Annotated in this window: 49 protein-coding genes, 3 tRNA genes and 1 pseudogene (2 of these 53 only partly in view); 22 read left to right on the forward strand and 31 right to left on the reverse strand. The window is 71.3% G+C overall.

Annotation, left to right across the window (positions count from 1 at the left end):
• Positions 1 to 485 carry the 3' portion of a VUT family protein gene (locus ACZ61E_RS13435; RefSeq protein ID WP_469699787.1) on the forward strand. The gene continues 37 nt to the left of window position 1, outside the view, so 485 of the gene's 522 nt are visible here — the last part of the coding sequence; the start codon falls outside the window, past its left edge; the stop codon is at positions 483 to 485.
• 672 nt (positions 486 to 1157) lie between these two features.
• Here ACZ61E_RS13435 and ACZ61E_RS13440 read toward each other — a convergent pair.
• The 7 genes from ACZ61E_RS13440 to ACZ61E_RS13470 all read right to left on the reverse strand — a co-directional run bounded on the left by ACZ61E_RS13440 (position 1158) and on the right by ACZ61E_RS13470 (position 6217).
• The gene (locus ACZ61E_RS13440) at positions 1158 to 1478 is read right to left on the reverse strand and encodes a hypothetical protein (RefSeq protein WP_055550313.1); all 321 of its coding nucleotides are present in this window, start codon (positions 1476 to 1478) and stop codon (positions 1158 to 1160) included.
• A 68-nt stretch (positions 1479 to 1546) separates the two neighbouring features.
• The gene (locus tag ACZ61E_RS13445) at positions 1547 to 1846 is read right to left on the reverse strand and encodes a hypothetical protein (protein WP_055550311.1); all 300 of its coding nucleotides are present in this window, start codon (positions 1844 to 1846) and stop codon (positions 1547 to 1549) included.
• Positions 1846 to 2595 carry a major capsid protein gene (locus ACZ61E_RS13450; RefSeq protein WP_469699788.1) on the reverse strand — a complete coding sequence of 250 codons (750 nt, stop codon included), beginning with the start codon at positions 2593 to 2595 and terminating at the stop codon, positions 1846 to 1848. Before ACZ61E_RS13450 ends, ACZ61E_RS13445 begins: the two co-directional genes overlap by 1 nt.
• A gap of 91 nt (positions 2596 to 2686) precedes the next feature.
• Entirely contained in the window at positions 2687 to 3451 is a 765-nt protein-coding gene (locus ACZ61E_RS13455) for an HNH endonuclease (protein ID WP_469699789.1), read from the reverse strand.
• A gap of 97 nt (positions 3452 to 3548) precedes the next feature.
• Positions 3549 to 4985 carry a terminase large subunit domain-containing protein gene (locus tag ACZ61E_RS13460; RefSeq protein WP_469699790.1) on the reverse strand — a complete coding sequence of 479 codons (1437 nt, stop codon included), beginning with the start codon at positions 4983 to 4985 and terminating at the stop codon, positions 3549 to 3551.
• 53 nt (positions 4986 to 5038) lie between these two features.
• The gene (locus ACZ61E_RS13465; protein WP_224736245.1) at positions 5039 to 5572 is read right to left on the reverse strand and encodes a hypothetical protein; all 534 of its coding nucleotides are present in this window, start codon (positions 5570 to 5572) and stop codon (positions 5039 to 5041) included.
• Positions 5573 to 5596: 24 nt separating this feature from the next.
• The gene (locus tag ACZ61E_RS13470; protein ID WP_469699791.1) at positions 5597 to 6217 is read right to left on the reverse strand and encodes a hypothetical protein; all 621 of its coding nucleotides are present in this window, start codon (positions 6215 to 6217) and stop codon (positions 5597 to 5599) included.
• Between ACZ61E_RS13470 and ACZ61E_RS13475 the strand changes: the two genes are divergently transcribed.
• Complete coding sequence (locus ACZ61E_RS13475; RefSeq protein ID WP_469699792.1) at positions 6201 to 6737, forward strand: hypothetical protein; 537 nt, start codon at positions 6201 to 6203, stop codon at positions 6735 to 6737. The two genes, ACZ61E_RS13470 and ACZ61E_RS13475, sit on opposite strands and share 17 nt — an antisense overlap.
• Positions 6738 to 6811: 74 nt before the next feature.
• Here the strand turns inward: ACZ61E_RS13475 and ACZ61E_RS13480 are convergent.
• From ACZ61E_RS13480 to ACZ61E_RS13490, 3 genes are all read right to left on the reverse strand, one after another.
• Positions 6812 to 6885 (reverse strand) — tRNA-Ile (locus ACZ61E_RS13480).
• 254 nt (positions 6886 to 7139) lie between these two features.
• A tRNA-Asn gene (locus ACZ61E_RS13485) sits at positions 7140 to 7212 on the reverse strand.
• 5 nt (positions 7213 to 7217) lie between these two features.
• Positions 7218 to 7290, reverse strand: a tRNA-Asn gene (locus tag ACZ61E_RS13490).
• 202 nt (positions 7291 to 7492) lie between these two features.
• On the opposite strand from ACZ61E_RS13490, the gene ACZ61E_RS13495 reads away from it, so the two are divergent.
• From ACZ61E_RS13495 to ACZ61E_RS13510, 4 genes are all read left to right on the forward strand, one after another.
• On the forward strand, positions 7493 to 7789 hold the full coding sequence (locus tag ACZ61E_RS13495; RefSeq protein WP_469699793.1) for a YtxH domain-containing protein: 297 nt from the start codon (positions 7493 to 7495) through the stop codon (positions 7787 to 7789).
• An 80-nt stretch (positions 7790 to 7869) separates the two neighbouring features.
• A complete protein-coding gene (locus ACZ61E_RS13500; protein WP_469699794.1) occupies positions 7870 to 9321 on the forward strand; it encodes an FGGY family carbohydrate kinase in 1452 nt (483 codons plus the stop codon).
• Positions 9322 to 9467: 146 nt separating this feature from the next.
• Positions 9468 to 11201 (forward strand): ABC transporter ATP-binding protein, encoded by a 1734-nt coding sequence (locus ACZ61E_RS13505; protein ID WP_469699866.1) that lies wholly within the window; start codon positions 9468 to 9470, stop codon positions 11199 to 11201.
• The gene (locus ACZ61E_RS13510; RefSeq protein ID WP_469699795.1) at positions 11201 to 13135 is read left to right on the forward strand and encodes an ABC transporter ATP-binding protein; all 1935 of its coding nucleotides are present in this window, start codon (positions 11201 to 11203) and stop codon (positions 13133 to 13135) included. The genes ACZ61E_RS13505 and ACZ61E_RS13510 overlap by 1 nt, the downstream gene beginning before the upstream one ends.
• Positions 13136 to 13267: 132 nt before the next feature.
• Here ACZ61E_RS13510 and ACZ61E_RS13515 read toward each other — a convergent pair whose 3' ends face one another.
• The 5 genes and pseudogenes from ACZ61E_RS13515 to ACZ61E_RS13535 all read right to left on the reverse strand — a co-directional run.
• Complete coding sequence (locus tag ACZ61E_RS13515) at positions 13268 to 14530, reverse strand: RNA polymerase sigma factor (RefSeq protein WP_469699796.1); 1263 nt, start codon at positions 14528 to 14530, stop codon at positions 13268 to 13270.
• 211 nt (positions 14531 to 14741) lie between these two features.
• A complete protein-coding gene (gene dnaG, locus ACZ61E_RS13520) occupies positions 14742 to 16664 on the reverse strand; it encodes a DNA primase (protein ID WP_469699797.1) in 1923 nt (640 codons plus the stop codon).
• Positions 16665 to 16766: 102 nt separating this feature from the next.
• Entirely contained in the window at positions 16767 to 18044 is a 1278-nt protein-coding gene (locus tag ACZ61E_RS13525; RefSeq protein ID WP_469699798.1) for an NAD(P)/FAD-dependent oxidoreductase, read from the reverse strand.
• 245 nt (positions 18045 to 18289) lie between these two features.
• On the reverse strand, positions 18290 to 19657 hold the full coding sequence (locus tag ACZ61E_RS13530) for a deoxyguanosinetriphosphate triphosphohydrolase (protein ID WP_469699799.1): 1368 nt from the start codon (positions 19655 to 19657) through the stop codon (positions 18290 to 18292).
• Between the two features lie 20 nt (positions 19658 to 19677).
• Positions 19678 to 20418 (reverse strand): annotated as a pseudogene (locus ACZ61E_RS13535) (sirohydrochlorin chelatase); the annotation flags it as partial.
• 186 nt (positions 20419 to 20604) lie between these two features.
• Here ACZ61E_RS13535 and ACZ61E_RS13540 point away from each other — a divergent pair.
• Together ACZ61E_RS13540 and ACZ61E_RS13545 are read left to right on the forward strand one after the other, a co-directional pair.
• Positions 20605 to 21348 carry a SanA/YdcF family protein gene (locus ACZ61E_RS13540; RefSeq protein WP_469699867.1) on the forward strand — a complete coding sequence of 248 codons (744 nt, stop codon included), beginning with the start codon at positions 20605 to 20607 and terminating at the stop codon, positions 21346 to 21348.
• Between the two features lie 104 nt (positions 21349 to 21452).
• A complete protein-coding gene (locus ACZ61E_RS13545) occupies positions 21453 to 23597 on the forward strand; it encodes a molybdopterin oxidoreductase family protein (protein WP_469699800.1) in 2145 nt (714 codons plus the stop codon).
• 162 nt (positions 23598 to 23759) lie between these two features.
• On the opposite strand, the gene cutA is transcribed toward ACZ61E_RS13545, so the two are convergent.
• Together cutA and ACZ61E_RS13555 are read right to left on the reverse strand one after the other, a co-directional pair.
• The gene (cutA, locus tag ACZ61E_RS13550) at positions 23760 to 24101 is read right to left on the reverse strand and encodes a divalent-cation tolerance protein CutA (RefSeq protein WP_469699801.1); all 342 of its coding nucleotides are present in this window, start codon (positions 24099 to 24101) and stop codon (positions 23760 to 23762) included.
• A 118-nt stretch (positions 24102 to 24219) separates the two neighbouring features.
• Positions 24220 to 24681, reverse strand: coding sequence for an NADPH-dependent FMN reductase (locus tag ACZ61E_RS13555; protein ID WP_469699868.1), 462 nt, complete (start codon positions 24679 to 24681; stop codon positions 24220 to 24222).
• Between the two features lie 236 nt (positions 24682 to 24917).
• Here ACZ61E_RS13555 and soxR point away from each other — a divergent pair, with 236 nt between their 5' ends.
• From soxR to ACZ61E_RS13570, 3 genes are all read left to right on the forward strand, one after another.
• A complete protein-coding gene (soxR, locus tag ACZ61E_RS13560) occupies positions 24918 to 25373 on the forward strand; it encodes a redox-sensitive transcriptional activator SoxR (RefSeq protein ID WP_469699802.1) in 456 nt (151 codons plus the stop codon).
• Positions 25374 to 25574: 201 nt separating this feature from the next.
• A complete protein-coding gene (locus ACZ61E_RS13565; RefSeq protein WP_469699803.1) occupies positions 25575 to 26096 on the forward strand; it encodes a hypothetical protein in 522 nt (173 codons plus the stop codon).
• A 141-nt stretch (positions 26097 to 26237) separates the two neighbouring features.
• Entirely contained in the window at positions 26238 to 26855 is a 618-nt protein-coding gene (locus ACZ61E_RS13570; protein ID WP_469699804.1) for a class F sortase, read from the forward strand.
• 80 nt (positions 26856 to 26935) lie between these two features.
• Here the strand turns inward: ACZ61E_RS13570 and ACZ61E_RS13575 are convergent, their stop codons facing one another.
• Positions 26936 to 27715 (reverse strand): sulfite exporter TauE/SafE family protein, encoded by a 780-nt coding sequence (locus ACZ61E_RS13575; RefSeq protein WP_469699805.1) that lies wholly within the window; start codon positions 27713 to 27715, stop codon positions 26936 to 26938.
• A 204-nt stretch (positions 27716 to 27919) separates the two neighbouring features.
• On the opposite strand from ACZ61E_RS13575, the gene ACZ61E_RS13580 reads away from it, so the two are divergent.
• The 4 genes from ACZ61E_RS13580 to ACZ61E_RS13595 all read left to right on the forward strand — a co-directional run bounded on the left by ACZ61E_RS13580 (position 27920) and on the right by ACZ61E_RS13595 (position 33499).
• Positions 27920 to 29284 (forward strand): NAD(P)/FAD-dependent oxidoreductase, encoded by a 1365-nt coding sequence (locus tag ACZ61E_RS13580; protein ID WP_469699806.1) that lies wholly within the window; start codon positions 27920 to 27922, stop codon positions 29282 to 29284.
• Position 29285: 1 nt separating this feature from the next.
• Entirely contained in the window at positions 29286 to 31829 is a 2544-nt protein-coding gene (nirB, locus tag ACZ61E_RS13585; RefSeq protein WP_469699807.1) for a nitrite reductase large subunit NirB, read from the forward strand.
• Positions 31830 to 31843: 14 nt separating this feature from the next.
• Entirely contained in the window at positions 31844 to 32206 is a 363-nt protein-coding gene (gene nirD / locus ACZ61E_RS13590; RefSeq protein ID WP_469699869.1) for a nitrite reductase small subunit NirD, read from the forward strand.
• Positions 32207 to 32338: 132 nt separating this feature from the next.
• Positions 32339 to 33499: an alkaline phosphatase PhoX gene (locus tag ACZ61E_RS13595; RefSeq protein ID WP_469699808.1), complete on the forward strand. Its 1161-nt coding sequence runs from the start codon at positions 32339 to 32341 to the stop codon at positions 33497 to 33499.
• A 138-nt stretch (positions 33500 to 33637) separates the two neighbouring features.
• Here ACZ61E_RS13595 and ppdK read toward each other — a convergent pair whose 3' ends face one another.
• Positions 33638 to 36382, reverse strand: coding sequence for a pyruvate, phosphate dikinase (ppdK, locus tag ACZ61E_RS13600; protein WP_469699809.1), 2745 nt, complete (start codon positions 36380 to 36382; stop codon positions 33638 to 33640).
• Positions 36383 to 36746: 364 nt separating this feature from the next.
• Positions 36747 to 37925 carry a tRNA dihydrouridine synthase DusB gene (gene dusB / locus ACZ61E_RS13605; protein ID WP_469699810.1) on the reverse strand — a complete coding sequence of 393 codons (1179 nt, stop codon included), beginning with the start codon at positions 37923 to 37925 and terminating at the stop codon, positions 36747 to 36749.
• 42 nt (positions 37926 to 37967) lie between these two features.
• On the opposite strand from dusB, the gene ACZ61E_RS13610 reads away from it, so the two are divergent.
• The 3 genes from ACZ61E_RS13610 to ACZ61E_RS13620 all read left to right on the forward strand — a co-directional run bounded on the left by ACZ61E_RS13610 (position 37968) and on the right by ACZ61E_RS13620 (position 41575).
• Complete coding sequence (locus ACZ61E_RS13610) at positions 37968 to 39473, forward strand: MFS transporter (RefSeq protein ID WP_469699811.1); 1506 nt, start codon at positions 37968 to 37970, stop codon at positions 39471 to 39473.
• A 153-nt stretch (positions 39474 to 39626) separates the two neighbouring features.
• The gene (locus ACZ61E_RS13615; protein WP_469699812.1) at positions 39627 to 40247 is read left to right on the forward strand and encodes a winged helix-turn-helix domain-containing protein; all 621 of its coding nucleotides are present in this window, start codon (positions 39627 to 39629) and stop codon (positions 40245 to 40247) included.
• Positions 40244 to 41575, forward strand: coding sequence for an MFS transporter (locus tag ACZ61E_RS13620; protein WP_469699813.1), 1332 nt, complete (start codon positions 40244 to 40246; stop codon positions 41573 to 41575). Before ACZ61E_RS13615 ends, ACZ61E_RS13620 begins: the two co-directional genes overlap by 4 nt.
• Before the next feature lie 53 nt (positions 41576 to 41628).
• Here ACZ61E_RS13620 and ACZ61E_RS13625 read toward each other — a convergent pair whose 3' ends face one another.
• From ACZ61E_RS13625 to ACZ61E_RS13635, 3 genes are all read right to left on the reverse strand, one after another.
• Positions 41629 to 41883 (reverse strand): DUF6243 family protein, encoded by a 255-nt coding sequence (locus tag ACZ61E_RS13625; protein ID WP_469699814.1) that lies wholly within the window; start codon positions 41881 to 41883, stop codon positions 41629 to 41631.
• Between the two features lie 167 nt (positions 41884 to 42050).
• Positions 42051 to 42263, reverse strand: coding sequence for a hypothetical protein (locus tag ACZ61E_RS13630; RefSeq protein ID WP_469699815.1), 213 nt, complete (start codon positions 42261 to 42263; stop codon positions 42051 to 42053).
• 107 nt (positions 42264 to 42370) lie between these two features.
• A complete protein-coding gene (locus ACZ61E_RS13635) occupies positions 42371 to 43753 on the reverse strand; it encodes a glycine--tRNA ligase (protein WP_469699816.1) in 1383 nt (460 codons plus the stop codon).
• Positions 43754 to 43894: 141 nt separating this feature from the next.
• Between ACZ61E_RS13635 and ACZ61E_RS13640 the strand changes: the two genes are divergently transcribed.
• The 4 genes from ACZ61E_RS13640 to ACZ61E_RS13655 all read left to right on the forward strand — a co-directional run bounded on the left by ACZ61E_RS13640 (position 43895) and on the right by ACZ61E_RS13655 (position 47266).
• On the forward strand, positions 43895 to 44929 hold the full coding sequence (locus ACZ61E_RS13640) for a metal ABC transporter substrate-binding protein (RefSeq protein WP_469699817.1): 1035 nt from the start codon (positions 43895 to 43897) through the stop codon (positions 44927 to 44929).
• A gap of 83 nt (positions 44930 to 45012) precedes the next feature.
• Entirely contained in the window at positions 45013 to 45807 is a 795-nt protein-coding gene (locus ACZ61E_RS13645; RefSeq protein ID WP_469699870.1) for a metal ABC transporter ATP-binding protein, read from the forward strand.
• A gap of 2 nt (positions 45808 to 45809) precedes the next feature.
• Positions 45810 to 46721 carry a metal ABC transporter permease gene (locus tag ACZ61E_RS13650; RefSeq protein ID WP_469699818.1) on the forward strand — a complete coding sequence of 304 codons (912 nt, stop codon included), beginning with the start codon at positions 45810 to 45812 and terminating at the stop codon, positions 46719 to 46721.
• 59 nt (positions 46722 to 46780) lie between these two features.
• Complete coding sequence (locus ACZ61E_RS13655; RefSeq protein WP_469699819.1) at positions 46781 to 47266, forward strand: Fur family transcriptional regulator; 486 nt, start codon at positions 46781 to 46783, stop codon at positions 47264 to 47266.
• A 124-nt stretch (positions 47267 to 47390) separates the two neighbouring features.
• On the opposite strand, the gene ACZ61E_RS13660 is transcribed toward ACZ61E_RS13655, so the two are convergent.
• The 8 genes from ACZ61E_RS13660 to era all read right to left on the reverse strand — a co-directional run.
• Positions 47391 to 48245 (reverse strand): isoprenyl transferase, encoded by an 855-nt coding sequence (locus ACZ61E_RS13660; RefSeq protein ID WP_469699820.1) that lies wholly within the window; start codon positions 48243 to 48245, stop codon positions 47391 to 47393.
• 13 nt (positions 48246 to 48258) lie between these two features.
• The gene (gene recO, locus ACZ61E_RS13665; RefSeq protein ID WP_469699821.1) at positions 48259 to 49008 is read right to left on the reverse strand and encodes a DNA repair protein RecO; all 750 of its coding nucleotides are present in this window, start codon (positions 49006 to 49008) and stop codon (positions 48259 to 48261) included.
• A 66-nt stretch (positions 49009 to 49074) separates the two neighbouring features.
• A complete protein-coding gene (locus ACZ61E_RS13670) occupies positions 49075 to 49767 on the reverse strand; it encodes a response regulator transcription factor (protein WP_469699822.1) in 693 nt (230 codons plus the stop codon).
• Positions 49764 to 51113: a sensor histidine kinase gene (locus tag ACZ61E_RS13675; RefSeq protein WP_469699823.1), complete on the reverse strand. Its 1350-nt coding sequence runs from the start codon at positions 51111 to 51113 to the stop codon at positions 49764 to 49766. The genes ACZ61E_RS13670 and ACZ61E_RS13675 overlap by 4 nt, the downstream gene beginning before the upstream one ends.
• 111 nt (positions 51114 to 51224) lie before the next feature.
• Positions 51225 to 53390 carry an MMPL family transporter gene (locus ACZ61E_RS13680; RefSeq protein WP_469699824.1) on the reverse strand — a complete coding sequence of 722 codons (2166 nt, stop codon included), beginning with the start codon at positions 53388 to 53390 and terminating at the stop codon, positions 51225 to 51227.
• 168 nt (positions 53391 to 53558) lie between these two features.
• Positions 53559 to 54254, reverse strand: a complete 696-nt coding sequence (locus tag ACZ61E_RS13685) for a tellurite resistance TerB family protein (protein ID WP_469699825.1) — start codon at positions 54252 to 54254, stop codon at positions 53559 to 53561.
• Between the two features lie 154 nt (positions 54255 to 54408).
• A complete protein-coding gene (gene leuA, locus ACZ61E_RS13690) occupies positions 54409 to 56223 on the reverse strand; it encodes a 2-isopropylmalate synthase (protein WP_469699826.1) in 1815 nt (604 codons plus the stop codon).
• Positions 56224 to 56498: 275 nt separating this feature from the next.
• On the reverse strand, positions 56499 to 57166 hold the 3' portion of the coding sequence (gene era, locus ACZ61E_RS13695; RefSeq protein ID WP_469699827.1) for a GTPase Era. The gene runs 286 nt beyond the window's last position; only the last 668 of its 954 coding nucleotides appear in the window; its start codon lies off the right edge, out of view — the gene reads right to left on this strand; its stop codon occupies positions 56499 to 56501.

Consider the following 57166-nt stretch of genomic DNA (forward strand, 5'->3'; position numbering starts at 1 on the left):
TCGCCTACGTCGCCACCATCCCCGCGGCGAACCTCGCCGTCACCCACTTCGGAGCCGTCCCCGTCGGATTCGGCTACGCCGCCCCTGCCGGCGTCTACATGGTGGGTCTCGCCTTGGTACTTCGGGACCTCGCCCGTGAGTCCGCCGGCCGTGGTGCTGTTCTCGCGGCCATAGCCGTCAGCACCATCCTGTCGTACTTCCTTGCTGACCCGGCGCTGGCTGGCGCCTCAGCTGCCGCCTTCGCGGTGGCCGAGACAATGGACTTCGTCGTCTACGAGCCTCTCCGGAAGCGCGGCCTGCTGATCGCGATACTCGCCTCGAACGCCGTCGGCCTGCTCGCGGACAGCCTCCTCTTCCTCAAGTTGGCCTTCGGTTCCTTCGAGTACCTGCCCGGCCAGATTCTCGGCAAGGCGTGGATGACCTTCGCTGCAATCGCCGTGCTGGCCCTCCTTCGACGCAGCAAGCCAGCGAGCGCGAGCGCCTGATCACCCTCAACACCGTTGGCGACGTCATCGAGGGTGCTGGTGAGGGCACCGCGTGGCACTGACCTGTGCACGCGCAGTACCAGCACAACTCCCCGTGAACCTCTGACCATTGACGCCAGGGCACGAGTCGCAAGGCCAACTTGCCCCGCTCCTGGCCCCTCCGATACGGTCGCGTCATCAATGAGGGCCCCACCATGCCTAGGTCTGGTGGGGCCCTTTTGTGTCCTCTCGACCCCGGGGGGACCGAGTGTCGCGTGCCACCGTCTTCTTCAGGTTTGGCGGCCAGGGAGACGGCGGCCGTGCTCATGCGAAAGGACAACTGGTGAGTACACACCATGGCACAGGCTCCAGCCAGCAGTCACCCGGGCATGGCCCCGCAGATGACTCCTGGGGCCCGGAGCCTCCATCGTCGACGTCCGCCCATGTACGGCGTGCCAACGTACAACTGCTGATCGGCGGCCGCACCGTCTTCGCGGTGTACATCTCGCCCGCGATTGTGACGGGTGCAGCAGTTGCGTCCCTGGTACTCGGGGCGGCGAGTTGGGGCCACTGGCCTTGGCCGTAGAACCGTGAGACAGGCCGCGGGGGCACCTGCCCCCGCGGCCTTCGGGCGGTCTCAAGGCACAGACGAAGTGCTGCAGTGTCTCGCCGGCGTGGCCCCAGAGCCGCGCGCTATCTGTAGCAGCGGGTCGGCACGAGCCTAGCCACTGCCAGAGTTTCGCTCGCTTCGTCTTCGTCCTCTGGCGCAGGCACCTGCCGTACAACTTCGATATGCCGCTCGATCCCTCGCAAGTTCTCCTGGAGGTCCATGGTCACCACCCCGTCCACGGTGACCTTCAGCGGGTCCGCGAGGAGCTTCGCTCGCCGCTCGCCCAGCACCTCCAGCGCAACTGCGCGCACCGAGCGCAGTCGGAAGAACCGGCGCTCCAGGTCGGCCGGGTCGGTGTCCGGCCCGATCTGCGCCAGCAGCCATGACCGCTGGAACTCGTCCACCCGCTACTCCCTACACGCGGTGCGGCCCGCCGCCGGGCTGTTCCCGGTGGCGGGCCGCCTCCAGATGGTCACGACGACGAGGACGCGGAACGACCCGCGCCCCGCCTTGACGGGGACTTCCTCGCCCCGCCCGTGCCAGCCGTCTCCTCCTGGCCGCCGTCCTTGTTCCCGGACGGCCCGAACTTCTCCACCACGACAGTCTCTTCCGGCTCGTCGCAGTCGTCCGGCGGTTCCTCCCACGCGTCCGGGTTGGTGATCAGCGCGGCCACCCCCGGCTCCGGGTAGTCCCCCGGCAGCAGGATCAACTCCTCCCGCGTGGTCGGGTCCTGTACGTAGACCGCGGCCTTCAGCCGCCCCCGGCCCGCCATCACAGGACCTTCGCCACGATGTGCGCGTCCGGGGTGTGCATGACGGGCATCCCGACCGCGGCGCCCTTGGTCCAGATCTGCACGGGGTCATCCTGGACACCTCGGGTGATGATCAGGCCGGGAGCATCCTCGCGGATGATCTCGGGGTTCGACCCGCGCGACAGCACCAGGGCTTCCGCGGTCACCCCGTACATGGTCTGCGCCCACTTCTCCCGCTCCGGCGGCACGAGAATCCACAGGTCCTCGGGCAGCACCTTGCGGGGCTTGCCGTCCACCCGCACCTGGGCCTTGTAGAACTGGATCGGCGGCAGGCTGTAGTTGCCGCGCACCACGTTGATCTGCTGCGGAGTGAGCGTCGCCGTCGGCGTGGTCGACGGGCTCGCGGACCCGTAGTAGGCCGCCCGGTAGGCATTGTTCGCCGCCAGGTAGCTGAACGCCTTCCGGGAGGTGATCACCAACTCCGGCTCCGGCGCGCCGATGTCGTCCAGGTGCTGGATCCACCGCAGCTCGTCCGCGATCGGGTCGGAGGCCGGCTCCGACCACGGTGTCCGGGCGACCGGCATGTTCTCGGCGGGGACGTTCCAGTCCACCTCCAGCGTCAGGCCGTTCTCCTGCTCCAGCGTGAACCGGCCGTCCGCGAGTACGTCGCCGGCGGCCAACTCCAGCCGGGACCGGGTGGCCTCGACGTGCCGCTCCACGTCGTCGTACAGCAGTTCGATCAGCCGGTCCTGATCCGCACGACCACGCATCGATCACGAGTTGGCGCAGGCCCACAGTCTCCTCCGGACGTCGGCCCCGCGCCGTTGATCAGCCTATAGCCCAGCGAACCCCACGACCCGGCTACGTGACACTGGTCGCCCAGGTGGCATGTCGTTCTGCCGCCACCTTGCGCAGGCGTTCGGTAAGCGCACACCGCTCAGCTCCGTGCGTCTTGTTGCTATGGCAATTCGGGCACAAGGCGATCATCGCCGTCGGGTGATCCCGGCCGCCGCCAGCGTGGTCATCGATGTGGTCGACCTCCAGCAGCGGCTCCCCGGCCTTCGTCCGGTACGGGAGGTCCGGCAGCAAGCACTCTGGGTTCTCGCATCTTCCCTCACTTCGGATGACCACCGCCCGACGTGCTGCGGGATTCCGAACACGTCGGTCTCCCGCCACGGCCCGCCGCTCCTGATCCCGCCCGGACTCCTCCCATTCCGCCGCCCTCATACACAACGCCCGGTACGCGGCTACCGGGGTGGGGCGAGCACGCAACCGTCGGGGTGCGTACGGCTCGGGAACCAGATGGAAACTGTCCGGTGCGGCCTGATCACCTGCCGCCTCATCCAGCCCTGCCCATGCGACCTTCAGCTGTGCTTCGACCGCCTCCTGTTCGGCACGGTCCTTGACCACGAGCGTCAGCCTCTTGCCCTGCCTGGCCATCTCGATCGCCACCGCCACAGCGGTCGCGGTTTTCCCAGTCCCGGTGGGCAGACTCATCACGCTCTTCATGCCCACCCCGAACCGGCCGAGCACGCCCTCACGGCGAGATCTCATCTTGCGGGCGTCCACGACCGACGCCACGGCCGGAACCCCAACGGTCCGGCCGCTGGCCAGCCAAGCCGGCATCACCCGAGCTTCCCCCGGCCATCCCCGACTCCCTGTCTGGCCATCGCCGATCAACTCGCAACGCTGCCACAACCCACTGACAACTGCCTTGGCCCAACTACCGCCGACCAGAGAGCCGCTGGTCATCGCCACCACTCGGAGGGGGCATCGTCGGATCCAGGAACAGGTCCCACAACGCCCACACCGCCGAGTCCAGCAGGTCGGGTGAGTCCTCGGTCTCTCCCTGGCCGACGAACGTCGTCATCTGTTCCTCCAGCTCCGCGAACCGCCGGGCCGGACCGACGTGCGACACCCTGGCCTGCTCGTACAGCTGCGCCGCCGGTGCCGCCCGCGCCCGCTTCCCACGCGTTGCATGAACGATCCGCCAGTTCACCGTCGGGTCCACCTGCTCCATCAGTGCGGGCACGTAGTCACCACCGTTGTTGGCCTCAATCACCACGCAGTCGGCGCGGTGCTCGTGGTATAGCTCAGCGGCCCGCTTCATCGCCTGCGTCGGCGTATGCCGGTCCTGCTCGCAGTGCAGCAGATACCCGCGAGGCCGGTCATCCCCGAACATCGTCTCCACTGGGAACCCACGGCCCGCCACGGTGAACGCGGTCATGTCCGCGTTCTCGTGCGACTTCGTGGCCGGATCGACGGAGACCACCACGCGCTGGAGGTCAGGCAGATGCTCGGGCCGGGGGCGGAAGCCCTCGACTTCCAGCATCCACCCCTTCCACAGCGCGCCCTCCACGTCCTCGAGTAGCTCGCCGGACAGCTCCTGCCGCCCCAACCGGGTGCCGGCGTACTCCTCCTCCTGCACTTCTCGGGCCGCCGCCGACAGGTTCGCGTCGTTCTCCCGCATGTGCCCGCAGGTCAGCACCACCCGAGGCGGCGCCCCGCCCTCCAGGTGCGCCTTCTCCTGGGCACGGCCCCGCTCGACGAGCCTCTTGACGTGTGGGAGCGGCTTCGGCGTCGTAGAGATCACGACCTGCGGGGTGTCCGCCTCACGCAGGCAGAACCACAGCATGTCGTAGACCTCTTGCGCGGTGTGCCGCGACCAGGCCGCGTACTCGTCGCACCATGCCTTGTCGAACGCCCAGCCGCGCAGGTTGTCCGGCGTCTCCGCACCGAATCCCCGGATCAGCGTGCCGTTCACCAGGCGCAGCGTCGTTTCTCCCAGCGACGAGTTGTACTTCGCCACTTCCTCAGGCGGGAACACCGACAGCAGCCCCGACTTCGGGGACTCGAAGCAGATGTCCCTCACCAGCGTCGCGTTCTTCGCCACCACCGCGATCTGAAGACCTGGTGTCTGCGCCCACTCCCGCACCGTCTCCGCCGCCGTCCGGGACTTGCCCCAGCCACGGCCGGTGAGCAGCATCCACACCGTCCACAGCCACAATGGCTTACGCTGCGCCGCACGGGCAAGGTGATGCAGCCACCCAACGTGGGGCAGCCCATCACAGGTCGGGACCTCGCACGCCCACCTGCGCGCCGACAGCTCATCGGCGCGGACCAGTGCGGCGACCTCGGCCTTCAGCTGCTCATCGCTCATTACCGACGGGTCCGCGAACCCCCCAACCATGCGGCGCTTGGCCCGACCGCGGCTCACTGCGCGCCCTCCGACAGCCGGCGCTCCAGTTCACGGCGGAGCTGGTCCATCCGGGCCCGGCGCTCCTCGTCCGACAGTGAGGCCACGTCCACGCCTTGGTCCCGGTCCTCGACCGTCCCGGCCGCCGGGGCCTCACCCACGGCCCGCCGTTCGATCTCCGCCGCGACCTGGATGTAGCGCAGCAGTTCGGATGGCGACAGTTCCCGCGGGTCGAGTGTCTGAAGCCGCGCGACCGCCTTGCTCTGAACGGCCTGCGCCAACTTCGCGTGCCTGCGGGCGATATCCCGCCGCGCCTGTGCCTGTTCCGCGAGGAACAGGCGGTCCTGCTCCCGGTCGTAGGCCGCGGCCCGCATCACCCATGCGTACTGCCGCGACCACCGGCCCAGCAGCGTGCGGGATTTATGCAACTCGCGTGCCGTCTTTGTCAGACTCCGCGCTGGACCGAGATCGCGGTACACGGCGAATGCCTCGAACGCCTGGACCGACTCCCCGCTCTGCCGCTCCCAGGACTCCACGGTGTCCTCGGCCACCGCTCACCTCCTGGCCGACGGCCGTCAGTTGCTCTGTGCGGCCAGGACTTCCAGCGCCCGCCACGGCTCGTCGGCTGGCACGGTGCCGTCCTGCACCATCCGATCGATGGCCGCCCGCACGACGGCGGCCGTCTCCACCGGCACGTCCCGAACGCCGAACACCGTCTCCAGCGGTGCCGTCCCCGCCTTCGTCGCCTCTCCCGTGGTCGTGTCGAACCAGCCTTCGGCCAGCTCGCCGAGATGCCGCTCGAACACAGCGAGGATCACGCTGAGGGCCGTCGCGCTGTTGCCGATCTTGTGTGCGGCTCGGGAGGTCTCCAGAGCATCGAGCACCGGCTCGTACTGCTCCAGCCCGGCCACCCACCGCTGGTCCGCCGTCGCCGTGGATCGGGCCGCGTCGAACGCGGCCTCGGCTCGCTCCAGCTCATCGGGCAGGAACATGAACTGCACGCTGGCGAAGTCGAGGTTCGCCTCGCCCAGGGAGGCGACGTCCACCTTCTCCAGCAGGTCCAGGGCCTTGTCGTCCCGGCCCGTGTACTGCCGCCACTCCACCGACTCCAGCTCGTCGTACAGCTCCTTGAGGATCGCCGGATCGTCCTGGCCTGCGATGGCGTTGTACGAGAGCTGGATGCTGACGGTCTCCAAGACGATCATCCAGGACGGGTGGACGCCGGTGGAGAGCACCCCGAAGACCGAGGACTCGGCCGCGACGATCGCGCTCGGGCCGCTCACGGTGCAGGTGATGCGGGACCACCAGGTGCGGCAGCAGCAGGAGCGCGCCGAGCGTCTGGAGGCCCGCCTCCCGTGGTCCGACACCGGCAAGGTCTTCACGGACACGGATGGCGCCTGGCTCCACCCCGAGAAGGTGTCGGACGTCTTCCGCAGGCTCTGCCGGGAGGCGGACCTGCCGCCGATCAATCTCCGGGACCTGCGCCACGTGGCGGCCACGCTGATCCATGCGGGTGGAGGTGACCTACACGCGATCAAAGAGACGCTGCGGCACGGGACGATTCAGCTAGCGTCCGACACGTACACCAGTCTTCTGCCCGAGGTGGATCAGGAGGTCGCGAGGAATGCCGAGTCTGTCGTGCCGCGCGCCCGCCGTGAGGCACCGCCAGGGACTGGCGCTCACGCACCGCTCACGCAGGACCCCGAGAACGACTGAGCGCCCCATTGTGGTCTAAACCACTTGGGGCGCTCGGATGCAGGTCGGAACGATTCCTCGAACGCCTGCCCACGTGGGGCGGGTGGGACTCGAACCCACGGCCGACGGATTATGAGTCCGCTGCTCTAACCGGCTGAGCTACCGCCCCTAACGGCGCGTCGCGCACATTTGTGCGCGCCGTCTGCCGCAGCATAGCCGCTCATACGATCTCCTGCCTCGGATGGTCGGCAACGCCTGACCATGAGGACTTCCTGGAGCGCCGGCCGGTTCCAGGAGAAGCCCGAAGATCACCCGGAAGGCTGGCGGCGGCGCCCCGACGGACCGTCAGCGGCACGCCGGTGGGTGGTGGGGGTGGTCGCGGAAACAGGAAAGAGGACCCCGAGGGGTCCTCTTCCGTGCTTGCTCTCCCGGCTGGACTCGAACCAGCAACCCTCCGGTTAACAGCCGAATGCTCTGCCAATTGAGCTACAGGAGATCGCGCTCCCCCGACTGGACTCGAACCAGTAACCTGCCGGTTAACAGCCGGCTGCTCTGCCAATTGAGCTACAGGGGACTGCTGCGTATGCACCGAACGCACCCACCCCGGGTCTCCCGGGCGGCGGACGTCCGCTGCGACACATACATTAGCGCAAGCAGGGGGGTGCTCCGCCAATCGGTATCCCGCCGGGTCACACTGGGTGATCTCGGACCTCGTGGGTAGGCGGACGTCACGGCTCAAGGTCCGATGCCAACGAACTAACGAAGGGTGGCAGGCCATGCGGCGCCTCACGTTCATCGCGGGACTGGCTGTCGGTTACGTACTGGGAACCAGGGCCGGGCGCGAGCGCTACGAGCAGCTCAAGAAGTCCGCAAGCCGGATCTCGCAGAACCCGGCCGTGCGCAACGCCGCCGAGACGGCGGCGCTGTCCGGCCGTGAGTACGCGGGCAAGGCGTACCACTCGGTGAGCGAGAAGATGGGGGAGAAGGTCCCCGGGTCCGTCGCCGACCGGGTCCGGTCGCTGCGTTCGCGGAACGGCAACGGTGAGGACGACTGGGGGACCACCAACACCTGATGAACACCGGCGGCGGCGGTTCCCGGCACCGGGCGGTGCCGGGAACCGCCGCCGCCGCGCGCGTGCGGCAGAATCGTGCCATGGGAATAGTCGCCGGGTTGGACAGTTCTTCGGGCTCCACACGCATCGTCGTGTGTGACGCGGACACGGGTGCCGTGCTGCGGCAGGGATACGCCGCGCATCCCGTCGAGGACAAGGCCGCCGAAGTCGATCCGCAGGTCTGGCTGCTGTCGCTCGGCGAGGCGGCGGGCGGCGGGGTGCTGGAGGGCGTGGAGGCCATCGGCGTCTCCGCCCAGCAGCACGGACTCGTGCCGCTGGACCAGTCCGGCAACCTCGTACGACCCGCGCTGCTCGGCAACGACAAGCGCGCGCAGGTCGCCGCCGCCGATCTGATCGACGCGCTCGGCGGGCGGCAGGCCTGGGCGGAGGCCGTCGGGTCGGTGCCGCAGTCCGGTCAGCCCCTGGCGAAGCTGCGCTGGCTGGCGCGGAACGAGCCGGACGCGGCGCGGCGTACGGCGGCGATCCTCCAGCCGCACGACTGGCTGGTCTGGCAGTTGCTGGGCCGGCCCGCACGGCGGACGACGGACCGGGGCGCGGCGTCCGGCTCCGGATTCTGGTCGGCCCGTACGGGGGCTTACCGGCCCGATCTGATGGAACTGGCGCTGGGCCACCAGGCGGCGCTGCCGGAGGTGCTCGGCCCGGCCGAGGCCGCCGGGACCACCCCCGAGGGCCTGCTGATCTCCGCGGGTACGGGCGAGACCATGGCCGCCGCGTTCGGGCTCGGTGTCGGAATCGGGGACGCGGTGGTGTCGCTGGGCGCATCCGGGTCGGTGATGACCGTGCACCACGAGGCGCTGGCGGACCCCACGGGGATGATCACGTCGTTCGCCGACGCCACCGGAATGCATCTGCCGGTCGTCCACACGCTCAACGCCGTCCGGGCCCTGCGCGGCACGGCCGAGTTGCTGGGGACCGAGGACCTGGACGACCTGTCGGCGCTGGCGCTCAAGTCCACGCCGGGCTCGTCCGGTCTGGTGTTCCTGCCCTATCTGGAGGGCGAGAGGACGCCCCGTCTGCCGCACACGGCGGGCACGTTGACCGGCCTGCGGCGTGAGTCGATGAAGCCGGAGCATCTGGCGCGGGCCGCGTTCGAGGGGATGCTCTGCTCGCTGGCCGACGCGATGGACGTGGTGCGCGGGCGCGGGGTCGAGGTGCGGCGGGTGTTCCTGCTCGGGGCGGCGGCCGGGCTGCCGGCCGTACAGGCGGCGGCGCCGGGGATATTCGGGGCGCAGGTCGTCGTCCCCGAGCCGGCGGAGTACGCGGCGCTGGGCGCGGCGCGGCAGGCCGCGTGGGCACTGGGGGTCTCGAGGAACACGCTGTCGCCGCACAGCCCGCCCGACTGGCGGGGCGCGGCGGTGCAGGTCTTCGAGCCGGGCGAGGAGGCGGCCGTGGGCGCCGCGGTGCGCCAGCAGTACACGTCCGCCCGCGATCACATCCACCCGGGGGCCTTCACGGACGCGCCGGGGGTGTAGGGGGCGGGGGCGGGGGGCCGCGAACGGGGTCTGCGGTACGACAGTCGTTCTTGACTTGTCCTTTGTGGAAAACCCTTGGGTTCCAGCGGCTGGAGTGTCGCAGGATGGGTCCGACCCCCGATCTTGCCGAGCCCGAGAGACAGCACGTGCTGCTACGACTACTCAGAACGCATCTGGTCCCCTACAAGAGAGCCATCGGTCTGCTGGTGGTGCTCCAGCTGTTGCAGACCTGCGCCTCGCTCTATCTGCCCACCCTCAACGCCGACATCATCGACAACGGTGTCGTGACCGGCGACACGGGCTACATCATGGAGTTCGGCGCTCTCATGATCGCCGTCAGTGTCGCCCAGGTCCTCGGTCAGATAGGCGCCGTCTACTACGGCGCGCGCACCGCGTCGGCCCTCGGCCGGGACGTGCGGGCCGCGATCTTCGACCGGGTCCAGAGCTTCTCCGCCCGTGAGGTCGGCCAGTTCGGGGCGCCGTCGCTGATCACCCGCACCACCAACGACGTCCAGCAGGTGCAGATGCTGGTGCTGATGTCGTTCACGCTGATGGTGTCGGCTCCGATCATGTGTGTCGGCGGCATCGTCATGGCGCTCGGCCAGGACGTGCCGCTCTCCGCGGTGCTGCTGGCCGTCGTGCCGGTCCTCGGCGTCTCCGTGAGCCTGATCGTGAAGCGCATGCGTCCGCTGTTCCGCGCCATGCAGGAGCGGCTCGACACCGTGAACCGGGTGCTCCGTGAGCAGATCACCGGCAACCGCGTCATCCGGGCCTTCGTCCGCGACGAGTACGAGAAGAAGAGGTTCGAGGGCGCCAACACCGCCCTGACCGAGATGCAGCTGGCGACGGGCCGGCTGATGGCGCTGATGTTCCCGGTCGTGATGACGGTCGTGAACGTGTCGTCCGTCGCCGTCGTCTGGTTCGGCGCGCACCGGATCGAGAGCGGCGGGATGCAGATCGGGGCGCTGACCGCCTTCCTCGCCTATCTGATGCAGATCGTGATGGCCGTGATGATGGCCACCTTCATGTTCATGATGGTGCCGCGCGCCGAGGTGTGTGCCGAGCGCATCGAGGAGGTGCTCGGCACCAGGTCGAGCGTCGTACCTCCCGGGGAGCCGGTGCTGACGCTGCGCCGGCACGGTCATCTGGAGGTGCGGGGCGCGGAGTTCCGCTACCCGGGGGCCGAGGAGCCGGTGCTGCGGGACGTGTCGCTGACCGCCAGACCGGGCGAGACGACCGCCGTCATCGGCTCGACCGGCAGCGGGAAGTCGACACTGCTGGGGCTGGTGCCCCGGCTGGTGGACGCGACCGCCGGCGAGGTGCTGGTGGACGGTGAGAACGTCCGCGGTCTCGATCCGGCGCTGCTGGCGAGGACGGTGGGTCTGGTCCCGCAGAAGCCGTATCTGTTCTCGGGGACGGTGGCGACGAATCTGCGGTACGGGAATCCGGACGCGACCGACGAGGAGTTGTGGCACGCGCTGGAGGTGGCGCAGGCCAAGGAGTTCGTCACCGGCCTGGAGGGCGGGCTGAACGCGCCCGTCGCACAGGGCGGGACGAACGTCTCCGGAGGCCAGCGCCAGCGGCTCGCGATCGCGCGCACGCTGGTGCAGCGGCCGGAGATCTATCTGTTCGACGACTCGTTCTCCGCGCTGGACTACGCGACGGACGCCGCGCTGCGCGCCGCGCTGGCGCGGGAGACCGCGGAGGCGACGGTGGTGATCGTCGCCCAGCGGGTGTCCACCATCCGCGACGCCGACCGGATCGTCGTCATGGACGAGGGCCGGGTGGTCGGTGAGGGGCGTCATCAGGAGCTGATGGCCGGGAACGAGACGTACCGGGAGATCGTGCTCTCCCAGCTGACCGAGGCGGAGGCGGCCTGATGAGCGGTCCTGGCGGACGCATGATGGCGGCCGGCGCGGGTTCTCCTTCGCAGCGGTCGATGGATTTCAAGGGGTCGACCAAACGGCTGCTGCGGCAGCTCGCCCGGGAGAAGGTCACCCTGTGGTGGATGGTCGCCGCGGGTGTGCTGAGCGTGGCCGCCTCGGTGGTCGGCCCGAAGATCCTCGGCTCGGCGACCGACCTGATCTTCGCGGGGGTCGTCGGCCGTCAGACACCGGGGGGCGCCGACAAGGAGGAGACGGTCTCGCGGCTCCGGGAGGAGGGTGACAACGGGCTCGCCGACCTGCTCTCCGGGGTGGACTTCACACCGGGACAGGGCATCGACTTCGACGCGGTCGGCCGGGTCCTGCTGGTGGCTCTGGCGGTGTACGTGGCGGCGGGGCTGCTGATGCTGGTCTCGACGCGGCTCTCGATCCGGGTCATCAACCTCACCATCTACCGGATGCGCGAGGACGTGCAGGCCAAGCTGTCGCGGCTGCCGCTGTCGTACTTCGACCGCCGGCAGCGTGGTGAGGTGCTGAGCCGGGCGACGAACGACGTGGACAACATCTCCCAGACGCTCCAGCAGACGATGGGCCAGCTGGTCAACTCCCTGCTGACGATCGTCGGCGTCCTGGGGATGATGCTGTGGATCTCACCGCTGCTCGCGCTGGTCGCGCTGGTGACGGTGCCGTTGTCGGTGCTGGTGGCGACGAAGGTCGGCAAGCGCTCGCAGCCGCACTTCGTACAGCAGTGGAAGTCCACGGGCACGCTGAACGCCCATATCGAGGAGATGTACACCGGGCACGCCCTGGTGAAGGTCTTCGGGCGGCAGGAGGAGTCGGCGCGGGCGTTCGAGGAGCAGAACCAGGCGCTGTACGAGGCCGGTTTCAAGGCGCAGTTCAACAGCGGCGTGATGCAGCCGCTGATGTTCTTCATCTCCAACATCAACTATGTGCTGGTGGCGGTCGTCGGCGGGCTGCGTGTCGCGTCGGGGACGCTGTCGATCGGTGACGTGCAGGCGTTCATCCAGTACTCGCGCCAGTTCTCGATGCCGCTGACGCAGGTGGCGTCGATGGCCAACCTCGTCCAGTCGGGGGTCGCGTCCGCCGAGCGGATCTTCGAACTGCTGGACGCGGACGAGCAGGAGAAGGACGCTCCCCCGGCCGACCGGCCGCACGAGTTGCGGGGACGGGTGGCGCTGGACGGCGTGGCGTTCCGCTACGAGCCGGACAAGCCCCTCATCGAGGACCTGTCGCTCTCGGTGGAGCCGGGCCAGACCGTGGCCGTCGTCGGCCCGACGGGCGCGGGCAAGACGACGCTGGTCAATCTGCTGATGCGGTTCTACGAGGTGACGGCCGGACGGATCAGTCTGGACGACATCGACATCGCCACCATGTCGCGGGAGGACCTGCGCTCCCGGATAGGCATGGTCCTCCAGGACACCTGGCTGTTCGGCGGCACGATCGCGGAGAACATCGCGTACGGCGCGGCGCGCGAGGTCACCCGGGAGGAGATCGAGGAGGCTGCGCGGGCGGCCCACGCGGACCGTTTCATCCGCACGCTGCCCGACGGGTACGAGACCGTGATCGACGACGAGGGGTCGGGTGTCAGCGCGGGCGAGAAGCAGCTCATCACCATCGCGCGGGCGTTCCTGTCGGACCCGGTGATCCTGGTCCTGGACGAGGCGACCAGCTCCGTGGACACCCGTACCGAGGTGCTGATCCAGAAGGCGATGGCCCAACTGGCGCACGGACGGACGAGTTTCGTGATCGCCCACCGACTCTCCACGATCCGCGACGCGGACGTGATCCTGGTGATGGAGAACGGCGCGATAGTCGAACAGGGCACGCACGCGGGGCTGCTGGCGGCACAGGGCGCGTACGCGCGGCTGTACGCGGCGCAGTTCGCCCAGGCGGTGGCCGAGGTGGACTAGGGCCTGTGGTTCGGATCAGGCCCTGGGGCGCGTCCGCAAGGTCCTGACGGGTCCTCCGCCCGGTGGGGCCGGTCCGCTCTCGGGCGCCGGACGGGCTTGAGGGGCCCGTCCGGCGCGGGTCCCGGGCGGGGCTCAGTCCAGGTAGCCGCGCAGTTGGTCCGCGAAGGCGTGGTCGCGGAGTTTGTTGAGGGTCTTGGACTCGATCTGCCGGATCCGCTCGCGCGTGACGCCGAAGATCCGGCCGATCTCCTCCAGCGTGCGCGGGCGGCCGTCCGCCAGGCCGTAACGGAGCTGGACGACCTTGCGTTCGCGCTCGCCGAGTGTGGAGAGGACCGCCTCCAGGTGCTCGCGGAGCAGCAGGAACGCCGCCGATTCGACGGGCGAGGCGGCGTCGCCGTCCTCGATGAGGTCACCGAAGGCGACATCGTCCTCCTCCCCCACGGGCGCGTGCAGGGAGACGGGTTCCTGGGCGAGCCGCAGGACCTCGCCGACCCGTTCGGCGGTCAGCTCCAGCTGGGCGGCGACCTCTTCGTGGGTCGGCTCCTGGCCACGCTCCTGGAGCATGCGGCGCTGCACCCGGACGACGCGGTTGATCAGTTCGACGACATGGACGGGCACGCGGATGGTGCGGGCCTGGTCGGCCAGGGCGCGGGACATCGCCTGGCGGATCCACCAGGTGGCGTAGGTCGAGAACTTGTAGCCGCGCGCGTAGTCGAACTTCTCCACGGCCCTGATGAGGCCGAGGTTCCCCTCCTGGACGAGGTCGAGCATCGTCAGTCCGCGGCCGACGTACCGCTTGGCGACGGAGACGACGAGTCTCAGATTCGCCTCGATGAGCCGTCTCTTGGCCATCCGGCCGCGCACGACGAGCCGGTCGAGGTCGAGTGCGAGCTGCGAGTCCAGGTCGGGTGTGGAGCCGAGCTTCTCCTCGGCGAAGAGGCCGGCCTCGACGCGGCGCGCGAGGTCCACCTCCTCGACGGCGGTGAGCAGCCGGATCCGTCCGATCTCCCGCAGATACTGCCGGAAGAGGTCGGACGAGGGTCCGCCGCTGTCCGCCTTGCCCCTGGGGCCGACGCGCTCCGGGACCTCGGGGATGTCCACCGGGTCCTCCGTGACGGTCTCCGGGACCGCCGGACCGGGGGCCCCCGGGGTCGCCTCGGGATGGTGCGCGGCGCGGCTCTGCGAGGGAACCGCCGACACCAGTTCGGTCTCGGTCAGGGTCTGGGTCCGGGTCTGCACGGGGGCGGCCTCCAGGGTGATCGCTGCCGGATCGGGGGTGTGCGGCAGCGGGACGTGGGCGACCGGGCCGCCGTCAGTCCCGTACACGATGAGCGGATCCGCGGGGATGAGTGGCCCACCGTGGGTGGACCGGCCGCGCTCCGAGAACACAGGCACCGCTGCCCAGTGTGGGGTACGGCACACTGCCGCCACGAGAGGCGTGCGAGGACTTTCTGAGTCCCGTGCGTAACCGGTCAGTTACCCAAGGATGTTTAAAACGGCGGGAGTTGGGACCGGTGGGACGGCAGTGGTGACGAGGGGTACGGGACCGGGCCCGCGCCGCGCGCGGTCGGTCCCCGGCCCGGGGACGGGCCGGTTCGCCGAAACGCTAGAGCGCCGCCGCTCCGCTGTTGCGCAGTGACTGGCGGTACTGCTGGAGCACCCACAGCTCGTTCTGCACGGCCTGGTGCCGTTCGGCGTCGGCGCCGGTGCCGAGGCGGGCCAGCGTGCTCGTCACATCGTGGATGCGGAGGTCGACGGCCCGCAGCCGGACCCGTACCAACTGCTCCCCCGCGTACGCCTCGTCGATCGTCTTGCCGTGGAACACCTCCACGGCCAGCTCCGTGACCAGCGCGCGCACCGCGTCGTTCGGCGCGGCCTCGCGGACGCGGGCCAGATACTCGGGCGCCGAGACGATGCCTTCCTCGGCGCCGCCCGCGTCCTCGACGGCACGCCGCACGGCGGCGTACGGCGGGGCGGTGAACTCGTCCACGCCGTACGCGTCGAAGGCCGGGGAGACCAGCTCGGGGCGCTGGAGGGCGAGCTTCAGCAGCTCGCGCTCGGTGCGGTGGGCGGGGCTGCGGAGGTTGAGTGCCGGGCCGGAGAGGGCCGGGGAGGGGGCGGAGTCGTACGCGCCCTGCGGGCCGTTCGGCCGGGCGCCGCGGCCGTCCGCGGGGCCGGCGGGTCCGCGACCGCCCCGGTCACGGGCCCAACGGGCCATCTGGGCGACCCGTTTGACCACGAACTGGGTGTCGAGGATGCCGAGGATGCCGGCGAGCTGGACGGCGACCTCGTGCTGCGAGGCGCCGTTCTTGATCCGGGCGACGATGGGGCCCGCCTCGTCCAGGGCGGACGCGCGGCCCGCCGGGGTCTCCAGGTCGTACCGGGACACGATCTGGCGGATGGCGAACTCGAAGAGCGGCGTGCGCGGCTCCACCAGGTCCTGGACCGCCGCGTCGCCCTTGCTGAGACGCAGTTCGCACGGGTCCATGCCGTCGGGCGCGATCGCGATGTACGTCTCGGCGGCGAACTTCTGGTCGTCCTCGAAGGCGCGCAGCGCCGCCTTCTGGCCCGCCGCGTCCCCGTCGAAGGTGAAGATCACCCGCGCGCTGCCGTTGTCCATCAGCAGCCGGCGCAGGATCTTGATGTGGTCGGTGCCGAAGGCCGTGCCGCAGGTGGCGATGGCGGTGGTGATCCCCGCCAGATGGCAGGCCATCACGTCCGTGTAGCCCTCGACCACCACCGCGCGGCTGGCCTTGGCGATGTCCTTCTTCGCCAGGTCCACCCCGTACAGCACCTGGGACTTCTTGTAGATCGCCGTCTCGGGGGTGTTCAGATACTTCGGCCCGTTGTCGTCGTCACGCAGCTTGCGGGCGCCGAAGCCGACGACCTCGCCCGAGATGTCCCGGATGGGCCACATCAGCCGGCCCCGGAACCGGTCGATCGGACCCCGGCGGCCGTCCTGGGAGAGCCCGGCGAGCAGCAGTTCCTTGTCGCTGAAGCCCTTCCCGCGCAGGAAGCGGGTCAGATGGTCCCAGCCCGCCGGGCTGTATCCCACCCCGAAGTGCTCGGCCGCCGCCTGGTCGAAGCCTCTCTCGGCGAGGAACTTCCGGCCGATCTCGGCCTCTTCGCCGCCGAGCCGCTCCACGTAGAACTCGGCCGCCGCCTTGTGGGCCTCCACCAGCCGGATGCGCTCGCCCCGCTGGTGGGTGGGGTTGTAGCCGCCTTCCTCGTACCGCAGCGTGATGCCCGCCTTGGCGGCGAGGCGTTCGACCGTCTCGGAGAAGGAGAGATGGTCGACCTTCATCACGAAGGCGATGGTGTCCCCGCCCTCCTGGCAGCCGAAGCAGTGGAAGAGACCCTTGCTCGGACTGACCTGGAAGGACGGGGACTTCTCGTCGTGGAAGGGGCAGAGGCCCTTCATGTTCCCGCCGCCGGCCGGGCGCAGTTGCAGGTACTCGGACACGACGGTGTCGATCGGGACCGCGTCCCGAACCACCTTCACGTCGTCATCGTTGATCCTGCCTGCCACGCGAGAATTCTACGGGGACGCGCCGACAGTCCCCTACGCCCGGTCCGCGGACGGGCGACGCGGCGGCCGGGTGGCCGGGTGACCGGGGTGCGCGCGGGCCGGTCAGGTGCCGAGCGTGTCCAGCGGCACCGTCGGGTCGGCGAGCGCGTCGAGATCCTGCCGGGCGCCGGAGCGGATGAGCCGCTGGATGTCGCCCGTGACGTCCCACACGTTGACGTTCATCCCGGCGAGCACCCTGCGGTCCTTGAGCCAGTAGGCGATGAACTCGCGCTTTCCGGCGTCGCCGCGCACCACCACCTGGTCGTAGCTGCCGGGCGGCGCCCAGCCCGAGTATTCGAGGCCCAGGTCGTACTGGTCGGAGAAGAAGTACGGGAGCCGGTCGTACGTCACGTCCTGGCCGAGCATCGAGCGGGCGGCGGCGGGGCCGCCGTTGAGCGCGTTGGCCCAGTGCTCGACGCGCAGCCTGTCCGTCGGCAGGTCGGTGCCGGGCAGCGAGAAGGGGACGGAGGCCACGTCGCCCGCCGCGTAGATGTCCGGGTCGGAGGTGCGCAGCGCCAGGTCGACGGCGATGCCGCCGCCCCGCTCACGCCCCACGAGGTCGAGTCCGGCCGCCTCGGCGAGGCCCGTGCGGGGCGCGGCGCCGATCGCGGCGAGCACGTCGTGCGCCATGTGCTCCTCGCCGTCGTCCGTGCGGACGGAGAGGACCATGCCGTCCTGGCCGACGATCTCGGTGAGCCGGGCGCCGAAGTGGAACCGTACGCCGTGCTCGCCGTGCAGTTCGGTGAAGAACTGTCCCAGCTCCGGACCGATGACGTCGTGAAGAGGTGTCGGCCGCGGTTCGACGACCGTGACCTCGGCGCCGTACTCGCGGGCGGCGGCGGCGACCTCCAGACCGATCCAGCCGCCGCCTGCGACGACGAGATGGCCGTTGTCGCGGCCCAGCGCGGTGAGGACGCGGCGCAGCCGGTCGGCGTGGGCGAGCCTGCGCAGATGGTGGACGCCCGCGAGGTCGGTGCCGGGGATGTCGAGGCGGCGCGGTTCGGAGCCGGTGGTCAGGAGCAGTTTGTCGTAGCGCACGGAGGTGCCGTCGCCGAGGTGGACGCACCGGGTGCCGCGGTCGATCCCGGTGACCGTCTGGCCGAGGTGCAGCTCCACGTGGTGCTTGGCGTACCAGGCGGGCTCGTGGACGAAGACGCTGTCGCGCTCCTCCTTGCCGAGGAGGAACCCCTTGGACAGCGGGGGGCGTTCGTAGGGATGGTCCCCCTCGTCCCCGATGACGATCACTCGGCCGGTGAATCCGTCGGAACGGAGGGTTTCCGCGGCCTTCGCCCCGGCGAGCCCACCACCGACGATGACGAATGTCCGATGTGCGTCGACCACTTGATGCCTCCTCTTTACGCTGCCGCCATCTGTGAGCGTCCCGCACGGAGCGTGATGGCGAAAGAGGGGAGGCTCCATGGGCATGGTTCCGGCTTGATGTGGCTACCTTGCTACACGCGTCGCCCCCTGACGGGGCGGCTCGGCCGCTTCGGCCGTTGGCTGAATATGACGGGTGCCGGATGCGGGGCACGGGAAGCGGAGCGCGGAAAACGGGTGCGGGGCGCCCCGCTGCCGGACCACCGCGATCAGGTGCGGCCCGTGAGCGAGGTGTGCAGGGAGCGCGCCGCGGCGTCCGTGAGAGAGGCGATCTGGTCGACGATCACGCGCTTGCGGGCGCGGTCGTCGGACGCCGTCTCGAAGAGCGCGCGGAACTGCGGGTCCAGTCCCTCGGGGGCGCGGGCGGTCAGCGTCCAGGCGAGTTCGGCGAGGACGATGCGCTGGTCGGCGCGGAGGGACTCCTGGTCGGCGCGCTGCATCACATAGCGGTGGGCGACGGCCTTGAGTACGGCGCACTCGTCGCGCGCCTCGCGCGGGACGACCAGCGAGGCGCCGTACCGGGTGAGCAGTCCGGTGCCGTACTCCGCCCTGGTCGCCCCCTCGGCGGCGAGACAGAACCGCCCGATGAGCTGGCTGGTGGCGTCCTTGAGCCTGGCCTGCGCGACGGCCGTCCCGTCGTAGCCGTGCGGCCACCACTCCTGGGCCGTGAGACGGTCGAGCGCGGCGGCGAGCCGGTCCGGGTGGGTGCCGTGCGGTACGTAGCGGCCGATCGCGACCGACCAGATCTCGTCGCGTTCGGGCGCGGAGAGCAGCGCCCGGGGGTCGACGTGGCCGGCGTGCAGTCCGTCCTCGAAGTCGTGGACGGAGTAGGCGACGTCGTCGGCCCAGTCCATGACCTGGGCCTCGAAGCAGATCCGGTTGGGCGGGGCGCCGCGCCTGGCCCATTCGAAGACCGGCAGGTCGTCCTCGTACACGCCGAACTTCACCGAGTCCGGGTCGGTGGGGTGCGCGCCCTGCGGCCAGGGGTATTTCGTCGCGGCGTCCAGTACGGCGCGGGTGAGGTTGAGGCCGACGCTGACGAGGCGGGCGCCGCCGCCGGCCGCCGCGGCCGCCTCGACCGCGGCCTCGGCACGGGGCGTGGTGACCTCGGCGGCCACCGAGTCGGCGCGGACGAAGCGCTTGGGCTCGATGCGGGTGAGCAGGCGCAGCGACTGGGCGTTGCCCTCGAAGCCGCCGCAGTCCTTGGCGAAGTCGTTCAGCACCTGTTCGCCGTTGTGGCCGAACGGCGGATGGCCCATGTCGTGGGAGAGGCACGCCGTCTCCACGAGGTCCGGGTCGCAGCCGAGCGCGGCGCCGAGTTCGCGGCCGACCTGGGCGCACTCCAGGGAGTGGGTCAGCCGGGTGCGCGGGCTGGCGTCCCACTCCTGGCTCTGCGAGCCGGGTGTCACGACCTGGGTCTTGCCCGCCAGACGGCGCAGGGCGGAGGAGTGCAGGACGCGTGCGCGGTCGCGCTGAAAGGCGGTGCGGCCGGGACGTTTGTCGGGCTCGGCCGAGAAGCGCCGGATGTCCGCCTCGTCGTAGGGGCTGCCGTCGTGAGGTGCGGTGATGCCTTCCATGCGACGAAGGTAACCGGCTCGCCGGCCGGGGCGGACTCCAGGTGGGCCAGCGCCTCGTCGTAGCGGAGCAGGAGGAGGCGGGCCAGGTCCGGGTGGTCGCCGAGCGGGGCCGAGGCGAACCAGGGCGCGTGGGCGGCCGAGCGGGTGGCGAAGTGGCCGGGGGCGGTGAAGTACGACGCCAGCGCGACACGGCTCCGGCCGCGCGCCGCCAGTTCCCGTACGGCGTCGGGCACGGTGGGCGCGGCGGCCGACGCGTACGCGGGGACCACCGGCACTCCCCCGAGCCGTGCGCCGAGCAGCGCGGCGGTGCGCCGGGTGGCGGCCCCGGACCGCGGGTCGCGTGATCCGGCGGCGGCGAGTACGACACCGGTGTCGTGCGCGTGGTGCGGCTCGTCGGGCCAGCCGGCCTCCACGAGGCGGGCGTACAGCGTCTCGACGAGCAGGGGGTGCGGGCCGAGCGGCGCGGCGATCGTGGTGCGCAGCCGGGGCGCGCCGGCGGCGAGGCGCGGCAGGTCGTGCGTGACGTGGTGGCCGGGTGCGAGCAGCAGCGGTACGAGTACGGCCCGGCCGCCTCCCAAGGAGGTGAGCGTGTCGGCGAGGGCCGGTCGCTCGATCTCGATGTGCCCGAGCCGGACGCCGAGGCCGGGCCGGTACGCCCCGACCCGCCGCAGCAGGGCCCTGATGGTGCGCAGGGCACGTGGGTCGCGGCTGCCGTGGGCGACGACGACAAGGGTGGGGGCGGAGGTGGGCGGCTCGTCCATGGGGCGATCCTGCGGGGCGGACGTTGCCGGGCGGTTGCGGTGTGTGTCGCGGAGGTTTTCGGGGTGCTCACAGCCGGGAGCGGGCCGCCGCGAACTCTTCGGCGGCGCCGGACGTCGTACGGAGTGCGTACGGGACGGACGTACGGACGGCGGACCGGACGACGGGGGCTCATGTTCATGCCGAGGATGCCACGGCTGCGGAAGGCACGACCGGGGTCGCGGCCGCGGCTGCCCGCGCGGTTGCGCGAGTTGCGGCTGCCGTCGCCTCGGCTGCCGAGGACGCGGCGGGGACAACGGCGCGCCGCGCAGGCCGTCATGGTCGGTTGCACACTGGCGCTGACGCCCGCCACCTGGATGCACACGACCGCAGACGCCCGCATACGTTCCGTGGCCGACGTGCCCGCGCGGGAGGTCGCCGTCGTGTTCGGGGCGGGTCTGCGCGACGGCGCGCCGACGCCGTATCTGGCGCACCGTCTCGACGCCGCCGCCGAGCTGTACGAGAGCGGAAAGGTCAGGGTCGTCCTCGTCACCGGGGACAACAGCCGCGAGGAGTACGACGAACCGGACGCCATGCGGACGTATCTGACGGCGCGCGGGGTGCCGGACGGCCGGATCGTCAGCGACCACGCCGGCTTCGACACCTGGGACTCGTGCGTCCGGGCCAGGAAGATCTTCGGGGTCGAGCGGGCGGTGCTGGTGACACAGGGCTTCCACGTACGGCGCGCGGTCGCGCTCTGCCGGGCTGCGGGTGTCGACTCCTACGGTGTCGGGGTCGCCGAACGGCGCGACGCGACCTGGTACTACGGCGGGGTCCGGGAGCTGGCGGCGGCGGGAAAGGCGGCGCTCGACACGGTGACGCGGCCCGATCCGCACTTCCTGGGCCCGCGGGAGACGGGCGTGACGGACGCGCTGGCGGGCGGCGGGCCGTGACCGGGCGCCCCTCACAGCGCCGGCGGGCCGCGCGGGAGGTGCGCGTGTCGGAGGCGTAACCGGCTGCGGCCGGCCCCGTAACACCGGCGTCGCACGCTGGCGCCATGACCGATGCGGCCGTCCCGACCCACTGCCCCTACTGCGCGCTCCAGTGCGGGATGGGCCTGCGGCCCACGGCGGACGGTCCGGGTGGCACCGGCGGTCCGGGTGGCACCGGCGGTCCGGGTGGCAAGGACGGTCCGGGTGTCGAGGTCGTCGAGCGGGCCGACTTCCCCGTCAACCGGGGCGCGCTCTGCGGCAAGGGCCGTACGGCACCGGCCGTGCTGTCCTCGCGGGTGCGGCTCACCGAACCGCTCGTACGGCGGTCGCCGGGCGGCCCGCTCGAACCGGCCGGCTGGGACGAGGCGCTGGGCGCCGTAGCCGCCGGGCTGGCGCGGACGCGGGCGGACCACGGGGCGGACGCGGTGGGCGTCTTCGGCGGGGGCGGGCTGACCAACGAGAAGGCGTACGCCCTCGGGAAGTTCGCCCGCGTGGTGCTCGGGACCTCGCAGATCGACTACAACGGGCGGTTCTGCATGTCGTCGGCCGCGGCGGCGCACCAGCGGGCGTTCGGGCTCGACCGGGGGCTGCCGTTCCCGCTCGCCGACATTCCGCGCACGGGGTGTGTGATCCTCGTCGGTTCCAATCTCGCCGAGACCATGCCGCCCGCGCTGCGCTATCTGACCGAACTGCGCGAGAACGGCGGCACGTTGATCGTCGTCGATCCGCGCCGGACGCGGACCGCCGAGCAGGCGGACCTCCATCTGGCGCCCCGGCCCGGCACCGATCTGGCCCTGGCGCTGGGCATGGTGCACCTGGTGGTGGCGGGGGGCCGGACGGACGAGGCGTTCGTCCGGGAGCGCACGACCGGCTGGCCGGAGGCCAGGGCGGCGGCGATGGCGCACTGGCCGGAGCATGTCGAACGGGTCACCGGGGTCCCGGTGCCCCGACTCCGCGAGGCCGTGGAGCTGTTCTGCGACGCGCCGACGGGCATGGTGCTCACGGCGCGCGGTCCCGAGCAGCAGTCCAAGGGCACCGACACCGTGGGCGCCTGGATCAACCTCTGCCTCGCCACCGGGCGCGCGGGCCGGCCGCTGTCCGGCCACGGCTGCCTCACCGGACAGGGCAACGGCCAGGGCGGGCGTGAACACGGCCAGAAGGCAGACCAGTTGCCCGGCTACCGGAAACTAACCGACCCGGCCGCGCGGGAGCATGTGGCGCGGGTGTGGGGGGTGGATCCCGGCGCGCTGCCCGGTCCGGGGCGCAGCGCGTACGAACTGCTCGACGCGCTCGGCGGGGACGTGAGGGCGCTGCTGCTGATGGGGTCGAACCCGGTCGTCTCGGCGCCGCGCGCCGCGCACATCGAGGGGCGGCTGCGCTCACTCGACTTCCTGGCGGTGGCGGACGTGGTGCTCTCGGAGACGGCGGCGCTCGCGGACGTCGTGCTCCCGGTGGCGCAGTGGGCGGAGGAGACGGGGACGACGACCAGCCTGGAGGGGCGGGTCCTGCTGCGGCGCCGGGCGCTCGGCCCGCCGGCGGGCGTACGGACCGATCTCCGGGTGCTGCGCGGGCTCGCGGAACGGCTCGGTCACGAGAAGGGGTTCCCGGCGGATCCCGAGGAGGTCTTCGAGGAGCTGCGGCGTGCGTCGGAGGGCGGTCCGGCCGACTACTCGGGGATCACCTACCGGCGGATCGCGGCGGAGGACGGGGTGTTCTGGCCCTGCCCCGGGGAGGACCACCCCGGCACGCCCCGGCTCTTCCTCGACCGGTTCGCCACGGAGGACGGGCGGGCCCGCTTCGTGCCGGTCGTGCACCGGCCGGCCGCCGAGGAGACGGACCCGGAGTATCCGGTGCTGCTCACGACGGGGCGGGTCGTCTCGCAGTACCAGTCGGGCGCGCAGACCCGGCGCGTCGCCGAGTTGAACGCCGCGGCGCCGGGTCCCTTCGTGGAGCTGCACCCCCGGCTCGCCGGGCGGCTCGGGGTGGCCGAGGGCGACCGGCTCGCCGTGGTCTCACGACGGGGCCGGGCGGTGGCGCCCGCGCGGATCACCGCGGCGATCCGCGCGGACACGGTCTTCATGCCGTTCCACTGGCCGGGCGAGGGCCGGGCGAACAACCTGACGAACCCGGCGCTCGACCCGACGTCGCGGATGCCGGAGTTCAAGGTGTGCGCGGTGCGGGTGGAGCGCGCGGAGCCCGCGAGCGGCTAGGGCCGGTCGTTTGGATCAGGCCGGACCAGTGAGCGGGGTCCGGTGCGTGCGCTCGCGAGGCGGAGGGCCGCCCTCGTACCGGACGTGGTCGCGCGACTTGCGACAACGCGGCGAGGGCGCGTGCCGGACGCCGTGAACCAGGCGCCGGTTCGACGACAGAGCCTAAGGGCTGTCGCCGCCGGGTGTGGTCTCGTCCGCCAGCCAGGCCAGGTACGGCGCGCCGCCCCGTACCACCGGGACGGCGAGGATCTCCGGAGTGTCGTAGTCGTGCGCCGACGTCAGATGCGCCTCCAGCGCTTCGTAGCGGGCGGCGGTCGTCTTGAGGAGCACCTGCCACTCCCGCGCCGTCTCGATCGCGCCCTGCCAGCGGTAGACGGACGTGACCGGCGCCGAGATCTGCGCACACGCGGCGAGCCGCGCCTCCACCGCGCCCCTGGCCAGGGCCTCCGCCTTCGCGGCGCTGTCGGTGGTCGTCAGTACGGTCAGAAACTCCGGGCCGGTCATCAGCCTCGCTCCTTCTCTCGGACAGCCGCCGCGGGGCGTGGCGGCGGGCAGGGGCGTGGGCGCGCGGGCGGCGGGAGTCCGCCGCGGTCGCCCCGTCCCACGATATGACCCGGCTCGGTCAACCGGCGTAGGCGCGGGCGGATTTGGCGTCCCGCGGCGCCAGGCCCCACCGGGCGAGCTGGTCGAGCATCGCGGTGGCGGCGGCGCCCGCGCCGGACGGGTCCCGGTGCCGGCCCCGGTCGTCGAAGAGCGCGCCGGCGTTGTGGAAGGAGACGGTGTCGCGCACGGCGACGGCGTGCAGTTCGGCGAAGACCTGGCGCCGATGCCCGACGGCGCGCAGGCCACCGGAGACACCTCCGTAGGAGACGAAGCCGATGGGCTTGGCCCGCCACTCGTCGAAGTGCCAGTCGATCAGGACCTTCAGGGACGCGGGACAGGAGCGGTGGTACTCGGGGGTGACGATCACGAACGCGTCGGCGTCGGCCGGCCGGTGGGTGACCTTGCCCAGCTGCCCGCGGACCGGGACGGGCGGGCTGAAGGAGAGCGCGGTCGGCAGATCGGTGTCGGCGAGGTCGGTCAGGTCGACGGTGAAATCGGCACGCCCGGTGGCGTGGGGGACGAATCAGCCGGAGACGACCGGGCCGAACCGGCCCTCCCGGTTGCCGGCCGTGATGACGGTGAGCCTTCAAGGGGCGCCTGGGGAGCTGGGATCCGAGCCGTCCGGCGGCTCGTCTCGGCGGCTGAATCACGTGTGGTTGTCCATGGGGACGAGCGTGATACTTAAACCATGGTTCAGGTCAAGCTACGCTGACCCGCATGACGCAACTCGCCTGGAACGCCAAGGAAGCCACGGTCGGCGAACTGGCCGAACGCAGTGGTGTCGCCCCCTCCGCACTGCGCTTCTACGAACGCGAGGGACTGATCACCAGCCGCCGCACCTCGGGCAACCAGCGGCGCTACACCCGTGACACGCTGCGGCGGGTCGCCTTCATCCGCACCTCGCAGCGCCTCGGCATCCCGCTCGCCCTGATCCGCGACGTGCTGGAGCTGCTGCCGCAGGACCGTACGCCCACCCGGGAGGACTGGGCGCGGATCTCCGAGCGCTGGCACGACGATCTGAGCACCCGGATCCGCACCCTCCAGCGGCTGCGCGACAACCTCGCCGACTGCATCGGCTGCGGCTGCCTCTCGCTGGACCGCTGCGCCCTGTCCAACCCCGGCGACGAACTGGCCGCACACGGCCCCGGCCCTCGCAGGCTGATCGAGGACTGACCGGGGCTCACCCGTTCGGCACGACGCGTCGCCCGGCGTGTCACATGCTCGGTCACACGCGACTGACCTGCGGGAACATCAAACGGCAAGCGGGACACGCCGTGACGAACCGATCAATCTGATTCTCCATCAGCAGGCGTGCGCGCCGGGCTGCGCCTTATCTCGGAAGGGACGAGAACCGCGCCGCCACGGAGGAGAACCATGCGCACCACCGCCCGCCTGCTGACCGGCACCGCGCTGGCGGCCGCCTCGCTCGGATGGTCGCTCACCGCCCCCGCCGCCGCGTTCGCGGGCGACCGGGGTGAGCTGGAGCTGTACCCCTCGACCGCCGCACCCGGCGCGACCGTCACGGTCAACACCACCGCGTGCGGCAAGGACGGGCACGGCAGGGGTGACGCCAGTTCCCTGGGCGCGGGCGAGTTCCCTCTGCGGCCCGGTGACTACAAGCACTTCGTCGTCGGCCGGTTCGAGGTGCCCGAGCACACCCGGGCGGGCACCTACGCCGTCTTCGTGCGCTGCGCGAACGGCCGGGAGGCCCGCGGCGACGTGACGGTCGAGCACCGTCGCGAACACCAGCCGTCCGGCCATGTACGGACGGGGGTCGGCGGCAGCGTCGGACCCGACACCACCCGGATCGCGGCGGGGGCGGCCGTTCTGGCCGCCGCCGCCGTCGGCGGGACCTGGCTCCTGCGCCGTCGGGCGAGCGGCGCGCAGGACAGCTGACGGGGCGGGGCCCGTCCCTCGGACGGACCCCGGCGGCCTCCACCGCCCCCGTACCGCCGTGGCCCCCGCCCCCGTCGTGCTCATCGCCGACGGGGGCGGGGGAACAACTTCCGGAGGACCCATGACCGCGCGGAGCGACCGATGACCGGCAAGGGCAGGGTGTGGCTGGTGGCCGGCGCCGCGTGCGTCGGCGTGTGGCTCGTACAGAGCGGATCGCAGACCGTCACGCCGCCGATCCCGTCGGCCGCACAGGCGTTCGCCGCCGGGCCCGGCTTCCACACGGACGCCGCCGCCGACCCGATGCCCGCCTCACGCCCCGTACGGCTGCGGATTCCGGAGATCGGCGTCGACGCGCCGGTGACCCGGCTGGGCCTGGCGAAGGACGGCAGCCTCGACGTCCCGCCACCGGAGGACGGCGAAGTCGCGGGCTGGTACAAGGACGGCACCACCCCGGGCGCCGAGGGCACCGCGATCGTCGCGGGCCATGTGGACAACGCGCGCGGCCCGGCCGTCTTCTACAGCCTGGGCACCCTGGAGAAGGGGCAGCGGATCGAGGTCACCCGCGAGGACGGGCGGACCGCCGTGTTCACCGTCGACGCCGTCGAGGTCTACGCCAACGCCGACTTCCCCGACCGGAAGGTCTACGGGCAGCGGGACCGGGCCGAACTGCGGGTGATCACCTGCGGCGGCGGATTCTCCGAGAAGTCCGGCTACCAGGGCAACGTCGTGACGTACGCGCATCTCATCGGCGTCCGCTGAGCCACCCCGGGACGGGTCGGGACGGACCAAGGCGCCCCGGGCCGGGGCGGGACGGGGGTGGTCCGGGCCGCTGTCCGCGGTCAGGCCGTCCACTGGTCGAAGGCGAGCTTCGCGACCAGTGAGAACACCACGACGAGCAGCACCCCGCGGACGAACTCGCTGCCCTTCCTGAGCGCCATCCGCGCGCCGAACATGCCGCCCGCCAGATTGAACACCGCCATCAGCGCGGCCAGTTGCCACAGCACGGTGCCCTGGTAGGCGAACATCGCGAGCGCCCCGCCGTTGGTGCAGACGTTGACGATCTTCGCGGTGGCCGACGCCGTCACCAGATCCAGATGCAGTACGGCGGTCAGCGCCAGTACGAGGAACGTGCCGGTACCGGGACCGAACAGCCCGTCGTAGAAGCCGATACCGCCGCCGACGAGCACGATCGCCGTGATGTGCCGTCCGCGGGAGGCCGGGCCGCCCGCCTGCGCCCTGCCGAACGCCGGCCGCAGCATCACGAAGGCGGCGACGCCGAGGAGTACCACCATGATCACGGGGCGCAGGACGTCGCTGCTGATCCCCGCGGCGAAGAAGGCCCCGGCCATCGACCCCGCGAGCGCCGTCAGCCCGATCCGTACGGCGCTCTTGACGTCCACCGGCGCCTTGCGCACATAGGTCACGGCGGCGCCGGTGGTGCCGACGATCGCCACGGCCTTGTTCGTACCGAGCACGTGCGCAGCCGGGACGTTCGGCAGACCGAGCAGCAGCGCGGGCAGGAGCAGCAGCCCGCCCCCGCCCACCACGGCGTCGATCCAGCCGGCGGCGGCTGCCGCGAGGCAGAGGACGACGATCATGGTCAGGGATATCTCGGGCATGATCGCGAGCCTATGGGACGACTGGTTGGCCATGACACGGATGCGGGGTGAGGTGGCACACGCCACCGCGCACCCGCGCACCGGACGCTCCCGACCAGCTCCGACGCGGCCTCACACCCCGTACCGGCGCGCGCTGAGGGCAGCGTTCCGCGCGGGAAACAGTGGTGGTGCCGCCGGGTAACACCGGCCGCGCACGCTGCGGGCATGGCAGCTGACGGCAGGGCGACGGAGATCGTGGTGATCGGCGGGGGCACGGCCGGGGTGCGGCTGGCCCAGCGCCTCGCCGCCGCCACCTCCGCCGACGCCTCCGCCGACGCGTCCGCGGCCGGCCCCGCGACGGCGGTCACCCTGCTCGGCGAGGAGCCGCACGCCCCGTACAACCGGGTCCTGCTCGGCGAAGTGCTCGCCGGGCGGTACGGCCCCGACGTCATCGCCTCGCCACCGGCGCCCGGCACCGTACGGCGCGGTGTCCGGGCGGTGCGGATCGACCGCGCCGAGCGGCTGGTGCGGTGCGACGACGGCAGCGTCGTCCCCTACGACCGGCTGGTCCTCGCGACCGGCTCGAACCCCGTGCTGCCGGCCCTGCGTGGGCTCCGGCAGCACGAGCGGGGCGGTCTGCCCGCCGGGGTGCACTCCTTCCGGACCCTGGACGACTGTCTGGCGCTGTCGGCGGCGGTACGGCCGGGCACGCGCGCCGTCGTCATCGGCGGGGGGCTCCTCGGGGTGTCGGCCGCCCACGCCCTCGCGGAGCGCGGCGCGCGGGTGGTGCTCGCGCAGCAGGGCGAGTACCTGATGGATCGTCAACTCGACCGCACGGGGTCGCTGTTGCTCAGACAGCGGCTGGAGTCCTGGGGGGTGGAGGTCCACACGGAGTGCCGGGTGCGGGGCCTCGTACTCGCCGACGACGACGCGCCGGGAGCCGGCACCGGCCCGGCTCCCGATTCCGGCTCCGGAGCCGGGTCCAGAGCCGGGTCCGGACCCGGAGCCGGCCGACTGGCGGCCGTCGAGCTCGCCGACGGCTTCCGGCTCGACGCCGAACTCACCGTCCTGGCCTGCGGCGTACGCCCCCGCGCCCGCCTCGCCCGCGACGCCGGACTCGACGTCCGGCGCGGCATCGTCGTGGACGACGAGCTGCGGACGTCGGACCCGTACATCCACGCCATCGGGGACTGCGCGGAACACGGCGACCGGCTCTACGGTCTCGCCGGTGTCGCCATCGAACAGGCCGACACCCTGGCCCGGTTGCTCACCACGGCGCCCTCGGCCCGCTACACCGGCACCCGCTCCGTCACCCGCCTCACCCTGGGCGCCCCGGCACTCCGGCTCCCGCTCGACCTCGCCGCGTTCGGGGAGACCACACCCCTGCCGGGTGACGACGTCGTCCAGCTGACCGACGCCACGCGTGGCGCCTACCGCAAGGTCGTCGTCCGGGGCGACCGGCTCGTCGGCGGCCTGCTCCTCGGCGACCTCACCACGGTCGGCGCGCTCGCCCGCACCTGGGAGGACGACGAGCCGCTGCCGCCCACCACTGCGCTGCTCCACCTGCTCACCCCCGACGGAGGCTGCTGAGATGCCCGACACAACGTCCCTCCCCACCATCGTGGTCGTCGGCCACGGCATGGTCGGCCAGCGGTTCCTGGAGGCCCTCGCCGAGCACGGCACCACCGGTCGGGCCCGGGTCGTGGTGCTCTGCGAGGAGCCGCGCCCCGCCTACGACCGGGTACGGCTCAGCTCGTATTTCGACGGCCGCACCCCGGACGAACTCACCCTGGCCGAACCGGACTTCATGGAACGGCACGGCATCGAGCTGCGTCTGGACGACCCGGCCGAGAGCATCGACCGGACGGCGCGCACGGTCACCTCGCGCGCCGGGCTGACCTTCACGTACGACACGCTGGTGCTGGCCACCGGGTCGTACCCGTTCGTACCGCCCGTGCCGGGCAAGGACGCCACCGGCTGCTTCGTCTACCGCACCATCGAGGACCTGCTGGCGATCGAGGAGTACGCGAAGACCGCCCGCACCGGCACCGTCGTGGGCGGCGGGCTGCTCGGCCTGGAGGCGGCGGGCGCCTTGCGGGGACTGGGACTCGACACCCACGTCGTGGAGTTCGCGCCCCGTCTGATGCCCGTCCAGGTGGACGACGGCGGAGGGTCGGCGCTGCTGCGCACCGTCGAGGGCTTGGGGCTGACGGTCCACACCGGCGTCGGTACGCGGGAGGTGACCACGGACGCGGACGGCGCCGTCAACGGCATGACGCTGTCGGACGGTTCGGTCCTCGCGACCGGTCTCGTCGTCTTCTCGGCGGGCGTACGGCCCCGGGACCGGCTCGCGCGCGACGCCGGGCTGCGGATCGGCGAACGCGGCGGCATCGCGGTGGACGAGCGGTGCCGTACGTCGGATCCGCGGATCTTCGCGATCGGCGAGTGCGCGCTCGCTGCGGACGGGCGGGTGTACGGACTGGTGGCGCCGGGCTACGAGATGGCGCGGACGGCGGCGGACGCGATCGCCGAAGTCACCGAGAACGCGACCGAGTTCACCGGGGCCGACCTGTCCACGAAGCTCAAACTGCTCGGGGTGGACGTCGCGTCCTTCGGCGACGCGCACGGGGCCGCTCCCGGCTGTCTCGACGTCGTCTACGCCGACTCCCGCTCGGGCGTCTACAAGAAGGTCGTCGTCGGCTCGGACGGCGCCCTGCTCGGGGGCGTGCTGGTCGGTGACGCCGACGCCTACGGGATGCTGCGTCCGCTGACCGGTTCCGTGCCGCCCGTACCGCCGGAACAGCTCGTCCTGCCGCCCGGGGTGGGGGCGCCGGCGGCGCTCGGTCCGGGCTCGCTGCCGGACGGCGCGGTGATCTGCAGCTGTCACCACGTGACGAAGGGCGCGATCACCGCGTGCGCGACGCTGCCGGAGGTGAAGAAGTGCACCAAGGCCGGTACCGGCTGCGGCAGTTGTGTGAAGGTGATCGGCCAGCTGCTGCCCGCGTCCGGTGACAGCGGGCTCTGCGGCTGCTTCAGGCACACGCGCGGCGAGCTGTACGAGATCGTGCGGACCCTGCGGGTGACGTCGTACGCCTCGCTGCTGGACTCGCACGGCCGCGAGGGCATGCGCGGCGGTGACGGGTGCGAGGTCTGCAAACCGACCGTCGCCTCGATCATCGCCTCCCTCGCCCCGACGCTGGGGCTGAGCGGCCATGTCCTGGACGGCGAACAGGCCGCGCTCCAGGACACCAACGACCACTTCCTGGCCAACTTGCAGCGCAACGGCTCGTACTCGATCGTGCCGCGCATCCCCGGGGGCGAGATCACGCCGGAGAAGCTGATCGTGATCGGCGAGGTGGCACGGGACTTCGGGCTCTACACGAAGATCACCGGCGGCCAGCGCATCGACCTCTTCGGGGCGCGCGTCGATCAACTGCCCCGGATCTGGGCGCGGTTGGTTGAGGCGGGCTTCGAGTCGGGGCACGCGTACGGGAAGGCGCTGCGGACGGTGAAGTCATGCGTGGGACAGACCTGGTGCCGGTACGGGGTGCAGGACTCGGTGCGGATGGCCATCGATCTGGAGCTGCGCTACCGGGGACTGCGCGCGCCGCACAAGCTCAAGTCGGCGGTCTCGGGGTGCGCCCGGGAGTGCGCCGAGGCGCGCGGCAAGGACTTCGGGATCATCGCGACGGCGGAGGGCTGGAATCTGTACGTCGGTGGCAACGGCGGCGCCGAGCCGCGCCACGCCGACCTGCTGGCGCGCGATCTGGACGACGAGTCGCTGGTGCGGCTGATCGACCGCTTCCTGATGTTCTACATCCGCACCGCCGACCGGCTGGAGCGCACCTCCGCGTGGCTGGGCCGGATCGAGGGCGGCCTCGACCATGTGCGGGACGTGGTCGTGCACGATTCGCTCGGTCTGTGCGGGGAGCTGGAGAAGCTGATGGCCGACCATGTCGCCGGCTACCGCGACGAGTGGGCCGAGACGCTGGACGACCCGGAACGGCTGCGGCGCTTCGTCTCCTTCGTGAACGCGCCGGACGCGCCGGATCCGACGGTGCGGTTCGTCCCCGAGCGCGACCAGATGAAGCCGGACCTGACATTCCTGACCCTGGAAGGCGTGACGGCCCGATGAGCACGACGATCCCCATGAGCGCGCCGGAACTGACGGTCCATCACGCGGGGGTGACGCTCCAACTCCGTGTCGGCGGGGACTGGTTGCCGGTCTGCGCACGGTCCGCGCTCATCGCGGGCCGGGGCGTGGCGGCGCTGCTGCCGGACGGCCGTCAGGCCGCGCTCTTCATGGACCGGGCGGGGCGTACGTACGCGATCGACAACCGGGACCCGTACACCGGCGCCCAGGTGCTCTCGCGCGGCCTGACGGGCACCTCGGACGGCCGCGCCTTCGTGGCGTCGCCCCTGCTGAAGCAGCGTTTCGACCTGGAGACCGGGCGCTGTCTGGACGACGACGCGGTGACGGTGACGGTCTACCCCTCGCGTCTCGCGGCCTGAGCGCCCCGCACCGGCCGCCGGGGCCAGAACTCATCGGCAGTCACCTCCGTGTTCAGCCGGCGGCCATCGAGGCGCCCTATGTTTCTCGCTGCACGCGACCGCACATCCACCCCACCCCCATGGAGCGGCCCAGTGGAACGTCGCAACTTTCTGCGTGGAGCGATCGTCACCGGCTCAGCCGCCGCGCTCGGCGGCACTCTCTGGCGCGGAGCGGCCCACGCCGACCCCGCGCAGCCCGGCGCGGGACCGTACGGAGCACTCGGCAACGCCGACGGCAACAACATCCGGCTGCCCGCCGGATTCACCAGCAGGGTCGTCGCCCGGTCCGGGCAGAGCGTGCCCGGCACGTCGTACACCTGGCACAACGCCCCGGACGGCGGTGCCTGTTACGCCGACGGCGGTGGCTGGATCTACGTCTCCAACTCGGAGATCAACCCGTCCGGCGGCGCGGGCGCGATCCGCTTCTCCCCGGCGGGCGCGATCACCGGCGCGTACCGGATCCTCTCCGGCACCCGGCAGAACTGCGCGGGCGGCAGCACCCCCTGGAACACCTGGCTGTCCTGCGAGGAGGTGACCCGCGGGTATGTGTACGAGACCGATCCGTGGGGCGTCGAGGCCGCGGTACGGCGCGACGCGATGGGGATGTTCAAGCACGAGGCCGCGGCGGCCGACCCGGTCCGCAGGACGATCTATCTGACCGAGGACGAGACGAACGGGTGCTTCTACCGGTTCACACCCACCACCTGGGGCGATCTGTCCGCCGGCACCCTTGAGGTGCTGCGGGCCGGCACCGCCACCTCGGGCTCCTTCACCTGGGCGAGGGTGCCCGACCCGGACGGCTCGCCGACCCGGACCCGTGACCAGGTCTCGGGCGCCAAGCGGTTCGACGGCGGCGAGGGCTGCTACTACGCCGACGGCTCGGTGTGGTTCACCACGAAGGGCGACAACCGGGTCTGGCGGGTCGATCCGGCCGCGTCCACCTACGAGTTGGCGTACGACGACTCGCTCGTCGGCGGTGGCGGTGCCCCGCTGACGGGAGTCGACAACGTCACGGGGTCCGCTTCCGGCGATCTGTTCGTCGCCGAGGACGGCGGGAACATGGAGATCTGCCTGATCACCCCCGATGACGTCGTCGCGCCGTTCCTCCGTATCGGCGGCCAGTCGGGCTCGGAGATCACCGGTCCGGCCTTCTCGCCCGACGGATCGCGGCTGTACTTCTCCAGCCAGCGCGGTACGAGCGGCAGTTCGTCGGGCGGCATCACCTACGAGGTGACGGGGCCGTTCCGCACCTAGGATCTGTCCGCGCACAGGGCCGGTCCGCCCGGCTCCCCTGGGCGCCGCCGCCGGGAAGGGCGGCGCCCGGAGGGGCCGGCGTGTGGGGCCCGGCGTCGCCGCCGCGATCCGCCGCCCGCACCCCGGTGTGCGCCCGGTTCAGCGGGTGTCGCCGCGGCTGTCCGGCTGCGCCGCCGCCCGCCCGGCCTCCAGACGGGCCACCGGGATCCGGAACGGCGAGCAGGACACGTAGTCCAGCCCCACCCGGTGGAAGAAGTGCACCGACTCGGGGTCGCCGCCGTGCTCGCCGCAGATGCCCAGCTTCAGGTCCGGCCGGGTCCTGCGGCCGGCCTCGCACGCGCCGCGCACGAGTTCGCCGACGCCGTCCGTGTCGATCGTCTCGAACGGGGACACCCCGAAGATGCCCTTCTCCAGGTACGCGGTGAAGAAGCTGGCCTCGACGTCGTCGCGGGAGAAGCCCCACACGGTCTGGGTGAGGTCGTTCGTGCCGAAGGAGAAGAACTCGGCGGCCTCCGCGATCTGACCGGCCGTCAGCGCGGCACGCGGCAGTTCGATCATCGTGCCGAGCGACAGCCTGAGGTCGATCCCGGTGGACTTCCTGACCTCCGCGATGACCTGCTCGGCCTCGTCGCGGACGATCTCCAGCTCCTGGACGGTGCCGACGAGCGGGATCATGATCTCGGCCCGCGGGTCGCCCTTGGCGTGCTTGCGCTCGGCCGCGGCCTCGGCGATCGCCCGTACCTGCATCGCGAAGAGTCCGGGGATGACCAGGCCGAGCCGTACGCCGCGCAGTCCCAGCATCGGGTTCTGCTCGTGCAGTTTGTGCACGGCCTGGAGCAGCCGCAGATCGTTCTCGTTGTGGTCCTTGCGGGACTCGGCGAGCGCGACTCGGACCGACAACTCCGTGATGTCGGGCAGGAATTCGTGCAGAGGCGGGTCCAGCAGCCGTACGGTGACGGGCAGTCCGTCCATCGCCTCGAACAGCTCGACGAAGTCCTTCTTCTGGTACGGCAGCAGGGTCTTCAGCGCCTGCTCGCGCTCGTCGTCGGTGTCGGCGAGGATCAGCTTCTCGACCATGGCCCGGCGTTCGCCGAGGAACATGTGCTCGGTGCGGCACAGTCCGATGCCCTGCGCGCCGAAGCGGCGCGCCCGCAGCGCGTCCTCGGCGTTGTCGGCGTTGGCGCGCACCCGCAGCCGGCGGCGCCGGTCGGCGTAGGCCATCATCCGGTGCACGGCCTCGACCAGTTCGTCGGCGTCGTCGGCGCCGGCGTGCATACGGCCCTCGAAGTACTCGACCACCGGCGAGGGGACGACCGGCACCTCGCCGAGGTAGACCTTGCCGGTCGAGCCGTCGACGGAGACGATGTCGCCCTCCTCGACGACGGTCCTGCCGACGGTCATCCGGCGCCGCTTGGTGTCGACCTCCAGCTCCTCGGCGCCGCAGACACAGGTCTTGCCCATGCCGCGGGCGACGACGGCCGCGTGCGAGGTCTTGCCGCCGCGCGAGGTGAGGATGCCCTCGGCGGCGAGCATGCCGTCCAGGTCGTCGGGGTTGGTCTCACGCCGGATGAGGATGACCCGCTCGCCGGAGCGCGACCACTTGACGGCGGTGTACGAGTCGAAGACGGCCTTGCCGACGGCGGCGCCGGGTGACGCGGCGATACCGCGCCCGAGCAGCTCGGCTCGCGCGCCGTCGTCGAAGCGCGGGAACATCAGCTGTGCGAGCTGGGACCCGTTGACGCGCTGGAGCGCCTCCGCCTCGTCGATCAGGCCCTGGTCGACGAGCTGGGTCGCGATACGGAAGGCGGCGCCCGCGGTGCGCTTGCCGACGCGGGTCTGGAGCATCCACAACTCACCGCGCTCGATGGTGAATTCGATGTCGCAGAGGTCCCGGTAGTGCGTCTCCAGGGTCTCCATGATCTGCATCAGCCGGTCGTACGACCGCTTGTCGATGGTCTCCAGGTCTGCGAGCGGCACGGTGTTGCGGATACCGGCGACGACGTCCTCGCCCTGCGCGTTCTGGAGGTAATCGCCGTACACGCCCTGGTGGCCGCTGGCGGGGTCGCGGGTGAAGGCGACGCCGGTGCCGGAGTCCGGGCCGAGGTTGCCGAAGACCATGGAGCAGATGTTGACGGCGGTGCCGAGGTCGCCGGGGATGCGCTCCTGGCGGCGGTAGAGCTTGGCGCGGTCGGTGTTCCAGGACTCGAAGACGGAGCGGATGGCGAGGTCCATCTGCTCGCGCGGGTCCTGCGGGAAGTCGCGGCCCGCGTCGCGCGAGACGATCTTCTTGAACTGCTTGACCAGCTTCTTCAGATCGCCGGCGTCGAGGTCGATGTCGGTGGCGGCCTTCTTGGCCCGCTTGGCCTCCTCCAGCGCCTCCTCGAAGAGGTCGCCGTCGACGCCGAGTACGGTCTTGCCGAACATCTGGATGAGCCTGCGGTAGGAGTCCCAGGCGAAGCGCTCGTCGCCGGACTGCTTGGCGAGGCCGGAGACGGACTTGTCGGAGAGTCCGATGTTGAGGACGGTGTCCATCATCCCGGGCATGGAGAACTTGGCGCCGGACCGCACGGAGACGAGGAGCGGGTCGTCGGACTGGCCGAGCTTCTTGCCCATCTTCCGTTCGAGGGCGTCGAGATGCGCGCCGACCTCGGCGCGCAGGGCGGCCGGCTCCGTACCGGTGGCGAGGTAGACCTTGCACGCCTCGCTGGTGATGGTGAAGCCCGGAGGGACGGGCAGCCCGAGGTTGGTCATCTCGGCGAGGTTGGCGCCCTTGCCGCCGAGCAGGCCCTTGAGATCCTTGTTGCCCTCGGTGAAGTCATAGACGAACTTCTGGTCCTGCGGGGCGGTGTCTGTCGCTACGTGGGTGTCTTTGCTTTCGGACACGGATCTCGGCTCCTCCGGGAGACGCTGACTGCCCTGACGGCCAGGAACATACCCAGATCGAAGGTGCCTGGACATGTCCACCTGTCCGTCATACGGCCGCAACCACCCGTCCGCCACTGGATCGAATGCGTATGACGGGGAGCCGGCCCCCACGGTCCCCTTCATGACCCGAACCGGGCATGACCTTTGCATGACGTAACGCGCTCATCTGAGCCGGTATCGCGACTTCTGAGTTCACCTCTCGAACACGGAAGGGGTGGCACCCAGTGCCACCCCTTCCGGAAGTGCAGCAGCCCATGATCCGCTCGTCTGAGCGAAGCGCCTATCAGACGTGGCGAGAATCACGCACGCCGTCACCCGCCCCTCAGCCGCCCGAGGTGTCGAGCTCCGCGTCGGCGGCGATGCCCGCGCAGTCGTACGGATCCTTCAGCCAGCCGTCCGGCAGGACCACCCGGTTGTTCCCCGAGGTCCGGCCCCGCGGCCCGTCGGCGCCGTCCGGCCACGGCTGATCGAGGTCCAGCTCACCCAGCAGCGAATCCAGTTCGGCCAGCGACGAGGTGATCGCGAGCCTCTTGCGCATCTCGGAACCGACCGAGAAGCCCTTCAGGTACCAGGCCACGTGCTTACGGAAGTCGATCACGCCGCGCGCCTCGTCGCCGATCCACTCCCCCAGCAGCTCCGCATGGCGCCGCATGACCCCGGCGACCTCGCGCAGCGCGGGCCGGGCCGGCTCCGCCGTCCCCTCGAAGGCCGCGACCAGATCGCCGAAGATCCACGGCCGCCCGAGACAGCCGCGCCCCACGACCACGCCGTCGCAGCCGGTCTCACGGACCATCCGCAGCGCGTCGTCCGCCGACCAGATGTCGCCGTTGCCGAGGACCGGGATCTCGGGGACGTGCTCCTTCAGGCGGGCGATGGCCTCCCAGTCGGCCGTACCGCCGTAGTGCTGCGCCGCGGTCCTGCCGTGCAGGGCGATCGCGGTCACACCCTCGTCGACCGCGATACGGCCCGCGTCCAGATAGGTCAGATGGCCGTCGTCGATGCCCTTGCGCATCTTCATGGTGACCGGCAGGTCCCCGGCGTTCGACACGGCCTCGTGCAGGATCGCGCGCAGCAGGGGCCGCTTGTACGGGAGGGCCGAGCCGCCGCCCTTGCGGGTGACCTTGGGGACGGGGCAGCCGAAGTTCAGGTCGATGTGGTCGGCCAGACCCTCGTCCGCGATCATGCGGACGGCCTTGCCGACCGTCACCGGGTCGACCCCGTACAGCTGGATCGAGCGCGGTGTCTCGGTCGCGTCGAAACGGATGAGCTGCATCGTCTTCTCGTTGCGCTCGACCAGCGCCCGCGTGGTGATCATCTCGCTGACGAACAGCCCCTTGCCGCCCGAGAACTCCCGGCACAGCGTCCGGAACGGGGCGTTGGTGATCCCGGCCATGGGCGCGAGGACCACCGGCGGGCGCACCGGGTAGGGGCCGACGGCGAGCGTGCGGGACGGTGCGGGGGCGGGGGCGAGCGGAGCGGTCATCCGCCCATTGTCGCGCATGGCGGCGGGAGGGCCGCCGAGTGCCGGACATACGATCGGCCCATGCCAGCTCCCCCGCACAAGCCCCCGCCGGAGCCGTCGAGGGAGTCCACCCCGCAGTGCGGCCCGCGCCGGCGGATGGTGATCCTGGGGACCTGCTGCATGAGTCTGCTGATCGTCAGTCTCGACAACACGGTTCTCAACGTCGCCCTGCCGTCCATGCAGAAGGAGCTGCACACCACGGTCGCCGGCATGCAGTGGACCATCGACGCCTACACCCTGGTCATCGCCTCACTGCTGATGCTCGCGGGCTCCACCGCCGACCGCGTCGGCCGGCGGCGCGTCTTCAAGACGGGGCTGGTGGTCTTCACGCTCGGGTCGCTGCTGTGCTCGCTCGCGCCCAATCTGGAGTCGCTCGTCGCGTTCCGGATGGTGCAGGCCGTCGGCGGCTCGATGCTCAACCCGGTCGCGATGTCGATCATCACCAACACCTTCACCGACCCGCGTGAGCGGGCCCGCGCGATCGGCGTCTGGGGCGGGGTCGTCGGAATCTCCATGGCGGCCGGGCCGCTGATCGGCGGGCTGCTGGTGGAGACGGTCGGCTGGCGCGCGATCTTCCTGATCAATCTGCCGGTGGGGATCACGGCGTTCCTGCTGACCTGGCGGTTCGTCCCCGAGTCGCGCGCCGCGAAGCCGCGCCGCCCCGACCCCGTGGGCCAGCTGCTGGTCATGGCCACCCTCGGGGCGCTGACGTACGCGATCATCGAGGCGCCGGCGGCCGGCTGGACGTCGCCGCTGATCCTGGTCTTCGTCGGGGTCACGGTGTGCGCGCTGACCGGCCTGGTGCTGTACGAGCCGAGGCGCCCCGAGCCGCTGATCGATCTGCGGTTCTTCCGCAGCGCGCCGTTCAGCGGGGCGACGGTCATCGCCGTGTGCGCGTTCGGCGGCCTCGGCGGCTTCCTGTTCATGAACACGCTCTATCTCCAGAACGTGAGGAACCTCTCCGCCCTGGACGCCGGTCTCCACATGCTGCCGATGGCGGCGCTCGCGTTCGTCTGCGCGCCGCTGTCGGGGCGGCTCGTCGGTACGCGTGGGCCGCGGCTCCCGCTGGTGCTCGCGGGCACGGCGATCGCGGCGAGCGGGCTGCTGTTCGCGGTCTTCGAGGCGGAGACGCACACGGCGCTGCTGTTCTCCGGATATGTGCTGTTCGGCGCGGGCTTCGGTCTGGTGAACGCCCCGATCACCAACACGGCGGTGTCCGGGATGCCGCTGGCGCAGGCGGGGGTGGCCGCCGCTGTCGCGTCGACCAGCCGGCAGATCGGCCAGACGCTGGGCGTCGCGGTGATCGGAGCGGTACTGGCCGCGGGTGCCTCGGCGGCCACGCACCGGGGCGGCATCGACGCGGCGGGCTTCGCCGAGGCGAGCCGGCCCGCGTGGTGGATCATCGCCGGGCTCGGGTTCTGTGTGCTGGCGGTCGGCGCCCTGACGAGCGGGGAATGGGCGCGGGGTACGGCACGCCGCAACGCGTCCCGGCTGGAGCCGGCGTCGGTACCGGACTCACCGGCCTGACACGCGGTGCCGTCGGCCGGACCCGCCCGGCCGGACCCGGCGGCACGTTCGGGACCCTTCCACGAAGGCACCCGTCTCCGGACACCGATGTTGCAGAGACTTGTCTGCAAATACTTCTATGCAGAGGAACCTCTGCAACCATACGATGCCGCCATGTCCCACGAACCCGAGACCCCGCCGCGGCCGGCCGCGCGGCCCACCCGCCGTATCGACGCCCGCAGTCTTCGCGGGCTCGCCCACCCGCTGCGGATGAGCATCCTCGAAGCGATCAGCCTCGACGGGCCCGCCACCGCGACCGTCCTCGCCGAGCGGCTCGGCGAGAACACCGGCACCGTCAGCTGGCATCTGCGGCATCTCGCCGAACACGGTTTCATCGAGGAGGAGACCGGACGCGGCACGAGACGCGAGCGCTGGTGGCGCCGGACCGGCGTGCCGAACGAGCTGAACACCGCCGACTTCCGTGACGATCCGCGCACCCGGGGTGCGCTGTCCGTCTACCTCCACGAGCTGGTGGGCCAGTACTTCAGCCGGGTCACGGACTATCTGAACGAGGACTGGGACGACGGCTGGCGCACCGCCGGTACGGTCTCGGACTGGCACGACCTCCGGCTGACACCAGATCAACTGAGCGCGTTGAACGCGGAGTTGATGGCGGTGGTCGCCCGTCACACCGCCGGCCCGGGGACGGAGGCGGACCCCGGGGCGCTGCCCGTCGTCGTACAGCTCCAGTCCTTCCCCCGCAGGGCGCGCGGAACCGGGAGCGACGCCCGGTGAAGGGCGGGACGGGCGCGGTACGCGGCGGGCTGCTGCGTCGTCACCACGATTTCCGGCTGCTGTGGCTCGGCGAGACCGCCGGCAAGTTCGGCACGTCGGTCACCGGGGTCGCCATGCCGCTGATCGCCGTCTCCACCCTGCACGCGGGCACGTTCGAGGTGGGTCTGCTGACCGCGGCGGCCTGGGCGCCCTGGCTGGTCATCGGCCTGCCCGTCGGCGCCTGGGTGGACCGGACCCGGCGCAGACCGGTCATGCTGGCCGCCGCCGCGGTCTCAACCGTGCTGTTCGCCGCCGTCCCCCTCGCCGCGTGGGCGGGCCTGCTGAGTGTCGGCCTGCTGGTGGGCGTGGCGCTGCTGACGGGCACGGCCGCCGTGTTCTTCCAGACCGCGTACACCGCCTACCTCCCCGCCGTCCTGGCCCCGGAGGACCAGCCCGAGGGCAACGCCAAGCTGCACGGGAGCGCGTCCGCCGCGCAGATCGCCGGCCTCGGATCGGGCGGACTGATCGCGCAGTTGGCGGGCGCGGTCAACGGGATGTTCGCCAACGCGGCGACCTTCCTCGTCTCGCTCCTGTGTCTGTCGCGCATCCGCCACCGCGAGCCACGCGTGCCGCGCGTCCCGCGCCGCCGGGGCGCGATGGCCGCGGAGGTCGGCGAGGGCCTGCGGCTGGTCGCCCGGGACCCCTGGCTCCGCACGCTGACGCTGTTCGGCGCCGCGTCCAACCTGGCCCTGATGGGGTACCAGTCGATCCTCGTCGTCTTCCTGGTGCGGACCGTCGGCCTGGAGCCCGGACCGGTCGGCGGGCTCGTCGCCGCGGCGGGCACGGGTGGTGTGGCCGGGGCCTTCCTGGCGCGCCGGGTCGCGGCGCGGGTGGGCACGGCACGGGCGACGCTGGTCTTCGAGCTGGGCCTCGCGGTGTTCGCCCTGCTCATCCCGCTGACCGTGGGCGGGGCCGGGGTGCTCTTCTACGTCACGGGCGGGTTCCTGGTCGCGGCGGGTGTGGTGGCGGGCAATGTGATCAAGGCGAGTTTCCAGCAGCGTTACTGCCCGCCGGAGTTGCTCGGCCGCCTCACGGCCAGCACGGCCTTCCTCAACTACGGCGCGATCCCGCTCGGCGCCCTGCTGGGCGGGGCGCTCGGTACGGCTCTCGGCATCCGTACGGCGATGTGGATCACCACCGCCGGGGTGCCGCTGGCCGCGCTGATCCTGCTCTTCTCGCCCGTCGGGCGCGCCAGGGATCTGCCGGTGTCCCCCCGCGGTCCGCTCACGCCTCACGCGTCGCACGAGGCGCGGGAATCGCACGGGGCGGCGGACGGACGGGCCACCTGACGACGGCCCGGATCACGAGGTGATCCGGGCCGTCGTCGCGGTGTGGCGGTGTGTCAGGACCGGGCGGCGGACCCGTCGGTCACACCGGCCGCGCCGTTCGCGTCGGTGGTGTCCGCCGCCTCCGCGGTGGGCTCGTCGGACGCGGTACCGGTCGCGCGCTCGCGCATCTTGCGGACCAGTTCCTGCTTCTTGTCCTCGGCCACCTTGCGGTCGGCGTTGCGGCCGGGGCCGTTGCCCTGCTGATCGGCACGGGACAGCTTCTTACGCTGTCCGCCCACGCCGAGAAGGTTGTTGCGGCTCTTTGCCACGGGTTCTCCCGAATTGGTGAAGGCGAAGTGATCTGCGGATTCGTCTGGTGAGAGGCGGGCCGTGACCGCCGCGTCCTCACTCGTAGATCTGGAAGAACATGCCCGAGACGCTACCACCGGGCGGGTGGCACCCGTCACTCATTTTCCCGGCGCCGAAGCCCCCGGCTCTAGCCGCCGGTGACCGTCGGGTCGACGGTCGCCTGGTGCTCCTCGGCGAGGTGCTCCTCCGCCTTGAGCCACGGCAGGAACTGCGCGTTCTTCTTCCATCCGCAGGTGTCGCAGGTCAACGCCCGCTGCATACCGGCCTTCTGGACATGGACCACGTGCTCGCGGCCGTGCTGGTCCCATCGGCTTACCTTGCTGCTGGTCGTGGGCGGCATGAGTGCCTCCTGTAGACGGATGCGGCCAGTCAGCAGTGTGCGACGAAGCCCCCGGCTCCGTCACGGAACCGGGGGCTTCGAGCCACGAACGTGATCCGCGGCCGTGATCAGCAGCCGAGCAGCCGCTCGCCGAGGTAGCCCTGGATCTGGCTCAGCGAGACACGCTCCTGCTTCATCGTGTCGCGCTCGCGCACCGTCACCGCGTCGTCGTCGAGGGTGTCGAAGTCGACGGTGACGCAGAACGGCGTACCGATCTCGTCCTGCCTGCGGTACCGGCGGCCGATCGCGCCCGCGTCGTCGAACTCGATGTTCCAGTTCTTCCGCAGGTCGGCCGAGAGCCCCTTCGCCTTCGGCGAGAGCTGCGGGTTGCGCGACAGCGGCAGCACCGCGACCTTGACCGGTGCCAGGCGCGGGTCGAGCCGCATCACCGTGCGCTTCTCCAGCACACCCTTGGCGTTCGGCGCCTCGTCCTCGTTGTACGCGTCGAGGAGGAAGGCCAGCATCGCCCGGCCGACACCGGCGGCGGGCTCGATGACGTACGGCGTCCAGCGCTCACCGGCCTCCTGGTCGAAGTACGACAGGTCGTGGCCCGACGCCTTGGAGTGCGCGGTGAGGTCGAAGTCCGTGCGGTTCGCGACGCCTTCGAGCTCGCCCCACTCCGAGCCGCCGAAGCTGAAGCGGTACTCGATGTCGGCGGTGCGCTTGGAGTAGTGGGAGAGCTTCTCCTTCGGGTGCTCGAACCAGCGCATGTTCTCCTCGCGCAGGCCAAGGTCCCGGTACCAGTTCCAGCGCTGCTCCATCCAGTAGTCCTGCCACGTCTCGTCCTCGCCGGGCTTGACGAAGAACTCCATCTCCATCTGCTCGAACTCGCGCGTGCGGAAGATGAAGTTGCCGGGCGTGATCTCGTTACGGAAGGACTTGCCCATCTGCGCGATGCCGAACGGCGGCTTTTTGCGCGATGTCTGCTGCACCTGGGCGAAGTTGGTGAAGATGCCCTGGGCGGTCTCGGGGCGCAGATACGCGACGGAGCCGGAGTCCTGCGTCGGGCCGAGGTGGGTGGAGAGGAGCCCGGAGAACGACTTGGGCTCGGTGAAGGTGCCCTTGTTGCCGCAGTTGGGGCAGTTGATGTCCCCCAGGCCGTTGGCCGGCGGCCTGCCGTGCTTCTCCTCGTACGCCTCCTCCAAGTGGTCGGCTCGGTAACGCTTGTGGCAGGAGGTGCACTCGGTGAGCGGGTCGGTGAACGTGGCGACATGGCCCGAGGCCTCCCAGACCTCGGGGGCCAGGATCACCGACGAGTCGAGACCGACAACGTCCTCGCGCGAAGTGACCATGTAACGCCACCACTGGCGCTTGATGTTCTCCTTCAGCTCGACCCCGAGCGGCCCGTAGTCCCAGGCGGCACGCTGTCCGCCGTAGATCTCGCTGCACGGGTAGACGAAGCCACGGCGCTTGCTCAGGTTGACGATGCTGTCGATCTTGTCGGCGGCCACGGTGCTCTCTTCATTACGACGACGAACGGCGAATGCTTCAGATTAGCGGCGGGCGCACCCCCTGTATCAAATCGGTGTCCCGCGGTGGCCTTCACCACCCCTTGTTGACAATCGTTTCCAGTTTTGTTGAAAATGACTGTCATGAACGTACGACGCCTGATACCCACCGCCGCGCTCGCCGGATCCGTCGCCCTCGGACTGGTCGCGCTGTCCGCGTGTTCCCCCTCGGACGCGGCCGACGGCGGGGGCGGCAAGGGCGACGGCAAGCTCGCGGTGATCGCGTCGTTCTACCCCATGCAGTATCTGGCCGAGGAGATAGGCGGGACGCACGTCGACGTCTCCACCCTCACCAAGCCGGGCGTCGAGCCGCACGACCTGGAGCTGGGGACCCGGCAGGCCGCCCGGCTCGGCGAGGCCGACTACATCCTCTATCTCAAGGGCCTCCAGCCCGCCGTCGACGAGGCCATCGGCGCCGCCGGCGTGAAGAACACCGTGGACGCCGCGACCCTCACCGAGCTGGAGAAGCACGGCTCCGAGGTCGGCCACTCCCACGGCGACGAGCACGGCGACGAACACGCCGGTGAGGAGCACGCCGAGGACGGGCACGCGGAGGAGGAGCACGCGGGCGAGGAGCACGCCCACGAGGGCGAGGCCGGCACCGACCCGCACATCTGGCTCGACCCCGTGAAGTACGCCGAGGTCGCCAAGGGCGTCGGCGCCTCGCTGGAGAAGGCCGACCCGGAGAACGCCGACGCGTACCGGAAGAACACCACCGCGCTGGTCGAGCGGCTCACCACCCTCGACACCGCGTTCGAGAAGGGCCTCGCGGACACCTCCACCAGGACCTTCATCACCACGCACTCCGCCTTCGGCTACCTCGCCGAGCGCTACGGTCTGAAGCAGGAGTCCATCTCCGGCCTCTCCCCCGAGTCCGAGCCGAGCCCGGCGCGGATCAAGGAGCTGCGGACGATCGCGACCCAGGACAAGGTCGGCACGGTCTTCTTCGAGACACTGGTCAGCGACAGGACGGCGAAGACGGTCGCCGCCGACAGCGGCCTGAGGACGGACGTCCTGGACCCCATCGAGGGAATCACGGACAAGTCCGAGGGCGCTGACTACATCGAGGTCATGGAGTCCAACCTCGCCGCGCTGGAGAAGGCCCTCGGCGCGAAGTGAACCGGGCGACAGCGGCAACGGAGGTACGGAACGTGGCGACGAACCGGAACGGGCGGACAGAGGCGGCCGGGCGGGACACCGACGTGCCCCCGCCCGCCGGCACCGTCCTGTCGCTGCGCGGCGCCACCGCCACGCTCGGCTCCCGCCCCGTACTGCGCGGTGTCGACCTCACCCTGAGGCGCGGTGAGGTCGTCGCGCTGCTCGGCGCCAACGGCTCGGGCAAGTCCACCGCCGTACGCTCCGTGATCGGCCAAGTCCCGCTCACCGACGGCGAGGTGACCCTCTTCGGCACCCCGCTGCGGCGGTTCCGCGACTGGGCGCGCGTCGGCTACGTACCGCAGCGCACCACGGCCGCGAGCGGCGTGCCCGCCACCGTCCGCGAGGTCGTGTCCTCGGGACGGCTCTCCCGCTCCGGGCTGCTGAGGTGGCCCTCCAAGGCCGACCGGGCGGCCGTTCGGCGCGCCATCGAGCTGGTGGGTCTCACGGACCGCGCCAAGGACTCGGTGGACGCCCTCTCCGGCGGTCAGCACCAGCGGGTGCTCATCGCCCGCGCGCTCGCCGCCGAACCCGAACTGCTGATCATGGACGAGCCGATGGCGGGCGTCGACCTGGCCAGCCAGGAGATCCTGGCGGCCACGCTGCGTGACCAGGTGGCGGCCGGTACGACCGTCCTGCTCGTCCTGCACGAACTGGGCCCGCTGGAGCCGCTGATCGACCGCGCCGTGGTGCTGCGGGAGGGCCGTGTGACGCACGACGGCCCGCCGCCGAAGGCCGCGGAGCGGCACGCGCCGACCGGCCACGGCCCCGAGCCCCTGCCCAACCAGGGCTGCCACCCGCACGCGGCCGGCGAGCCGCTCCGTACAGGACTGCTGACCTGATCATGGAAATCCTTGAGACCGCCCTCATGCAGCGGGCCCTGATCGCGGCCGTGCTGGTCGGCGTCATCGCGCCCGCGGTCGGCATCTATCTCGTCCAGCGGCGCCAGGCGCTGATGGGCGACGGCATCGGACATGTCGCCATGACCGGTGTCGGTCTCGGCTTCCTGCTCTCCACCAGTCCGGTGTGGATGGCCACGGCCGTGGCCGTCGTCGGCTCCATCGCGATGGAGCTGATCCGGGCGTACGGCCGCACCCGCGGCGACATCGCGCTGGCCATGCTGTTCTACGGCGGCATGGCGGGCGGTGTGCTGCTGATCAACCTCTCGCCGACCGGCTCCAACGCCAACCTCGGCTCGTACCTCTTCGGCTCGCTCTCCACGGTCTCCGAGGCCGATCTGGACGCGATCTGGGTCCTGGCGGCCCTGGTGGTGCTGGTCACCGTGGGACTGCGGCGGCAGCTGTTCGCCGTCAGCCAGGACGAGGAGTTCGCGCGGGTCACGGGGCTGCCGGTGCGCGCCCTCAACCTGCTCGTCGCCGTCACGGCCGCCGTGACCGTCACCGTCGCGATGCGGGTCGTGGGCCTGCTGCTGGTCAGCGCGCTGATGGTGGTGCCGGTCGCGGCGGCGCAGCAGATCACCCGGTCGTTCGCCGTCACCTTCGTCCTGGCGGTGGTGATCGGCACGGCGGTCACGCTGGCCGGCACGGTCACCTCGTACTACCAGGACGTACCGCCCGGAGCGACAATTGTGTTGCTGGCCATCGGCGTCTTCCTCGTCCTGACCGTGCTCGCGACACCGCTCGCGAGACGGCGGGCGCGGGCGGCGGTGCCGGTGGAGGACGAACGTGCCGGGGGCCCGTCGGACGTTCCCGCCGTTCCCGCCATGCGCGGACCGTCGGACGAGGCCACGGTCTGACACGAGCTGGCAGAATGGCCCGGCAGACAGCGATTCCGGGCAGAGCATTGGAGGCACCCGTGACGACTGCGCCTGGCGGCGGGGCGAGCACCGCCCCTGTACGCGGCCGATCGACCCGGCAGCGTGCCGCGGTGGCCGCCGCGCTGGACGAGGTGGACGAGTTCCGCAGCGCGCAGGAGCTGCACGACATGCTGAAGCACCGCGGCGACTCGGTGGGGCTGACGACGGTCTACCGCACGCTCCAGTCGCTCGCCGACGCGGGCGACGTCGACGTGCTGCGCACGAACGACGGGGAGTCGGTCTACCGGCGCTGCTCGACCGGTGACCACCACCACCATCTGGTGTGCCGGGTGTGCGGCAAGGCCGTCGAGGTCGAGGGTCCGGCAGTGGAGCAGTGGGCCGAGACGATCGCGGCGGAGCACGGCTTCGTGTCCGTGGCGCACACGGTGGAGGTCTTCGGCACCTGCGCGGAGTGCGCCTCGGGGACCGGTCCCCGAGCGGGCGCGGGCCCCTCGGCCGCCGGTCAGGACCTGACGGACCGGTGACCCGCGCGGGACGGCCGGCACCGGGCCGTCTCCCGCGAGTCCCGTGCCGTACGCCGCCGGCCCCCGCCGGGGCCGCAGCGACGGTCCCGGCCCCGGCTCCGAGCCCGGCCCCGGCGGAAACGCCCTACCCGCCCTCGCCCTTGTGGTTCTTCTCGCTCGACTCGCCCGACTTGCCGGACAGGTTGGGCAGCGCCCCGCCGAAACGGCGGTCCCGGTGCGCGTACTCCAGGCAGGCCCGCCACAGATCCCGTCGGTCGAAGTCGGGCCAGAGGACGTCCTGGAAGACCATCTCGGCGTAACTGCTCTGCCAGATCAGGTAGTTGGACGTCCGCTGCTCACCACTGGGACGCAGGAAGAGATCCACGTCCGGCATGTCCGGGTAGTACAGGTACTTGGCGAAGGTCTTCTCGTTGACCTTGGACGGGTCGAGCTTCCCGGACGCCACGTCATCGGCGAGTGCCCGCGCCGCGTCCGCGATCTCCGCGCGGCCACCGTAGTTGACACAGAAGTAGAGCGTCATGGCGTCGTTGTCGACGGTCTGCTCCTGTGCGACCTGGAGCTCCTGGACGACCGACTTCCACATCTTGGGCATCCGGCCGACCCAGCGGATCCGGATGCCGAGTTCGTTCATCTCGTCACGGCGCCGCCGGATGACATCGCGGTTGAAGTTCATCAGGAAGCGCACCTCGTCGGGCGTGCGCTTCCAGTTCTCGGTGGAGAAGGCGTACAGGGAGAGGTTCTTGACGCCCATCTCCAGGCAGCCCTTGAGCACGTCCAGCACGACGCCCTCGCCGACCTTGTGGCCCTCGGTGCGCGGCAGCCCGCGCTCCTTGGCCCAGCGGCCGTTGCCGTCCATGACGCAGGCCACGTGCTTGGGCACCAGCTCGCCGGGGATCTTCGGCGGCACCGCACCGGAGGGGTGCGGCTCGGGGACCTTGTACTCGCGGCGGGGCCGGCCCAGGATTCCGCGTCGTGCCATGCGCTCGTGTCTCCTAATTCTTCTCTACATATCTGAGTGAGCGCAGTCCGCGCTCCAGATGCCAGTGCAGATACGCGGACACCAGCCCGCTGCCCTCCCGGACATGACGAGCCTCGCACGCGTCCGCGGTCCCCCAGTCCCCGGTCAGCAGCGCGCTGAGGAGACCGACCGCCTCCGACGACGGTACGACGCTGCCCGGCACCCGGCAGTCGGCGCATATGACGCCCCCCGCCGCGACCGAGAAGAAGCGATTCGGCCCGTCGAGCCCGCACTTCGCGCAGTCGTCGAAGCTCGGCGCGTACCCGTTGACCGCGAGGGAGCGCAGCAGGAAGGCGTCGAGGATCAGATGCGGGGCGTGCTCCCCGCGCGCGAGCGTGCGCAGTCCGCCGACGAGGAGCAGATACTGCTGGACGGCGGGTTCGCCCTCGTGGTCGGTGAACCGCTCGGCCGTCTCCAGCATGGCCGTACCGGCCGTGTAGCGGGGGTAGTCGGTGACGATGGCGCCGCCGTACGGGGCGATGGTCTCGCTCTGCGTACAGAGCGGCAGTCCGCGCCCGACGAGTTCGCTGCCGCGTGAGAAGAACTGCACGTCGACATGGGAGAACGGTTCGAGCCTGGCGCCGAACTTCGACTTCGTCCGGCGGACTCCGCGGGCGACGGCCCGGACGCGGCCGTGGCCGCGGGTGAGGAACGTGATGATGCGGTCCGCCTCACCCAGCTTCTGGGTGCGCAGCACGATGCCGTCGTCGCGGAACAGGCTCATGCGGGCCATTCTCCCGCACCCGGAGGGTGCCGATGGCTGCCGCCCCGGTTTTCGTGACGGCGCCGATCAGCCGCCGTCGGGCGCCGTGATCCTGAGGTCACCGGGGGTGACCAGCCCCGACTCGTACGCGATGATCACGAGTTGAGCCCGGTCCCGCGCGTCCAGCTTGCCCATGATGCGGCTCACATGTGTCTTGGCGGTCAGCGGGCTGAGACCGAGGGACTCGGCGATCTCCGTGTTGGTGAGGCCGCGTGCGACGAGGGCGAGCACCTGCCGTTCGCGGGCCGAGAGGCAGTCGGGGCCGCGGGCCGGCGAGGTCTCCGGGACGCTGCGCGCGCTCAGTACACGGGCGATCAGGCGCGCCGTCGGGCCCGGGGAGAGCAGCGAGTCGCCCGCCGCCACCGTCCTGATGGCGGTGAGGAGTTCGGCCGGCCTGGTGTCCTTCACGAGGAAGCCGGACGCGCCGGCCCGCAGCGCCTCCACGACATGGTCGTCGGTGTCGTACGTGGTGAGGACCAGCACCCGGACGCCCGCGAGGTCCTCGTCGGCGGCGATCAGCCGGGTCGCCTCGATACCGTCCATCCCGGGCATCCGGATGTCCATGACGACGAGGTCGGCGCGGGCGGAGCGGGCCAGCTCGACGGCTTCCCGGCCGGTGCCGGCCTGGCCCACGACCTCCATGTCGGCGGCGGACTCGACGAGCATCGCGAATGCGGCCCTGACCAGGCGCTGGTCGTCGGCGAGCAGGACGCGGATCATACGACCGACTCCCGTCTGCCGCCCGGACCGGCCGGCTCGCCCGCCGTCCGCCCGCCGCCCGTCCGCTCCGCCTTCGCCGGGGCACCCTCCGGGGCCTTGTCCGCCGGGTCGTCGTACTCCCGCAGGGGCAGGACGGCGGCCACCCGGAAGCCGTCGTCGAACGGTCCGGCGTCGAGCGTGCCCCCGACGCTGCGGGCCCGCTCCCGCATGCCGACGATCCCGTAGCCGGGGTCGACACGCGCTCCCTTGCCGCCGGGCCCGCCCCCGTTGTCGGTCACGGTGACGTGCAGCGCCCCGCCCCGGGTCTCGACGCGCACCCGCACCCGTGGGGCCGGGCCGGCGTGCCGGACGGCGTTGGTGAGCGACTCCTGCACGATCCGGTACGCGGCGGCCTCGGCGACCGGCGGGACGCGTACGCCCTCCGTCCGTACCGTGAGCAGGGTCTCCGCGCCCGCGGTCCGCGCGGTCTCCACCAGGCCGGGCAGCGCGGACAGGTCGGGCAGGGCCCCGCCCCAGGTCCCCTCCTCGCCCTCGGCCGTGCCCGCGGCGCGCAGCACCTCCAGCGTGGTGCGCAGTTCCGAGCGCGCGCCGCGGCAGGTGTCCGAGATGCCGTCGAGCGCCTGCGAGATCGCGGCCCGGTCCAGCCGGTCGGGCGAGACGGTCAGGACGTGCGACGCCACCGACGTCTGGACGCCGATGAGCGTGATGCTGTGGGCCAGCAGGTCGTGCAGGTCCCGGGCGATCCGCAGGCGCTCCTCGGCGACGCGCCGGGCCGCTTCCTCCTCACGGGTCCGTTCGGCGCGCTCCGCGCGTTCCACCATCGCCGCGATGTACTTGCGGTAGACCCGTACGTCCATGCCGATGACGACGACCGCGATGATCCAGCCGGACGTGCGGAGCATCTCCAGACCGCGGTCGGTGTTGAGGAGGAACATCACCGTGAGCGTGATGCCGACGGTGCCGACACCGAGCAGCGCGGCGCGCATCGGCGGACCGGTGACGGCGACGGTGTAGAGGGCGACCATCGTGGCCGGGGTGGTGGCCGCGTGCGAGTAGTCCAGCGCGTGGTACGTGCCGACGAGCACGACCATCACCAGCAGGACGGGCACCGGGTGCCGCCGCCGCCAGACCAGGGACGTGGTGACGGCGGCGAACATCGCCCAGCCGGGGGCGTCGAGTGAGTTGCCGTCGCCGGGCACGGTGAGGGCGAGCAGGAGGCCCAGGACACCGACGACGCCGGTGACCACCAGGTCCGTGCGCAACTGGTGCGGCGCTTCGAGCGGATCGCGGTTGAGCACCGCGAAGACACGTTCGGTGCGTGGTCCTCTGCTCGGGGTCTCTGACACGGGTCCATCCTCTCTTGTCGCGCTTCGGCGCGGTACGGCCCCGCCCGGAGTCGTCCGGTGCGTCGCGGCCCCGTCCCCGGAGCCGCGACGCACCGGAGGGCGCACCGCTGTTCAGGCGCCGGTGCCGACCGGCTCCCGCTCGCGGTCGCCGGGTCCGTCCTGGTCGTCCGGTCCCCCTGCGGCCGGGCGGTCCGTCCGGTCCGCTTCCGGGCCGGGCCCGGCCGGCGGCTTCGACAGCGCTCCCGGCCACCAGACCTTGCGGCCGAGCAGCACGCTCGCGCTCGTCACCAGATACGTACGGACCAGGAAGGTGTCCAGCAGGACGCCCACGGCCACCAGGAGGCCCATCTCCACGAGCATCACCAGCGGCAGACTGGCCAGGACTCCGAAGGTCGCGGCGAGGACGACACCGGCCGAGGCGATCACACCGCCCGTGGTGCGCAGCGCCGTCAGCGCGGCGGCCTCGGGGTCCGCGCCCTTGAGTGCCTCCTCCCGCATCCGGTGCATCAGGAAGATGCCGTAGTCGACGCCGAGTGCGACGAGGAAGACGAACGAGAGCAGCGCGAGCCCCGGATCCATCCCGGGGAAGCCGAGCAGCGGCTCGAAGACCAGCCCGCCGATGCCCATCGACGCGCCCCAGACGACCACGACGGCGAAGACCAGCATCAGCGGTGCGACGAGGCTGCGCAGCAGGACGACCAGGATCAGCAGGACGGCGACGACGACGAGCGGGATGACGTGGAGCCGGTCCCTGGCGTTGGTGTCGGCGAGGTCGATCTGCTGGGCGCTGGGCCCGCCGACGTATGTCCCGCCGTCGAGGGTGGACCGCAGCCGTTCGATGGTGGCGGTCTCCCCCGCCGACTCCGGCGCGTCCTTCGCGAAGACGGTGATCTCGGTCCAGCCGCCTCCGGCGCGGCCCAGTTCGGCCTCGGCGACGCCTGAGACGGAACGGACGGCGCCTAGAGCGGCGTCGGCCCCGCCGTCGGGCGCCATGACGGTGATGGGCTGCGCGCTCTGCTCCGGGAAGGCGTCCGCGAGGCGCGCCATGCCGACGACCGACTCCGGCTTGTCGATGAAGCCGTCCTCCTGCTTGAGCGCGCCGGGCAGGTTCAGCGCGCCGACCGCGAGGGCACCGAGCACCACGAGACCGGTGGCGAGCACGGCGACCGGCTTGCGGGCGGCCGACGATCCCATGGCGGCGAAGAAGGAGCGGCGCTGTCCGCCCTCGCTGCCGTGGACGGGGATCAGCGGCCAGAAGACGCGGCGGCCGAGGAGCACGAGGACGGCGGGGAGCAGCGTGAGCATCGCGACGAGCGCGCAGACGACGCCGATGGCGGCGATCGGTCCCATGCCGCTGCTGCTGTTGAGGTCGGCGGCCATGAGGCACAGCAGACCGGCGGCGACGGTGCCGGAGGAGGCGAGGACGGCGGGTCCGCAGCCGCGCAGCGCGGAGCGCATGGCGTCGTAAGGCTCGGGTACGCGGCGCAGTTCCTCCCGGTAGCGGGCGACGAGCAGCAGCGCGTAGTCGGTGCCCGCGCCGAACACGAGCACCGTCATGATGGCCGAGCTCTGGCTGCTGACGACGGTGTCGAAGGCGCGCACCGTCCCGTAGACGACGGCCATGGAGCTGACGGCGGCGGCGCCGACGACGAACAGCGGCACGATCCACAGGAACGGACTGCGGTAGGTGATGATCAGCAGGACGGCGACGACCAGCACGGTCGCCGTCATCAGGGTGCCGTCGATGGACTCGAAGACGGCTTCCATGTCGGACTGGAGGGCGCCGGATCCGGCGACCTCGACGTCGAGTCCGCTGCCGCCGCCCCCGCCGTCCTCCGTGGTGAGGGCCCGTACGTCCTCGACGAAGGCGATCCGCGCGGCCTCCTTGTCGATGCCCGGCTCGTCGGGGACGGCGCTCGCGACCGGGTACATCAGGAGCGTGCCGTCCTCGGACGGGACGCCCTTGGGCGGGGCGGTGAGCCGCTGCTCGGCCGCGACCCGCGCGAGTTGCTCCTCGGCGGTCGTCCGGTCGGCGGCGGTGAGTCCGCCGTCGCGGTGGTAGACGACGATCAGATCGGTCATCTCGCCGCCGGGCAGCTCCTGCCGGACCTTCTCCACCTGGGTGGAGTCGGCGCTCGCCGGGAGGTAGTCGACGGCTTCGTCGCGCTGTACGTCGCCGAGCTTCCCGGCGAACATGGCGGCCACGGCGATCACGACCACCCACAGTCCGACCACCGCCCAGGGCAGCAGACGTCGGCGTTTGATTTCGGGCCCCATCGCGGGCCCCCCTTCTGCACAGCCGGTCAGAGTTGACCCAAGCCTCGTGGGGGGAGGCGCCGGAATCGTCGCGCGTGAGAGCGAGATGGGTGTTACTGCCCGGGGTGACCGGGGCGCGCGGTTACTCCCGGAGGAGTACGCGGACGGGGTACACCGGCGGGAGGAGGGTCAGGACGAGGGCGTACGGGCCGATTCGAGCAGCCGGGCCGTGTCGTCGGCGCACAGTTGCAGCGCGCCGCCGACGGTGGAGAGCACATCGCGCTCCGCCGCGCTGTACGGCCCGTCGGCCAGCGCGATCCGCGCGCCCTGGAGCAGGATCGACTCCCGGCCGGCCGACGCGAGATGCGGGGCCAGCGGCTCCAGCGCCTCGTGCAGCTCGATGGCGAGAGCGGCCCCGCAGGGTCCGGGGTCGATGAGAAACCGCCCCGTGTCGGCGGCCAGCGCCTCCACCAGCTCGGTGAGCTGCTCCTCGGTGCAGTCCTCGATCCCGGCCGCCCTGACCGTGCCGACGGCGGTCTCCCGGACCGTACGGGAGGAGGTGCCGCCCGCGGCGAGTACGGCGAGCGCCACCGTGTGGACGGCGTCCCGGAGCATCGCGGAGAAGCGGACCGTGGTGGGGTGGTCGAGGATGTCGGTGCCGAAGTGGCCGTGGCAGGCGGCGCATTCGATGACGGGGCCGGCCGGGCCGCGCGGCACCAGCGGCACTCCGAGCACGGCGAAGCGGCGACGGCCGGTGCGGCGGCGGTAGTTGCGGTCACCGCCGCAGTCGGGGCAGAAGAACTCCCCGTCCCCGATGGTGTTCCACGCGGTGTTGATGCCGCAGACGCGCAGTTTCCTGCCGCTCGATCCCTGACCTGGCAGCACGTCGCGCACCTCCATAACGCTTCGGCAACTTTGCCGCATTGACGTGATGTTAACCACAGCAACGACGCGGCGTCATTACCTGGGCGTCAGGTGGGCGCGACATGGCCGAACCCCGCCCACCGGGAAAGGGGGGCGGGGCCGGTGAACGCCGAGGTCAGCGCGTTGCGCGGTTCACCGCGGAGACGACGGCTTTCAGCGAGGCGCGTGTGGTGTTGGCGTCAATGCCGATACCCCAGAGCACCTTTCCGTCGATCGCGCACTCGATGTACGAGGCGGCCTGCGCGCTCGCGCCCTCGCTCATGGTGTGCTCGGAGTAGTCCAGCAGCCGGGCGTCGACCCCGACGGCGGCCAGCGCGGCGAAGAAGGCCGAAATCGGTCCGTTGCCGGAGCCGGTGAGCACGGTGTCGACGCCGTCGACGACCGCTTCGACGGTCAGGGTGTCCGTACCGTCCTTGTCGGTCGTGCTCTGGCCCGAACGCAGCTGGATCCGGCCCCAACGGGCGTTCGCGTCGCCCGGGTTGGGCAGGTACTCGTCCTCGAAGGCCGACCAGATCGCCTTGGGGGTGACCTCGCCTCCCTCGGAGTCGGTCTTCGCCTGGATGATCCGGGAGAACTCGATCTGCATCCGGCGCGGCAGGTCCAGCTTGTGGTCGTTCTTCAGTACGTAGGCGATACCGCCCTTGCCGGACTGCGAGTTGACCCGGATGACCGCCTCGTACGAACGGCCCACGTCCTTGGGGTCGATCGGCAGGTACGGGACGGCCCATGTGAGGTCGTCGACCGTCACGCCCGGGCCCCGGGAGGCCGCGTCGGCCTCCATGGCGTCGAAGCCCTTCTTGATGGCGTCCTGGTGCGAGCCGGAGAAGGCGGTGTAGACGAGGTCGCCCGCGTACGGGTGGCGCGGGTGGATCTCCATCTGGTTGCAGTACTCGCTGGTCCGGCGGATCTCGTCGATCTGCGAGAAGTCGATCTGCGGGTCGACGCCCTGGGAGAACAGGTTCATGCCCAGGGTCACCAGGTCGACGTTGCCGGTGCGCTCGCCCTGGCCGAACAGACAGCCCTCGATCCGGTCGGCCCCGGCCATGATCGCCAGCTCGGCGGCGGCGACGGCGGTGCCGCGGTCGTTGTGCGGGTGCACGGAGAGGCAGATGTGCTCGCGGCGGGACAGGTTCCGCGACATCCACTCGAAGCGGTCGGCGTGCGTGGAGGGGGTGGAGCGCTCGACGGTGGCCGGCAGGTTGAGGATGATCTCGCGGCCCTCCTCGGGCTGCCAGACGTCCATGACGCCCTCGCAGACCTCCAGGGCGAAGTCCAGCTCGGTGTCGGTGAAGATCTCCGGGCTGTACTGGTAGCCGAAGACCGTCTCCGGGCCCAGGATCTTCTCCGCGTACTCGGAGACCAGCCGCGTACCGTCCACGGCGATCTGCCTGACCTGCTCGCGGGTGCCGCGGAAGACGACGCGGCGGAAGGTGGGGGCGGTGGCGTTGTACAGGTGCACGGTGGCGCGGTGGGCGCCGACGAGCGACTGGACGGTGCGCTCGATGAGCTCCTCCCTGGCCTGCGTCAGGACGGAGATGGTCACGTCCTCGGGGACGGCGCCCTCTTCGATGATCGACCGCACGAACGCGAAGTCGGTCTCGCCGGACGAGGGGAAGCCGACCTCGATCTCCTTGTAGCCCATGCGCACCAGCAGGTCGAACATCTCGCGCTTGCGGGCGGGTGACATGGGGTCGATCAGGGCCTGGTTGCCGTCGCGCAGATCGGTGGAGAGCCAGCGGGGCGCCTGGGTGATGCGGTTGTCCGGCCACGTGCGGTCGGGGATGTCCACGGCCTCGTAGCGGCCGTACTTGTGGATCGGCATCCCGGACGGCTTCTGGGTGTGCGTGGCGTTGGTGACGGGGGTGGGACGGCCGACGGCCGATCCGGCACCGGCGGGGTCGGACAGGCGCTCGGAAGTGCGCTCAGACATTGCGTTGGGCTCCTCGTGTGTCCGCTTGGACGGCCGACGGGGCGGGAAAACCGCATCACCAGACTCCGCGGGGAGGGGGTCGGCCTACGACTACAGACCCTCGCCGCGGCAGCTAAGGAGAAGCAGCCCGAAACGCATGATGCGCCGCAGCCTAGCCGAGCCGCGCGGTCCGCGCGGGGCCGTATCAGTATGCGGGATCACCGGGGGGCGCGGTCAAATGCCCGGAAAAGCACCGATCCGCCCCGCCCGTACGACGGGCTCCGGCCCCGGCCCGCTCAGAAGCCGAGCTTCCGCAGCTGCTTCGGGTCGCGCTGCCAGTCCTTCGCGACCTTGACGTGCAGGTCCAGGAAGACCGGCGTGCCCAGCAGCGCCTCGATGTGCTTGCGGGACTTCGTCCCGACCTCCTTGAGCCGCTTGCCCTTGGGGCCGATGATGATCCCCTTCTGGCTCGGCCGCTCGATGTAGACGTTCGCGTGGATGTCCAGCAGCGGCTTGTCCGCCGGCCGGTCCTCGCGGGGCAGCATCTCCTCGACCACGACCGCGATCGAGTGCGGCAGCTCGTCCCGTACGCCTTCGAGCGCGGCCTCGCGGATCAGCTCGGCCACCATGACCATCTCGGGCTCGTCGGTGAGGTCGCCCTCCGGATACAGCGGCGGGCTCTGCGGCAGCAGCGGGACCAGCAGATCGGCGACCAGGTGCACCTGGTCGCCGCTGACGGCCGAGACCGGGACGATCTCCGCCCACTCGAAGCCCAGCTCCTTGCCGAGCTGGTCGACCGCGATCAGCTGCTCGGCCAGGACACGGGAGTCGACGAGGTCGGTCTTGGTGACGAGCGCGACCTTCGGCGTCTTCCTGATCCCGGCCAGCTCCTTGGCGATGAAGCGGTCACCGGGGCCGAGCTTCTGGTCCGCGGGCAGACAGAAACCGATGACGTCGACCTCGG

It is taken from the genome of Streptomyces sp. NPDC104581 (assembly GCF_055583685.1).

Excerpts from the sequence above, each read along its gene's own strand:
- ACZ61E_RS13445 (WP_055550311.1), bottom strand. The coding sequence starts at position 1,846 with ATGGCGGGCCGGGGGCGGCTGAAGGCCGCGGTCTACGTACAGGACCCG.
- ACZ61E_RS13450 (WP_469699788.1), bottom strand. The coding sequence starts at position 2,595 with ATGCGTGGTCGTGCGGATCAGGACCGGCTGATCGAACTGCTGTACGAC.
- ACZ61E_RS13455 (WP_469699789.1), bottom strand. The coding sequence starts at position 3,451 with ATGCCGGCTTGGCTGGCCAGCGGCCGGACCGTTGGGGTTCCGGCCGTG.
- ACZ61E_RS13460 (WP_469699790.1), bottom strand. The coding sequence starts at position 4,985 with ATGAGCGATGAGCAGCTGAAGGCCGAGGTCGCCGCACTGGTCCGCGCC.
- ACZ61E_RS13475 (WP_469699792.1), top strand. The coding sequence starts at position 6,201 with ATGCTGACGGTCTCCAAGACGATCATCCAGGACGGGTGGACGCCGGTG.
- ACZ61E_RS13495 (WP_469699793.1), top strand. The coding sequence starts at position 7,493 with ATGCGGCGCCTCACGTTCATCGCGGGACTGGCTGTCGGTTACGTACTG.
- ACZ61E_RS13500 (WP_469699794.1), top strand. The coding sequence starts at position 7,870 with ATGGGAATAGTCGCCGGGTTGGACAGTTCTTCGGGCTCCACACGCATC.
- ACZ61E_RS13510 (WP_469699795.1), top strand. The coding sequence starts at position 11,201 with ATGAGCGGTCCTGGCGGACGCATGATGGCGGCCGGCGCGGGTTCTCCT.
- ACZ61E_RS13530 (WP_469699799.1), bottom strand. The coding sequence starts at position 19,657 with ATGGAAGGCATCACCGCACCTCACGACGGCAGCCCCTACGACGAGGCG.
- ACZ61E_RS13540 (WP_469699867.1), top strand. The coding sequence starts at position 20,605 with ATGCCACGGCTGCGGAAGGCACGACCGGGGTCGCGGCCGCGGCTGCCC.
- ACZ61E_RS13545 (WP_469699800.1), top strand. The coding sequence starts at position 21,453 with ATGACCGATGCGGCCGTCCCGACCCACTGCCCCTACTGCGCGCTCCAG.
- cutA (WP_469699801.1), bottom strand. The coding sequence starts at position 24,101 with ATGACCGGCCCGGAGTTTCTGACCGTACTGACGACCACCGACAGCGCC.
- soxR (WP_469699802.1), top strand. The coding sequence starts at position 24,918 with ATGACGCAACTCGCCTGGAACGCCAAGGAAGCCACGGTCGGCGAACTG.
- ACZ61E_RS13565 (WP_469699803.1), top strand. The coding sequence starts at position 25,575 with ATGCGCACCACCGCCCGCCTGCTGACCGGCACCGCGCTGGCGGCCGCC.
- ACZ61E_RS13570 (WP_469699804.1), top strand. The coding sequence starts at position 26,238 with ATGACCGGCAAGGGCAGGGTGTGGCTGGTGGCCGGCGCCGCGTGCGTC.
- ACZ61E_RS13575 (WP_469699805.1), bottom strand. The coding sequence starts at position 27,715 with ATGCCCGAGATATCCCTGACCATGATCGTCGTCCTCTGCCTCGCGGCA.
- ACZ61E_RS13580 (WP_469699806.1), top strand. The coding sequence starts at position 27,920 with ATGGCAGCTGACGGCAGGGCGACGGAGATCGTGGTGATCGGCGGGGGC.
- nirB (WP_469699807.1), top strand. The coding sequence starts at position 29,286 with ATGCCCGACACAACGTCCCTCCCCACCATCGTGGTCGTCGGCCACGGC.
- nirD (WP_469699869.1), top strand. The coding sequence starts at position 31,844 with ATGAGCGCGCCGGAACTGACGGTCCATCACGCGGGGGTGACGCTCCAA.
- dusB (WP_469699810.1), bottom strand. The coding sequence starts at position 37,925 with ATGCGCGACAATGGGCGGATGACCGCTCCGCTCGCCCCCGCCCCCGCA.
- ACZ61E_RS13610 (WP_469699811.1), top strand. The coding sequence starts at position 37,968 with ATGCCAGCTCCCCCGCACAAGCCCCCGCCGGAGCCGTCGAGGGAGTCC.
- ACZ61E_RS13615 (WP_469699812.1), top strand. The coding sequence starts at position 39,627 with ATGTCCCACGAACCCGAGACCCCGCCGCGGCCGGCCGCGCGGCCCACC.
- ACZ61E_RS13630 (WP_469699815.1), bottom strand. The coding sequence starts at position 42,263 with ATGCCGCCCACGACCAGCAGCAAGGTAAGCCGATGGGACCAGCACGGC.
- ACZ61E_RS13640 (WP_469699817.1), top strand. The coding sequence starts at position 43,895 with ATGAACGTACGACGCCTGATACCCACCGCCGCGCTCGCCGGATCCGTC.
- ACZ61E_RS13650 (WP_469699818.1), top strand. The coding sequence starts at position 45,810 with ATGGAAATCCTTGAGACCGCCCTCATGCAGCGGGCCCTGATCGCGGCC.
- ACZ61E_RS13660 (WP_469699820.1), bottom strand. The coding sequence starts at position 48,245 with ATGGCACGACGCGGAATCCTGGGCCGGCCCCGCCGCGAGTACAAGGTC.
- recO (WP_469699821.1), bottom strand. The coding sequence starts at position 49,008 with ATGAGCCTGTTCCGCGACGACGGCATCGTGCTGCGCACCCAGAAGCTG.
- ACZ61E_RS13670 (WP_469699822.1), bottom strand. The coding sequence starts at position 49,767 with ATGATCCGCGTCCTGCTCGCCGACGACCAGCGCCTGGTCAGGGCCGCA.
- ACZ61E_RS13680 (WP_469699824.1), bottom strand. The coding sequence starts at position 53,390 with ATGGGGCCCGAAATCAAACGCCGACGTCTGCTGCCCTGGGCGGTGGTC.
- leuA (WP_469699826.1), bottom strand. The coding sequence starts at position 56,223 with ATGTCTGAGCGCACTTCCGAGCGCCTGTCCGACCCCGCCGGTGCCGGA.